This is a genomic window from Lysinibacillus sp. RU7, assembly GCF_057837305.1.
Genome location: NZ_JBYQFK010000009.1, coordinates 1 through 57,671 on the forward strand (window position 1 = coordinate 1; position 57,671 = coordinate 57,671).

Annotated in this window: 49 protein-coding genes (1 of these 49 running past the window's edge); 19 read left to right on the forward strand and 30 right to left on the reverse strand. The window is 38.8% G+C overall.

Translation table 11 applies throughout. From position 1 onward, the window contains the following. Positions 1–749 precede the first annotated feature (749 nt). Positions 750–1,934 (reverse strand): DHH family phosphoesterase, encoded by a 1,185-nt coding sequence (locus AC3II9_RS08230; protein ID WP_489154717.1) that lies wholly within the window; start codon positions 1,932–1,934, stop codon positions 750–752. A gap of 294 nt (positions 1,935–2,228) precedes the next feature. Here AC3II9_RS08230 and AC3II9_RS08235 point away from each other — a divergent pair, with 294 nt between their 5' ends. Continuing rightward, positions 2,229–2,990 carry a glucose 1-dehydrogenase gene (locus AC3II9_RS08235; protein WP_489154719.1) on the forward strand — a complete coding sequence of 254 codons (762 nt, stop codon included), beginning with the start codon at positions 2,229–2,231 and terminating at the stop codon, positions 2,988–2,990. 120 nt (positions 2,991–3,110) lie between these two features. Here AC3II9_RS08235 and AC3II9_RS08240 read toward each other — a convergent pair whose 3' ends face one another. The 6 genes from AC3II9_RS08240 to AC3II9_RS08265 form a co-directional block, all read right to left on the reverse strand. Beyond that, a complete protein-coding gene (locus tag AC3II9_RS08240) occupies positions 3,111–3,497 on the reverse strand; it encodes an OsmC family protein (RefSeq protein ID WP_489154721.1) in 387 nt (128 codons plus the stop codon). After that, entirely contained in the window at positions 3,485–4,474 is a 990-nt protein-coding gene (locus AC3II9_RS08245) for an ABC transporter ATP-binding protein (RefSeq protein ID WP_489154723.1), read from the reverse strand. The genes AC3II9_RS08240 and AC3II9_RS08245 overlap by 13 nt, the downstream gene beginning before the upstream one ends. Beyond that, positions 4,474–5,460 (reverse strand): ABC transporter ATP-binding protein, encoded by a 987-nt coding sequence (locus AC3II9_RS08250; protein ID WP_489154725.1) that lies wholly within the window; start codon positions 5,458–5,460, stop codon positions 4,474–4,476. The genes AC3II9_RS08245 and AC3II9_RS08250 overlap by 1 nt, the downstream gene beginning before the upstream one ends. A gap of 1 nt (position 5,461) precedes the next feature. Beyond that, the gene (locus AC3II9_RS08255; RefSeq protein ID WP_489154726.1) at positions 5,462–6,397 is read right to left on the reverse strand and encodes an ABC transporter permease; all 936 of its coding nucleotides are present in this window, start codon (positions 6,395–6,397) and stop codon (positions 5,462–5,464) included. Positions 6,398–6,410: 13 nt separating this feature from the next. Then, on the reverse strand, positions 6,411–7,361 hold the full coding sequence (locus AC3II9_RS08260; RefSeq protein WP_489154728.1) for an ABC transporter permease: 951 nt from the start codon (positions 7,359–7,361) through the stop codon (positions 6,411–6,413). Between the two features lie 67 nt (positions 7,362–7,428). Continuing rightward, complete coding sequence (locus AC3II9_RS08265) at positions 7,429–9,015, reverse strand: ABC transporter substrate-binding protein (protein ID WP_489154729.1); 1,587 nt, start codon at positions 9,013–9,015, stop codon at positions 7,429–7,431. 465 nt (positions 9,016–9,480) lie between these two features. Here AC3II9_RS08265 and AC3II9_RS08270 point away from each other — a divergent pair, with 465 nt between their 5' ends. Together AC3II9_RS08270 and AC3II9_RS08275 are read left to right on the forward strand one after the other, a co-directional pair. Beyond that, positions 9,481–9,618 (forward strand): DUF3953 domain-containing protein, encoded by a 138-nt coding sequence (locus tag AC3II9_RS08270; RefSeq protein ID WP_489154911.1) that lies wholly within the window; start codon positions 9,481–9,483, stop codon positions 9,616–9,618. A gap of 16 nt (positions 9,619–9,634) precedes the next feature. After that, complete coding sequence (locus tag AC3II9_RS08275) at positions 9,635–9,844, forward strand: DUF6366 family protein (protein ID WP_489154731.1); 210 nt, start codon at positions 9,635–9,637, stop codon at positions 9,842–9,844. A gap of 51 nt (positions 9,845–9,895) precedes the next feature. Here the strand turns inward: AC3II9_RS08275 and AC3II9_RS08280 are convergent, their stop codons facing one another. After that, positions 9,896–12,985, reverse strand: coding sequence for an efflux RND transporter permease subunit (locus AC3II9_RS08280; protein ID WP_489154732.1), 3,090 nt, complete (start codon positions 12,983–12,985; stop codon positions 9,896–9,898). Between the two features lie 94 nt (positions 12,986–13,079). On the opposite strand from AC3II9_RS08280, the gene AC3II9_RS08285 reads away from it, so the two are divergent. The 3 genes from AC3II9_RS08285 to AC3II9_RS08295 all read left to right on the forward strand — a co-directional run bounded on the left by AC3II9_RS08285 (position 13,080) and on the right by AC3II9_RS08295 (position 16,373). Next, positions 13,080–13,925, forward strand: coding sequence for a TetR/AcrR family transcriptional regulator (locus AC3II9_RS08285; protein ID WP_489154733.1), 846 nt, complete (start codon positions 13,080–13,082; stop codon positions 13,923–13,925). A 442-nt stretch (positions 13,926–14,367) separates the two neighbouring features. After that, entirely contained in the window at positions 14,368–15,201 is an 834-nt protein-coding gene (locus AC3II9_RS08290) for a YitT family protein (RefSeq protein WP_489154735.1), read from the forward strand. A gap of 353 nt (positions 15,202–15,554) precedes the next feature. Beyond that, on the forward strand, positions 15,555–16,373 hold the full coding sequence (locus AC3II9_RS08295) for a YitT family protein (RefSeq protein WP_489154912.1): 819 nt from the start codon (positions 15,555–15,557) through the stop codon (positions 16,371–16,373). Between the two features lie 81 nt (positions 16,374–16,454). On the opposite strand, the gene AC3II9_RS08300 is transcribed toward AC3II9_RS08295, so the two are convergent. Further along, positions 16,455–17,174: an alpha/beta fold hydrolase gene (locus AC3II9_RS08300; RefSeq protein WP_489154737.1), complete on the reverse strand. Its 720-nt coding sequence runs from the start codon at positions 17,172–17,174 to the stop codon at positions 16,455–16,457. 165 nt (positions 17,175–17,339) lie between these two features. Here AC3II9_RS08300 and AC3II9_RS08305 point away from each other — a divergent pair, with 165 nt between their 5' ends. Continuing rightward, positions 17,340–17,777, forward strand: a complete 438-nt coding sequence (locus AC3II9_RS08305; RefSeq protein WP_489154739.1) for a hypothetical protein — start codon at positions 17,340–17,342, stop codon at positions 17,775–17,777. Between the two features lie 32 nt (positions 17,778–17,809). Here AC3II9_RS08305 and AC3II9_RS08310 read toward each other — a convergent pair whose 3' ends face one another. After that, on the reverse strand, positions 17,810–19,657 hold the full coding sequence (locus AC3II9_RS08310) for an SLC13 family permease (protein ID WP_489154741.1): 1,848 nt from the start codon (positions 19,655–19,657) through the stop codon (positions 17,810–17,812). 402 nt (positions 19,658–20,059) lie between these two features. On the opposite strand from AC3II9_RS08310, the gene AC3II9_RS08315 reads away from it, so the two are divergent. Then, complete coding sequence (locus AC3II9_RS08315) at positions 20,060–21,562, forward strand: catalase (protein ID WP_489154742.1); 1,503 nt, start codon at positions 20,060–20,062, stop codon at positions 21,560–21,562. Positions 21,563–21,765: 203 nt separating this feature from the next. Beyond that, positions 21,766–22,014 (forward strand): hypothetical protein, encoded by a 249-nt coding sequence (locus AC3II9_RS08320; protein ID WP_489154744.1) that lies wholly within the window; start codon positions 21,766–21,768, stop codon positions 22,012–22,014. A 47-nt stretch (positions 22,015–22,061) separates the two neighbouring features. Here the strand turns inward: AC3II9_RS08320 and AC3II9_RS08325 are convergent, their stop codons facing one another. The 13 genes from AC3II9_RS08325 to AC3II9_RS08385 form a co-directional block, all read right to left on the reverse strand. Next, a complete protein-coding gene (locus AC3II9_RS08325; protein ID WP_489154745.1) occupies positions 22,062–22,991 on the reverse strand; it encodes an AEC family transporter in 930 nt (309 codons plus the stop codon). 135 nt (positions 22,992–23,126) lie between these two features. Continuing rightward, positions 23,127–23,837: an ABC transporter permease gene (locus tag AC3II9_RS08330; protein WP_489154747.1), complete on the reverse strand. Its 711-nt coding sequence runs from the start codon at positions 23,835–23,837 to the stop codon at positions 23,127–23,129. Then, the gene (locus AC3II9_RS08335) at positions 23,834–24,688 is read right to left on the reverse strand and encodes an ABC transporter ATP-binding protein (RefSeq protein ID WP_489154748.1); all 855 of its coding nucleotides are present in this window, start codon (positions 24,686–24,688) and stop codon (positions 23,834–23,836) included. The genes AC3II9_RS08330 and AC3II9_RS08335 overlap by 4 nt, the downstream gene beginning before the upstream one ends. A gap of 148 nt (positions 24,689–24,836) precedes the next feature. Beyond that, positions 24,837–25,757, reverse strand: a complete 921-nt coding sequence (locus tag AC3II9_RS08340) for a LytTR family transcriptional regulator DNA-binding domain-containing protein (RefSeq protein ID WP_489154750.1) — start codon at positions 25,755–25,757, stop codon at positions 24,837–24,839. A gap of 106 nt (positions 25,758–25,863) precedes the next feature. Then, positions 25,864–26,391 (reverse strand): chromate transporter, encoded by a 528-nt coding sequence (locus AC3II9_RS08345; RefSeq protein ID WP_489154751.1) that lies wholly within the window; start codon positions 26,389–26,391, stop codon positions 25,864–25,866. Beyond that, the gene (locus tag AC3II9_RS08350; protein WP_489154753.1) at positions 26,388–26,939 is read right to left on the reverse strand and encodes a chromate transporter; all 552 of its coding nucleotides are present in this window, start codon (positions 26,937–26,939) and stop codon (positions 26,388–26,390) included. The genes AC3II9_RS08345 and AC3II9_RS08350 overlap by 4 nt, the downstream gene beginning before the upstream one ends. 12 nt (positions 26,940–26,951) lie before the next feature. Then, on the reverse strand, positions 26,952–28,592 hold the full coding sequence (ggt, locus tag AC3II9_RS08355; RefSeq protein WP_489154755.1) for a gamma-glutamyltransferase: 1,641 nt from the start codon (positions 28,590–28,592) through the stop codon (positions 26,952–26,954). 346 nt (positions 28,593–28,938) lie between these two features. Beyond that, entirely contained in the window at positions 28,939–30,327 is a 1,389-nt protein-coding gene (locus tag AC3II9_RS08360; RefSeq protein ID WP_489154757.1) for an S-layer homology domain-containing protein, read from the reverse strand. A 101-nt stretch (positions 30,328–30,428) separates the two neighbouring features. Further along, positions 30,429–30,554: a hypothetical protein gene (locus AC3II9_RS08365; RefSeq protein ID WP_391372932.1), complete on the reverse strand. Its 126-nt coding sequence runs from the start codon at positions 30,552–30,554 to the stop codon at positions 30,429–30,431. A gap of 59 nt (positions 30,555–30,613) precedes the next feature. Next, positions 30,614–30,736 carry a hypothetical protein gene (locus AC3II9_RS08370; protein WP_391372929.1) on the reverse strand — a complete coding sequence of 41 codons (123 nt, stop codon included), beginning with the start codon at positions 30,734–30,736 and terminating at the stop codon, positions 30,614–30,616. Between the two features lie 54 nt (positions 30,737–30,790). After that, positions 30,791–30,913 carry a hypothetical protein gene (locus AC3II9_RS08375; RefSeq protein WP_489154759.1) on the reverse strand — a complete coding sequence of 41 codons (123 nt, stop codon included), beginning with the start codon at positions 30,911–30,913 and terminating at the stop codon, positions 30,791–30,793. A 437-nt stretch (positions 30,914–31,350) separates the two neighbouring features. After that, on the reverse strand, positions 31,351–32,598 hold the full coding sequence (locus tag AC3II9_RS08380; RefSeq protein ID WP_489154761.1) for a glutathionylspermidine synthase family protein: 1,248 nt from the start codon (positions 32,596–32,598) through the stop codon (positions 31,351–31,353). An 11-nt stretch (positions 32,599–32,609) separates the two neighbouring features. Beyond that, positions 32,610–33,260, reverse strand: a complete 651-nt coding sequence (locus tag AC3II9_RS08385; protein ID WP_489154763.1) for a hypothetical protein — start codon at positions 33,258–33,260, stop codon at positions 32,610–32,612. Positions 33,261–33,575: 315 nt separating this feature from the next. On the opposite strand from AC3II9_RS08385, the gene AC3II9_RS08390 reads away from it, so the two are divergent. Beyond that, entirely contained in the window at positions 33,576–34,661 is a 1,086-nt protein-coding gene (locus tag AC3II9_RS08390) for a diguanylate cyclase (protein ID WP_489154765.1), read from the forward strand. A 49-nt stretch (positions 34,662–34,710) separates the two neighbouring features. Here AC3II9_RS08390 and AC3II9_RS08395 read toward each other — a convergent pair whose 3' ends face one another. After that, positions 34,711–34,854, reverse strand: coding sequence for a hypothetical protein (locus tag AC3II9_RS08395; protein WP_489154767.1), 144 nt, complete (start codon positions 34,852–34,854; stop codon positions 34,711–34,713). Between the two features lie 207 nt (positions 34,855–35,061). Here AC3II9_RS08395 and AC3II9_RS08400 point away from each other — a divergent pair, with 207 nt between their 5' ends. Beyond that, the gene (locus tag AC3II9_RS08400; RefSeq protein WP_489154768.1) at positions 35,062–35,451 is read left to right on the forward strand and encodes an RDD family protein; all 390 of its coding nucleotides are present in this window, start codon (positions 35,062–35,064) and stop codon (positions 35,449–35,451) included. Positions 35,452–35,773: 322 nt separating this feature from the next. On the opposite strand, the gene AC3II9_RS08405 is transcribed toward AC3II9_RS08400, so the two are convergent. Next, complete coding sequence (locus AC3II9_RS08405) at positions 35,774–36,229, reverse strand: collagen-like protein (RefSeq protein WP_489154769.1); 456 nt, start codon at positions 36,227–36,229, stop codon at positions 35,774–35,776. A 284-nt stretch (positions 36,230–36,513) separates the two neighbouring features. On the opposite strand from AC3II9_RS08405, the gene AC3II9_RS08410 reads away from it, so the two are divergent. Next, positions 36,514–37,635 carry a hypothetical protein gene (locus AC3II9_RS08410; protein WP_489154771.1) on the forward strand — a complete coding sequence of 374 codons (1,122 nt, stop codon included), beginning with the start codon at positions 36,514–36,516 and terminating at the stop codon, positions 37,633–37,635. Positions 37,636–37,999: 364 nt separating this feature from the next. Here the strand turns inward: AC3II9_RS08410 and AC3II9_RS08415 are convergent, their stop codons facing one another. Next, positions 38,000–38,431 (reverse strand): DUF3997 domain-containing protein, encoded by a 432-nt coding sequence (locus tag AC3II9_RS08415; RefSeq protein ID WP_489154772.1) that lies wholly within the window; start codon positions 38,429–38,431, stop codon positions 38,000–38,002. A gap of 309 nt (positions 38,432–38,740) precedes the next feature. Here AC3II9_RS08415 and brnQ point away from each other — a divergent pair, with 309 nt between their 5' ends. Next, positions 38,741–40,090 (forward strand): branched-chain amino acid transport system II carrier protein, encoded by a 1,350-nt coding sequence (gene brnQ / locus AC3II9_RS08420; RefSeq protein WP_489154774.1) that lies wholly within the window; start codon positions 38,741–38,743, stop codon positions 40,088–40,090. Positions 40,091–40,897: 807 nt separating this feature from the next. Here brnQ and AC3II9_RS08425 read toward each other — a convergent pair. Beyond that, positions 40,898–45,130 (reverse strand): S-layer homology domain-containing protein, encoded by a 4,233-nt coding sequence (locus AC3II9_RS08425; protein ID WP_489154776.1) that lies wholly within the window; start codon positions 45,128–45,130, stop codon positions 40,898–40,900. Positions 45,131–45,321: 191 nt separating this feature from the next. Continuing rightward, positions 45,322–46,833, reverse strand: a complete 1,512-nt coding sequence (locus AC3II9_RS08430) for a class I adenylate-forming enzyme family protein (protein WP_489154778.1) — start codon at positions 46,831–46,833, stop codon at positions 45,322–45,324. 676 nt (positions 46,834–47,509) lie between these two features. Between AC3II9_RS08430 and AC3II9_RS08435 the strand changes: the two genes are divergently transcribed. Then, positions 47,510–48,679 (forward strand): Ig-like domain-containing protein, encoded by a 1,170-nt coding sequence (locus AC3II9_RS08435; protein WP_489154780.1) that lies wholly within the window; start codon positions 47,510–47,512, stop codon positions 48,677–48,679. 243 nt (positions 48,680–48,922) lie between these two features. On the opposite strand, the gene AC3II9_RS08440 is transcribed toward AC3II9_RS08435, so the two are convergent. Beyond that, positions 48,923–49,147, reverse strand: a complete 225-nt coding sequence (locus AC3II9_RS08440; protein WP_391372893.1) for a DUF2187 family protein — start codon at positions 49,145–49,147, stop codon at positions 48,923–48,925. A 300-nt stretch (positions 49,148–49,447) separates the two neighbouring features. On the opposite strand from AC3II9_RS08440, the gene AC3II9_RS08445 reads away from it, so the two are divergent. The 3 genes from AC3II9_RS08445 (at position 49,448) to AC3II9_RS08455 (ending at position 53,304) form a co-directional block, all read left to right on the forward strand. Continuing rightward, the gene (locus tag AC3II9_RS08445) at positions 49,448–50,632 is read left to right on the forward strand and encodes a CaiB/BaiF CoA transferase family protein (RefSeq protein WP_489154781.1); all 1,185 of its coding nucleotides are present in this window, start codon (positions 49,448–49,450) and stop codon (positions 50,630–50,632) included. Positions 50,633–50,800: 168 nt separating this feature from the next. Then, entirely contained in the window at positions 50,801–51,364 is a 564-nt protein-coding gene (locus tag AC3II9_RS08450) for a hypothetical protein (RefSeq protein WP_489154783.1), read from the forward strand. 332 nt (positions 51,365–51,696) lie between these two features. Beyond that, positions 51,697–53,304 carry a Na/Pi cotransporter family protein gene (locus AC3II9_RS08455; RefSeq protein ID WP_489154914.1) on the forward strand — a complete coding sequence of 536 codons (1,608 nt, stop codon included), beginning with the start codon at positions 51,697–51,699 and terminating at the stop codon, positions 53,302–53,304. 67 nt (positions 53,305–53,371) lie between these two features. Here AC3II9_RS08455 and AC3II9_RS08460 read toward each other — a convergent pair whose 3' ends face one another. After that, positions 53,372–54,733, reverse strand: coding sequence for an acetamidase/formamidase family protein (locus tag AC3II9_RS08460; protein WP_489154916.1), 1,362 nt, complete (start codon positions 54,731–54,733; stop codon positions 53,372–53,374). 295 nt (positions 54,734–55,028) lie between these two features. Between AC3II9_RS08460 and AC3II9_RS08465 the strand changes: the two genes are divergently transcribed. Together AC3II9_RS08465 and AC3II9_RS08470 are read left to right on the forward strand one after the other, a co-directional pair. Next, complete coding sequence (locus tag AC3II9_RS08465; RefSeq protein ID WP_489154785.1) at positions 55,029–56,117, forward strand: Fe(3+) ABC transporter substrate-binding protein; 1,089 nt, start codon at positions 55,029–55,031, stop codon at positions 56,115–56,117. Positions 56,118–56,188: 71 nt separating this feature from the next. Continuing rightward, on the forward strand, positions 56,189–57,671 hold the 5' portion of the coding sequence (locus tag AC3II9_RS08470) for an ABC transporter permease (RefSeq protein ID WP_489154787.1). Its footprint extends 149 nt past the window's final position; the window shows 1,483 of its 1,632 coding nt (coding positions 1–1,483); it begins with the start codon at positions 56,189–56,191; its stop codon lies beyond the right edge, outside the window.

A 57,671-nucleotide genomic window follows, 5' to 3' on the forward strand; every position in this document is an offset into this window, starting at 1 on the left:
ATAATTTTTTAAAAATAAGAATCAAGAAATTGGGTTAGTCTAAGCTCTTGAAAAAATCGATTTATGAAATTGATTCATTTGAATTCTTTATAATTTCATCTCTAATCCTATCTACAACTGCAAGGATGTCATTATATACATTTGCATCCACTTTGATAACAGGTATATCTCCTGCATCATTGACAAAGCGATTAATTATAAGTGGGTTCACATCAGGCATTTAAACTAGATTTCATTAACTAACATTTACCATTTAAGGTTGGTAATTACATAAAATAGACCCATTATGTTATCGTTGGGTAATTTCATCTTTAACGACAAAAAAATATACTAATATAGCAGTACAACAGCATCTAAAATAATACCCCAACACAATAAACACTAACAAAAATTACATAAAAAGTAAATTTATAAAGCTAATTATTTATTAAGAAATGCAATAACATTGGTGGATTGAAACTTACTTCAAACAAGTGAAAGGCTACCTCGACTTTCAAGTTGCTTAATTTCACCGTGAACGCGTATTCATCGCTATTAATTGTTTATGTAATGCGCCTACTTATTTTATTGACGTATTACATCAGGTTGCTTTTTCAACTGTCTTTCATTATATGAGAATCGACCAATTCATAAAAAAGAACGTATCAAATTCAAAATCCCACTGAAAGGCTTATTGTCTTTTCAGTGGGACTCTCTTCATGAACTTAAAATAACAAATCAGGAACTTTCAAAGCATGTTTTACTCATTCTCAATGCCAACTACTTTTCACTTCACTCATCAAAAATTCTACAAACTCATCATCTCTTACTAACCACGCTTTTTCGTGTCTTTTTAAAAGCTGTTCTGCTTCATCAAAGCTGGTGAAGGCTTGTTCCATTTTTGTTTTATTTTTTTCGATAGCCCAGTTGCTACCATTGATCGGGGAAAGTAAAAAAATATCCTCGTTTCGATTTTTATATAATGAACCGAACGAAGCGTATTTTAAGTTATAGCGGTTTCGCTTCGCATCTTCTGGAATTGCATCTAGATGAAATGTGCCTGTGACAAATTGCTGATACGCTTCATCATTAAGTGTACAGCCTGCTGCTTTTTGATGTCCCCCACCGCCGTATTTACCGGCGATTTCCGATACATCCACATGATCGTGAATCGTACGGAAGGCGATTCGTTTACTCCCTATATTGACGATCGCAATATAATCGAGATGGGCATGCTCTTTGCTTAGTTCATTTCCTAACTCGGAATGATACGATTCCGCATACACGATACCAGCAAAGTACCCATCTACCTCACTCTGTACGATTTCTCTCTTTTTCCGGCGGATATAGCGCTCTATGCGGTCTTCTTCCATATTCAATAATTTCTTTTCAAATTCATCGAAATCAAAGTGTTCCTTTGTTCGCAACCGTTCAATCATCGTTTCCTCAAATTCATCAATCGACACCAAAAAGAATAATGAATTGAGCAGATGTGCTTGGTGGTTATCGTTTTTCTCCCATTCCCACGTATCATATTGTCTTACTAATTCCACAAATTCTGTTATCACGTCTGTTGCTTTTAAGTAGTTGTGCTTAACGAGATAGTCGTAAAATAAGGAAGTGGCTGATGTTAACCGCCCTTCCTCATCTTCTACGACGACTTCTCCCCAGCCGTATTCATTCAAGTGTAAAGCGGTTTTATGATGATCCAGCAATTGAATATTCCCTTTTGCCCTATACGCTTCACTTAATCGTTTCTCATTTTCTTCATTTGGCGATAAATCCGTAATAAATAAATACGTATGCGGGTGTTCTTTTTCTAAGTAAAATTCAATTTCTCGGTCAAGTGATGAGATCGAATTGTAGCGTACCTTTACTTGCTTCCCAAAAGCAAGCTTTGCTAAAATACCACAGCTCACCCCGTCTAAATCGTTATGGGATAATAATTTATACATACGCTTCACCTCCACACGTAGTATGGTTAAAAAGTGTAAAATCATTATTCATTTTTACAAATCGTAAAAGCGCTATAGAAAGCTATGACGTTCTATAGACATTATTCATTTAGTGTAAAATCCCCTACTTTAATGACCGTATGTGTATGGTTTATTTCGTAAAGATATTGCAGTTGCTTGTAATTCAGGACATTGAAAATGGCATTTTATTTAACGTCTGGAGCAGGTTTTTGAATTATGTAATCCAGCCATTTATACTACGATATAATACAGTTTATGGAAGGGGATATGGATATGGGACGTTTAGACAATAAAGTAGCGATTATTACAGGTGGAGCAAACGGCATCGGTAAAGCGATCGCTACACGTTATGCACAAGAAGGAGCAAAAATTGCAATCGCGGATTTCAATGAAGAAGCATTACATAATGCCGTCGAAAATTTTAAAAATGAAGGCTATGAGGCATTTGGGGTACGTGTGAATGTAGCGGTAGAAGAAGATGTACAACGTATGGTAGATGACACAGTCGCTCATTTTGGTCGTGTGGATATTTTAGTCAACTGTGCTGGGGTACTCGATAATATGCAAGCAGCGCATAACGTAGAAGACGTGATTTGGAATCGTGTCATGGACATTAATGTTGGTGGCGTGATGCGCGGTATGCGTAAAGTATTACCGTTATTTACAGCGCAAGGGAGCGGAGTGATTGTTAACTTAGCATCGATTGCAGGTTTAACAGGCGGTCGCGGCGGTCTAACGTATACAGCAGCAAAACACGCCGTAGCCGGTATGACAAAAAATGTAGCTTCTCACTACGGTGCGCAAGGCGTGCGCTGTAATGCCATCGGACCAGCGCAAGTGGAAACGGGCTTAACACAATCAATGGAAGGCTATGATATGTTCGGGCTGCAGCAATCTACGCGAGGTGTTCAATTAATGAACCGCGCTGCTCAACCAGAAGAAATTGCGAATATCGCCTTATTTTTAGCAAGCGATGAATCTTCTTATATTAACGGTGTTGTACTAGCCGCAGATGCGGGTTGGAGCGCTTATTAAAGAAAATCCGGAAAAAGCGTGTGCTTTTTCCGGATTTTTTTTGGGGGGGTACCCGGTACTTCCCCGGTACTATGGTGGTACTTTCCCGGCACTTCCCCGGTACAAAGACGGCACCAACTATTATTTCTCTACTACCGCCACATTCACTTCGCCGACAAGGGTGTTACTAATTGTACAGCCGCGTTCAATTACTTTTAACAGCTTCTTTTTATAGGCTTCTTCCAACGATGAAGGGAATACAACATCCACATGAAAATCCGTAAAGCGGTTTTCGACACCTGGTTGCTTCGATGCACGTACCTCAATCTCTACTTCATTTAAATTCGCTTCTATACCGTCTCGCTCTAATACTTTTTCAAGTGTGATCGAAAGGCAAAGTGCAACAGCCCCTTCCAGTAATTCTTTTGGGGATAATCCTTGCTGATCCGGTGCTTTACTACCGTTTAATTGTACGCCACTTGCATTGGCAATTTCATTTGTTCCTTCGTTCCATATTAATTTGACCATTGTTTTTCCTCCTCTGCATAATGGCAGGCCACTTTATGTTGCGGGCGAATTTCACGTAATACGGGTACTTCCTGACGGCACCGCTCTGTCGCAAACGGGCAACGTGTGTGAAATACGCAGCCGGACGGCGGGTTTAACGGAGATGGAATTTCTCCCTTCAACACAATCCGCTCCTGTTTTTTTCCGGTTGGGACGGCCGAGAACAGCGCCTTTGTATAAGGATGGAGTGTTTCAGTAAATAAATCATCTGTACAAGCTTCCTCTACGATTGTCCCTAAATACATAATGCCGATCCGATGTGAAATATAGCGTACAACACTAATATCATGTGTAATAAACAACATCGTTAATTGCATTTCTCGTTGTAATTCTTTTAAAATATTTAAAATTTGTGATTGAATCGATACATCGAGAGCAGATACGGGCTCATCACAAATCATTACTTTCGGATTCATAATCAGGGCACGTGCAATGCTTAAGCGTTGACGTTGCCCACCTGAAAACTCATGTGGATAGCGATAATAATGCTCCTTTTGCAATCCGACAATGTCTAAAATGCGAAACACTTTCTCTACCCGTTCTTCCTTATCGCCTAGCCCGTGAATAATCAGTGGCTCCTCTAATGTTTGACCAATTCGCTTTCTAGGATTGAGTGAAGAAAATGGATCTTGAAATACCAATTGCAACTCTTTTCGGAACTTACGCATTTCGCTTTTTGAAAGCTTTACTAAATCTTTTCCTTCATACAATACTTCCCCTGCTGTTGCCGAGGTTAAGCCTAAAATAGTGCGCCCTGTTGTACTTTTACCTGACCCAGACTCACCTACTAAGCCATATGTTTCGCCTTCATAAAGCGTAAGTGAAACATCCTTGACCGCATGAACAGTTTGTTTCACACCACCTAATTTACCGAACGGACCGTACACAGGGAACTGCTTTTGTAATGACTTTACTTCGATTAATGGCTTTTTCGTCATTATGCCCAGCCTCCTTTTTCGGTATCATATAACCAGCATTGAACACGTTGTTGATCGGCCATTTCAATGACTGGTGGTGCACTTTCACGACATAAATCCGTTGCAAACGGGCAACGTGTCGAGAAGCTACAGCCTTTTGGTACGTTTGTCAGTGGCGGTACTGTTCCTTCAATAACTTGAAGCGGTGCATGACGATCCCCATCTAATTCAGGCTTTGATTTTAATAATCCTTGTGTATAAGGATGTAACGGATTAGCAAATAGCTGCTCTGTTGTCGCTTCCTCAATAATTTGCCCTAAATACATGACCTTTACGCTTTGGCAAATTTCTGCTACGACACCTAAATCATGTGTAATGAATAGCACGCCCATCCCTAATTCTTTATTTAACTCCACGATTAAATCTAAAATTTGCGCTTGAATCGTAACATCTAATGCCGTGGTTGGTTCATCTGCAATTAACAACTTTGGACGACAGGCAAGCGCCATCGCAATCATCACACGCTGCTGCATGCCGCCTGATAATTCATGCGGGTATTCATCAATACGACGCTCTGGTGACGGGATGCCTGTTAAACGAAGTAAATCAATCGCTTTTTCTCGTGCTTCTTTTTTAGATAATTGTTGGTGGAGGCGTAATACTTCTATAATTTGATTGCCGATGGAATAAACGGGATTCAATGATGTTAACGGGTCTTGGAAAATGATTGAAATATCATTCCCGCGAATAGAACGTAGCTTTTTTAACGGCATCGACAATAGATTTTCTCCTTCAAAATAAACTGCTCCATCGTACTCTACCGGATCTGTGTGCTCTAATAAACGGATGAGGGATTGCGACATGACACTTTTTCCACAGCCGGATTCGCCGACAATCCCGATAATTTCTCCCTTTTCCACTGTAAAATTCACACCACGTACAGCTGTCACAAGGCCACGATCAGTATGAAAATGGGTTTGTAAATTTTCAACCTTTAATAACGTCATATTATTGGCCTCCCTTGACTGCTTGACGACGCTTACGTTTACGTGATGGAATGTTTTTCGTCCGAGGATCTAAGAAATCACGTAGTCCATCCCCTAATAAATTTAGCGATAACACAGCTAATACAATAAATACGCCTGGTACAATGACCATCCACCATGCTTTAAAGATTACAAGTTTACCTGCTTGTAAAATGTTACCCCAGCTCGGCTCCGGTGCTGGAATTCCTGCGCCTAAAAAGCTTAAAGCGGCTTCCGAAATAATTGCTTCGGCAAATACAAATGTCGCTTGCACAAGGAGTGGCGATAGTGTATTCGGCATAATATGTAGCCAAATAATGCGCGTGTTACTTGCCCCTTGTGCATGCATCGCTTCAATATATGTTTGCTCTTTTATCACGAGTGCCGATGAACGGACAACCCTTGCGATATTCGGCGTAAATACAACGACTAAGGCAATCACGACATTAATCGCAGATGCGCCTAATGCGGCCATTAACGTAATCGCAAGTAAAATACCAGGAATGGCAATGAGCCCGTCACAAATACGCATTAATACGTGGTCAAGCCACTTATAATAACTCGCATATAAGCCGATAATTAGACCAAATAAAGAGGATAAAAAGGCAACAATTAAACCAACCATTAATGATACACGTGCACCATAAACGATTCGTGTAAATAAATCGCGCCCAAATTCATCCGTACCGAACCAATTGTCCGTGCTTGGCTCTAATAAACGACTTGTTACTTTCATTTCATATGGATCTGCCGTTGTCAAATAAGGACCGATCAGTGCAAGCAATAAGAGAACGATAAAAATAAACCCGCCTACAAGTAATCCTTTATTGCTCGTGAATTTCTTCCAATTCAAGGCGCGTTGTTCTTTTTTAAACGCTTTGGATAGCTCCACCATTTGTTGTTTTGAATACGTAGTCATCTCTCTCACCTCATCACTTGCGATCTAAACGTACACGCGGATCCACAACACCATAGAGTAAATCAATTAGTAGGTTAATAAATACATAGAGAATTGTCACCATTAACACAACCCCTTGAATCACTGTATAATCGCGGCGTGTAATCGAATTAATAATTAATTGACCCAGTCCTGGAATGTTAAAAATCGTTTCGACAACGACCGCACCTGTTACAAGCGTCCCAAATGTTTGCCCAATCACTGTTAAAATGGGTAAAAAAGCATTGCGGAAAGCATGCTTCAGTAATACATTCCATTCTTGTAACCCTTTTGCACGCGCTGTTTTAATATAATTTAAATTTAATACATCGAGCATCGATGAACGTGTCATCCGTGTAATCAGAGCTGCTTGAATTGTTCCAAGTGAAATCGCTGGTAGCACTAAATACTTCAAATGTTCGATAAGCCCTTCTGATAAAGGTTCGTACCCTGCAATCGGCAACCATTGTAATTTCACACCAACAACTAGCATTAATAATAAGCCTAATAAAAAGCTCGGCACAGCCATCCCCAGTAGCGAGACACTCATCAATGTCGTATCGGTGAATGATCCTCGTTTATAGGCGGCGATCACCCCGAATGGAATCGCTAATATGAGCGCAATCACTTGCGCAAAAATCGCCAATGATAAGGTGGGCCCGATATGTTCTTGAATCGCTTCTGTTACAGGCTGTTTCATAAAAATAGAACTACCTAAATCGCCTTGAAAGACGCCACCGACCCATGATATATACTGCTCATGTAACGGACGATTATAGCCTAGCTCTTCATTTAACTGTTCGATTTGTGCAGGTGTCGCTTCCATGCCTAAAATCGTGGCAGCTGGATCCCCCGGTGTAATATGAATAATGATGAAAATCGCGACCGACACAACAAATAAAACAGGAATGGTAGAAAGTATTCGTTTTACTATATACGCTAACATTGAATCTCCTCACATTTAAAAAGGTAGAAAAGGAGAGCTAATAATCGCTCCCCTCATCATTCATTTATTATTCTGGTACTTTCGCATTCCATACAACTGGTGCTTCAAATAGCTCGAACCCTTCAATATCCTTATTGACTGCTACGACACCGTTATAATGACCTAACACTGTTGATGTTGCGTTTTCATACATATATTGTTGTACTTTTTCCCACTCTGCACGTGCTTCTTCCGGTGTTGCTGCACTGCGAATAGCGGCTAAACCGTTTGCTATATTGTCATCTTTTAAACCAGCCCAATCAGGTGTTACCGCTAATAATTGTGGTGGTGTAATTTGATATCCTGTACTTGCTAAGAACATATCCCACTTGCTTGTATCGCCCTTTGTTTCAAGGAATGTTGGGAAGTCGTAGTTATCCACACGTACATTCATGCCTAGCTGACGTAATTGCTCTTGAATGACTAATGTACCTGTATACATTTCGTTATAATCTTTCGTTGTTAACAGCACGATTTCTTCGCCGTTATAACCAGCTTCTTCAAGTAATTTCTTTGCTTTTTCAGCATTTGCTTGATTGTAATATTCTGCACCAGCCTCTGTTGTCCATTGCGTTTGACCTTCACTTAAGTAGCTTGGTGATAATGAATATAACTCTGGCTTCGCAAAAGCAGCTAACATAATTTCTTCATTATTTAATGCCGCTAAAATCGCTTCACGCACCTTTTTGTCTGCTAGTACACCTTCTGTTGTATTAAAGAATGCAGTTAACGTACCACCTGGGAACGTCTGTAATTCAACGTTCGGATCGGCATCTAATTGGTCATAGTTTTCAATCGGAATACTATCTGCCACGTCGTATTGACCTGTTTGCACACCCGCAATACGTGTCGCATGGTCCGTTACGAAATGATATGTCAGTTTTTCTGTTGGTGCCGAAATATCACCTGTAAAACCACTTGGCTCACCCGCATTTTCAACCGCTACATAGTCTTCGAATTTTGCTAATTGAATGTATTGATCTTGCTTCCATTCTACAAATTTGTATGGTCCTGTACCGATATATTCAGAGAAGCCTTCTGCTGTTGCCGTATCCACGATTTCTTTTGGCATAATCGATGGGAATTGTGCTTGAGACGCCATTAAAACCAATACATCGGATGTTGCCTGTTGTACATCCAGTTGAACTGTATATGGGTCTACTTCCGAGAAGTTTGCTCCTTGTAATAATGATTTTGCACGAGATGATGTCACTAACCAACGATTCATCGAAGCGACCACATCTTCTGCCACCATTTCCTCGCCGTTATGGAATTTTACCCCTTCACGTAGCTTAATTGTGTACGTTTTACCATCTTCACTTACTTCATACGATGCTGCTAACACAGGTACTGGATTATAGTTCGCATCTAATTGGAATAATTGTTGATAAATATTCCCCGCGATATCCAGTGCCACCGCTGATACCGTTTGTGCTGTATCTAATGTTGGTGGTTGCGCTGTAATCGCAATATTTAATTCATCTTTATAAACAACGTCTTCTTGTGATTGCTCTGTGTCATTTGTCTTTTCTGTTGCAGATTCGCCACCACATGCCGCTAAGCTAAGTGCTAAAAGAGCCGCTGCTAAAGGCGCTTGCCATTTTCGTAATTTCATCTAATAAATCCCCCTCTTTAATCCCTACAACTTTAATACGTTTTAATGAAATTAGTTTACTCATTTATTCCAACCAAGTCAATAAGAATTATTCTGAAAATGAAGAATTCGTCACAGTATGTGGAATACGCTAATTTCCATTCCGACTAACTCGCCTTCACTTCAATCAACTATCAAGTTCCTTTTAGTAACTTCCCATAAAAAAATCACGCTTATTATGTACTAAATTATTGATATTATCCACATATCTGATTTAAAGGGATTCTTAAAATGGTTTTTAATTACATATACCGTTTCTTTACGTACAATTGAACTAAGAATATTTCAATATTTAACCAATTAACAAACATTCTAGTTCAGGAGGAAGTCACTTTGTTGAAAATTTTACGGATCATATTTTCCATTATTACAATTACATTAGCGGCGTATGGATTGATAACAAAAAATTTCGAGTTTCAAGCATATATGATTTTATTTTTAGGCTTAACTATGTTCGTAATAAGCATCCAAGAATTCCAAAAGCGAGAAAAATTCACTAGTGGGTTATTGTTCATAGCCTTCTTGTTTTCGCTTTTTGTAGCGATTAAAAGTTTTCTATTGTGATGAGAGGTGAAGTAATATGAACGAAAAAGAAACACCAAAAGAAAAAAGAGAACGTTTACGACAAAGTGAATTACAAAAAAATCCTACTAGTTCCCTAAACGATGGATTAAATAGAGCCAGCAATGGAAGTTTACCTGATGTAACAGGTGGTATGGGGTGGAAAGGTACAGGGATATTAATCATCGTTTTATTCTTCGGTTACATTGTATACAAACTAATCTCTTAAATCCTGCATATCGATAGAAAACAGCAACAGGCTAAGCCTGTTGCTGTTTTATTAGTTTTCTTCTACTTCTTTACGATTTTTCTTAAGCATTTTTGATAGTACTTCATACACAATTGGTACAACTACTAATGTTAATAGTGTTGAAGATAATAGACCGCCAATTACAGTAATCGCAAGGTCTTTCGAAATAAGACCGCCGCCTGCGCCACCAAACGCCATTGGTAACATCGCACCGATTGTCGCAATCGCTGTCATTAAGATTGGACGAAGACGCGTTGCCCCCGCTTCCAGAATGGCCGCACGCATTGTTAAACCGTCGCGTTCCATATGAATAATACGGTCTACAAGTACGATGGCATTCGTGACAACGATACCAATTAACATCAGAAGCCCCATCATAACGGATACAGAAATCGTTTGCCCCGTTGCCCATAAGCCGACCCATGAACCAATGACCGTGAACGGTAATGAGAATAGGATGGCAAATGGCGCAAGCCCTTCACCGAATGTGACAACAAGGATAAAGTATACAATGGCAATCGCTGCAAGCATTGCGATACCTAGTTGTGTAAATGTTTCAGCCATGTCAGCTGCTACACCCGCAACACCTTTTGTAACTCCTTTTGGTAAATCAAGTGCATTCACCTTTTTATCGGCTGCAGCTGTTGCTTTCGAAATGTCATCATCGATGATTGTACCTGATACCGTTGTGAAATATTCACCTTTCGAACGAGATAAAGCATTTAGTGTTGTATTTTCTTCTACTTCTACGAGATCACCAATTTTCATTGTTGTCCCAAGAGCCGTTTGAATTTCAGTTGCTAATATATCATCTAACGATAGTGCCGCTGCTTTTGCCTCACGTTGCACGATGACATTAATAGCATTCCCGTCATGTTCAACGGTCGTTAACACTTCTTTTGTTGACGTTGTATTTAACGCCATCACAATTTGTGCGGTTGTTAAACCATATTGTAATACGTTTTGTTGCTCTACTTTTAATACATGCTCTACATATGCATCTTCAAAGTCCGATGTCACATCCTCTAAACCATCGACTTCTTTCAGCGCACCTTCTACTTGTTTTACTGCTGTCGCTAAATCATCTAAATCTTCACTATATAATGTATAGCTTACTTCATTTGATGACATCGACATCGCTGAGAAGTTTTGTGATTTCCATTCACCTGATTGCCCAATGTTGAATACATAGTCTTCTACTTCTTCACGTGCTGCTGGGAAGTCTTTCATGTCTGGATCAAAGATTAAGTACATTAATGCACCGCTTCCGCCGCCCCCCATCATTACCGCTGCAGGGTCAACATTTTCAGGATCATTAATCGATACTTGTAAAATATCAATATCATCACGTTTTAATAGTTCTTTTTCGACAACTTCAATATTCGCTGTCGTCTCTTCCATTAGCTCACCTGTGCCTGGTGTATACGTTAAATATACGACTTTTTCTTCTTGTGAACCCATGAAGCTAAAGCCAATTAACGGGGTTAACGCTAATGAACCGACTAACATCACAACTGCTACAATCGATGTAATCCATTTATGATTTAAACATTTTTCTAAGAAGTTACGGTAGGCTACTGCTAGTTTCCCTACTTCTTTATGCTGACTTTCTGATTTCTTACCGTATAATTTTTTACGGAATAAGAAGTGTGAAAGTGCTGGTACAATCGTAATTGCTACAACTAACGATGCACCTAATGCAAACGTCATCGTTAACGCGAATGGCATGAATAGTTCGCCAACCATCCCGCCTACGAAAATAAGTGGTGCGAATACCGCAACTGTTACTAACGTAGAAGACATAATTGGTTTGAACATTTCAATTGTCGCTTCACGAATTAAAGCACGACCTGTTAATTTTTCTTCTCTTAAGTGCATACGACGGTAAATATTTTCTACTACTACAATCGAGTCATCAATGACACGACCAATCGCAACCGTAATCGCACCGAGCGTCATAATATTTAACGTAATATCCATCCAGTTCAACAGCAGTAATGCCATAAAGATCGAGACTGGAATCGAAACAATTGAAATAATGGTTGATTTGAAATCACGTAAGAATAGTAAGATGATTAATACCGCAATGGCACCACCAAATACCGCTTTTTCAATCATCGTGAAAACAGAATCTTCAATTGGTGCCCCTTGGTCTAATGAAATATCTACTTTGAGACCATCGATTGCTTTTTCTTCTTCTTTCATTAACTCTTTCACTGCATTAACAACTGTGACCGTATTCGCCTCTTGCCCTTTGACGATTTGAATGGCAATGGCATCGTCACCGTTTGTACGAGAAACGGATTGTACTTTCCCTTCTACTTCAATTGTTGCAATATCACCTAAACGAACAAATGGTGAAGGCTGTGTTGCACTCGGTGTCACAGGAATTAATAATTCTTTTAATTCGTCCACCGATTTCACTTTCCCGTCAACAGAAACAGCCTGCTTCCCTACAGTGAAATCATATAAACCTAGCGATAGTGACATGTCGCTTGCTTGAATCATTTGTTTGACTGTATCTTCTGTTAAACCAAGTGCTTCCATTTTCGCTTGGTCATATGTGAAGGATACTTGCTCGATGTGCTGACCTGTAATCGTCGCAGATGCTACACCATCGATTTTTTCGATTTTCGGTAATAATAAATCTTCTACCGTTGATGTTAACTCAACAATATCTTCTTCCGTGCTACTTACTGATAACGCAACAACTGGCATCATGTTCACACTGATCGCCATAATTGTCGGTTCTTGCACCTCTTCTGGCAATGTGACATTATCCAGTGCTGACTCCAACTGGCGCTTTTTCTCATCCATGTCGATACCATATTCATACTCGACCTGTACTTGTGCCACATTGGATGAGGAAGTCGAATAGACCGCCTTGACATCTTCAAGACTCTCGATTGCCTTCTCAAACGGAATCGAGACTTCATCCATTACTTGCTCAGGCGTAGCGCCCGGATAGACCCCCATCACGATTAAATACGGAATCGAAATATCTGGAATCGACTCCATTTTCATTCGTGTACCTGAATAAATCCCCGAGACTGTCACAATGATTGTCAACAACCACACAGCCAGCTTATTTTTCAGGACAAAATTAACTAAACCCTTCACTATCGCACCTACCTTAGTTTGACTTTAATCATACATTTATTTATACTAATGACCAGTTGGTCAAAAGTCAATAAATCGAGCGGGAGTGTCACAAATGGTTAAAAAACAATTAATAATGGAAAACGCTTTAGAGCTATTTGCAAAACAAGGATTCGAAGCGACTTCTATTCAACAAATCACTGATAAATGTGGCATCTCTAAGGGTGCATTTTATCTTTCCTTCAAATCAAAAGACGAATTAATTCTCTCTCTAATAGACTACTTCATGAGTGAAATTGCAGCAGACGTTGAACGAGTGGTCAATTCAGATTTACCAACAAGTCAACTGCTATACAGCTACTATTATCAATCCTTTGATTCCTTTAGAAAATATGCACATTTCGCTCAATTATTTATAAAAGAACAAAATGCAACTTGTAGTAGTATAGAAATTTTTGAGAAACTGGAAATTTACCATAATATCCTCAATCACTTTGTTAATACAATCGTAAAAAAACAGTTCGATTATGTAGAAGATCATATGGTACCTGACTTAATTTTTACGATCCAGACCTTTATCGGGGATTACATCGGCTTCTTTATAAAAGAAAACATCAACATTAGCAGTGACATTGATATGGATACACTTTGTCGATCACTTGTTGAAAAAGTAACGATCATTGCAAAATATGCAAAGATTCCATTCTTCTCTCCAGAGCTGAATCCAGCAGCACAAGCAAGTGCCGTTTCTTTAACAAAAGAAGAATTGATTTTATTTTTAGAAAAGAAACTAGAGGAAATTGACGATTCAATCGTGCATGAATCCATCGAGATTTTACATCAACATTTATTATCGCCATCCCTATCTCCTGCTGTAGAACAAGGACTATTAAAAAATTTACGTGCCAACTCTCATAGTAAGTGGATTGCCTATATGTACGAAATTTCAATCAAGTCCTAATATTTTTACGCTCCATATAAAATTTAGTTTCAACAAATACACAACATATTGTGTCCAAAAAATGACAATATATCGGTAAATAAATATATAAAACTCCCTGCATCCGAAGTGTATTTTTGATTTTATAGCGAAGCTTAGCACGAAATGTAAAGACAGAGCACGATAAAATGTACTATCAAAATATTGGATAGTACATTTTTATTTCAATAGCCATTTGTTTCGTTCCATGCTAAAAAGTTTTCCATTACCATTTCCGATTATTTATACACCTTAGTTCTATTTTGTGAACAACTGTTACTTATCCCCCAAACACTTATACATATTGACTAACTAAAGATTATAACGTACGACATGTAAAAGCTTCATTCCCATACTCATTTTCATTTGCCTTTTTGTTTCACATATAATTATTTACCGTCATGAAATTAAGGAGGAATTGTATTTGAAGAATACATCAAGGCAAATCATACGAAAAATTGTCATGATTATGATTGGAGCAACTATTACGGCTTACGGACTCGAGGCTGTGTTAATTCCGAATAGCATCATTGATGGCGGTATTACCGGTGTCAGTATTATGGGGGCAAAAATCTATGACCTTCCTCTAGGGTTCTTCTTATTCATTCTGAACATCCCATTTGTGCATATCGGCTACAAACAAATTGGGAGTAAATTTGCCATGATGAGCGTTATTGGGATTACTGCACTTTCGATTGGAACCATTTTCATGCATAATATTGAACCAATTTTATCTGGAAAAAGCCCATTATTAGCGGTCGTTTCTGGCGGTATTTTAATTGGAGTTGGTATGAGTGTGGTACTACGTAACGGTGGTGCATTAGATGGCTCAGAAGTATTAGCGGTACTCATCTCACGTAAAACCCGATTTTCTGTTGGAGATATTATTTTAGTCATTAACGTATTTATTTTTGCAGCGGCTACATTTATTTATACGTTAGAAAGCGCACTATACTCTGCCTTAACTTACTATATTGCAAAAACAGTCATCGACATTGTACAAGTTAGTTTCGAAAGATCCAAGTCCGTACATGTTATTAGTGAAAAAACAGTAAAAATGGTGCAAGAGCGCTTTGGTCATAGTCTAACCTATATAGCAAGTTTTGGTGACGTCTCTAGTGGAGAAATAGATATTTTAAACCACGCCATTAATGGCATGGAAGAAACAAAGATACTAGAAATCATTAAAGAAATGGATCTGAACACCTTTCTCATTATGCTGAGGTTCGTAAAAAATGTACTATTCTTTCATTCCTAACGTGCCCTAAACACACAGATATCACATACCTAATATGCTCTTGAGCTATTTTCTAGTAAGAACAATCATTTTAGAATACCCTACTTTTTTGAACAAGTTTTCACCTCAACATTTCCGAATGTTTATGCACCTTAACACTATTCAAATAAATCTTTTTAATTATCTACGAAACTATTTATACATTTACCCGTATATTAATTAACTAAAGATTTATAAATATCGTCACTTAAAGGTATTGTTCAGAGACAATCATTTTTATCTATCATTTCGTTTCATGTATAATTATTAAGATATTGTAGGAGGAGGAATTCTATTTGAATAGTAAAATAAAACAAAATATACGAAAGATTATTATGATTGTTATCGGTGCAGCGATTACCGCTTACGGACTTGAAGCGGTGTTAATTCCTAATAGCGTTATTGATGGCGGTGTTACCGGTGTCAGCATTATGGGGGCAAAAATCTCTGAGCTTCCACTAGGGGTATTCTTATTCATCTTGAACATCCCATTTGTGTATATCGGTTATAAACAAATCGGGCGTACATTCGCTATAATGAGTATCATTGGGATTGCTGCCCTTTCAGCAGGTACAATTGTCATGCACCATATTGACCCGATTTTATCTGCAGAGGACCCATTATTAGTTGTCGCTTCTGGTGGTATTTTACTTGGGGTTGGTATTGGTATTGTACTACGTAACGGTGGTGCATTAGACGGCTCAGAAGTATTGGCTGTACTTGTCTCACGTAAAATTCCGTTTTCTGTCGGTGATATCATTTTAGTCATTAATGTATTCATTTTTGCAGTGGCTGTGTTTATTTATGATTTAGAAAGCGCATTATACTCTGCCTTAACGTACTATATTGCAAAAACGGTGATCGACATTGTACAAGTCGGTCTCGAAAAATCAAAATCGGTACTGGTGATTAGTAAAAAATCCGTAGAGATCGGAGAAATTGTGCAACATCGTCTCGGTCGTAGTGTAACGTATACAACAGGTCGTGGTGGTTTTTCTAATGAAGAAACGGATATGTTAAACTGTGTCATTAACCGTATGGAAGAAACAAAAATGCTCGAAATTATTAAAGAAATTGACCCGAGCGCCTTTATCGTTGTCTCAGATGTAGCTGAGGTTCGCGGCGGCAGGTTCAAAAAACGCGATATCCATTAACCCTCGACTCTGCCAAATGTTTGGCAGAGTTTTTGATTACTAAAAAAAGCGTGCATTTTGTACATATCGATCATTCAAACTCTATAATACTGATTCACCCTCATTTAAAAAACTCTCCATGAGTAAATACACTTGTTTTCTTCCTAAAATGTTAAAATGATTACTACTATTAATTATAACCATTTTGGATTTTACTAAACTTTTATGAATTTTTATTGTATGTTCGTGATAAATTAAATCATTCTCTGCTACTAATATTAAAATAGGTTGTGACATATGATAGAAATCATTCACCGATAACCCTATATCTTGCCTCATTAAATTTAATTTCCAATAATAACATTTTATTTTCTTATTAAAAAAAGCTAATGTCCTTGTGAGGATTGATAATATAATGACACAGAAACGAAACCATTTTTTTATTCCATTGACCTTATAGTTCCCAGAAATGCTTATTATTTTAACAATTAAATCAGGAGCTATATGATTTAAATAGAATGCAATGTTAGCGCCATCGCTATAACCAATCACACGTATTCTTTCTAATTTTTTAACAAGACAAAATGCAAGGATGTCCTCAGCATATTGTTTAATTGTATACGGGATATCACCTTTGCTACTTAAGCCATGTCCACGACTATCAATAGCATAAACACGAAACTGATTGGAAAGTTGTTGAAGTATCTCTTTAAATATTAAACTACTCTGACTGTTACCGTGAAGTAATAGCACGATTTCACCCTCACCCGCTTCATACCAATTTAAAGTGATATCGTTTACTTGTATTTGTTTATTATTCAATGGGGTCACCTCCTAATTAAATATATTTTTTTACAATCAACACACTCCAATATACATATATTACCTTATCTTGAGATTAACAGTTACAATACTTTTTCTAAACCCATATGATTGTTGCACTGTCTCCCTACTGCATACAATAGAAAAAAGGATGTGGTGTATACAATGAACTCAATCTCTATGAAAAAACGGGCCTTCCAGCTAGTCTTGTTTGGTCTACTATTAGGAGCACTCCTTGGTATTGCGATGTTATTTACACAGTCCCTTATCGCCATGATAATCGGTAGCTTCTCTATTAACTTCCATTCCTTATTAGCCCCTACCTTTCCTACCACACCAAGCACTCACCTACTATTAGATCCACCTACACTATTGCATACAGTAAGTCAATTCAGCCATAAAATCGGTCTTGCCATCCTGAGCCTTATTAGCTTAGCTATTACTATCGTCATTATCGTCGGAAAAGTGTTGCAAACAATGCACCCCAAACGCCGTGTACTAAAAATCAAATATGACCTGTTCTATATGTATCCCGCTCTTACGACGGTTATCTCCATGCTCATCACTTACCAAATGAGCTATATATTATTTTTTCAAATTTAAAAGCAGCTTGCCTATGACAAGCTGCTTTCAATTTAAAACGGGAATAAGATCGGGACAACAATCATCATCACAATAAACATAATCACTTGTAGCGGTACACCGACTTTTACAAAATCGATAAACTTATAGCCGCCCGCTGTCATGACCAGTGAATTGGTTGGTGACGCAATCGGTGTAGCAAATGCCATACCAGCAGCTGCGGCAACAGCAATCATAAATGTATATGGATTAGCATTCATCGTAGTAGCTGCGGTCATAGCGATCGGTGCAAATAGGACAGCCGTTGCCGTGTTACTCACAAATTGTCCGAATACAACCGTTAGCACGTAAATGCCTATCAACACACCATACGGGCCGAAATCACCCAGTACATCAATAATCGTATTCGATAAAATCGTCATACCACCTGTTTTTTCAAGCGCCGTTGCCATCGGAAGCATCGACGCAACAAGCACAATGCTTTCAAAATTCATCTTGCCATACGCATCATCCATATTCCGAATACAACCCGTGGCAATCATTAATACAGCGCCAATTAGTACAGCAATGACGGCATCAAATACTTCAAACACCATCAGTCCTACAATAAAAAGCATAATTAAACCGGCAATCCACGCCTTACCATTTGCTGCTGCGAGTCCTGCTTGTTCACGTGTTTGCCCGACAACGACAACATCTTGCGTTTCACGTGAAAGCAAGTCAATTTCCTCCCATGCCCCTTGCACTAAGATGGCATCTCCGAAACGAAGCCTTTGCTGTGCCATATCTTGCAATAAATACGCACCTTTTCGGTTAATTCCTAAAATATTTAAATTATATTTCTCGCGAAAGCCGATTTTACTTACGGTTTCACCAATTAACCGAGAAGTTGGTGTTAATAATACTTCCGCTACCCCAATCTGCTTGGAAATTAATTGTTGCATCTCATCATCCGCTACTATTTCGAGCTGTAAATCATTTTCCAGCACAAAACTTTCAACATCCGGTGCCACCCCTTGTACATATAACACATCATTTTCATGAACGATACTTGTTGGACCCGCCATTTCTTGATACGTCATCGCAAGCAGATTGATTCCTTCCGATGCACGACGCTGAATTTTCATTACATAAATATGATATTTTGCTGGCAACTTTAAGTCAGCAAGTGCTTGTCCGATTATGGGAGATGCAGCCGGTACAACAACGCGAAACATCTTATCATGTAATGCATAATCCTTTACAATTTTTTTCGGTGACAGCTTGTACCCTGCATCCGATTGTGAACGATTTTGCTCATTTGGCAATAATTTATTACGTACAATGACTAAATACACAATCACCGTTATCGTGGCAATAATCCCAATCGGTGTAATCGTAAAGAAGCCAAGTTTGGCATATCCATTATCCTGTAAAATTTGACTGACGATTAAGTTCGGTGGCGATGCGATTAATGTCATCAACCCTGACATACTCGCAATATACGATAATGGCATTAAAAACTTCGATGGACTTACTTTAATGCTCATCGCGATACTGACAACAATCGGTAGCATTAAAGCGACCGTCCCCGTATTACTCATAAACGCACCCACTGATGCCACAATGACGAGTAGTAAAACAAATAACTTTAGCTCGCTATCCCCTGACCATTTCAGCAGCAAATTTCCTGCCATACCCGCAAGGCCCGTACGTAAAATCCCAGCACCTACTACAAAGAGCCCGGCAATCATAATGACAACGGAGTTCGAAAAACCAGCTAACGCTTCAGCAGGTGTTAAAATGCCTAAAATGACAAATGCGAGTAATGCCATTAAAGCCACAAGATCACCACGTATTCGATTTGTCATAAACAACACAATCGTTACGGCTAAAATAATAAATGTAAATGTTAATTGCACAGCTACATACCCTTTCTACATATCATCATCTGTCATTGTATACGAAAATATGGTAAAGGTCTCTTCTTTCACTCTAAATTACCGCTTAACACCTTCCATTTTATTACTACTATTTTCAATTAGAACACCCTATTTTCAACACAGAGATAGTGAAAACCTTTCCTTATGTACTCACTCTATTGTAATCATGCTTATCATTTCAGCTCACATATGAATGAATCCCTTTGTTTCTCGTCCAACTTCTATATGACAAGCCCTTTATTTTTATGCATAAAACTCAGTTATCTTTCACAATAAAAATTTCTTAATAATAATTATTATAATTTAGTAGAAATTATGATTTGTATTTGCTATAGTAATTAAAGAAGCGTTTTTTAAATTCATTTTTAGGAGGTACTATAAATGACAAACTTAAATAATCGTCCTTTAACAACGATCACTGGGGCTCCTGTAGTTAGCCATGATGATGTACAAACAGCCGGCCGCCGTGGTCCGATTTTATTGCAAGACGTTTTCCTAATTGAAAAATTAGCTAATTTTAACCGTGAAGTGATCCCAGAACGCCGTATGCACGCAAAAGGTTCAGGTGCATTTGGTACATTCACAGTCACGCATGACATTACGAAATATACAAAAGCAAAAATCTTCTCTGAAGTTGGGAAGAAAACAGACATGTTCGCACGTTTCTCCACTGTAGCAGGTGAGCGTGGTGCGGCTGATGCAGAACGTGATATCCGCGGCTTTGCGTTAAAATTTTACACGGAAGAAGGAAACTGGGATATGGTTGGTAACAACACACCTGTATTCTTCTTCCGTGATCCATTACACTTCCCAGACTTAAACCACGTCGTGAAGCGTGATCCTAAAACCAATATGCATAACGCAAACTCAAACTGGGATTTCTGGACTTCATTACCAGAAGCATTACACCAAGTAACAATCGTTATGTCGGACCGTGGTATCCCAGCGAACTACCGTCAAATGCACGGTTTTGGTTCTCACACATACTCCATGATTAACGAAGCGGGTGAACGCGTATACGTAAAATTCCACTTCCGCACAGAACAAGGCATCAAAAACTTAACAGGGGCAGAGGCTGCTGAAGTCATCGGGAAAGACCGTGAATCTTCACAACGCGACCTATTCGAAGCAATCGAAAAAGGCGACTTCCCGAAATGGAAAATGTACATCCAAGTCATGACGGAAGAGCAAGCGCGTAACCGTAAAGACAATCCATTCGACTTAACGAAAGTTTGGTATAAATCAGAGTTCCCATTAATTCCAGTAGGCGAATTTGAATTAAACCGTAACCCAGAAAACTACTTCGCAGACGTTGAGCAAGCGGCATTTGCTCCATCTAACGTCGTGCCTGGTATTTCATTCTCGCCAGACCGTATGTTACAAGCGCGTCTATTTGCCTATCAAGATGCAACTCGTTACCGTTTAGGTGTAAACCATCACCAAATTCCAGTGAACACACCGAAGTGTCCATTCATGATTTACCACCGCGATGGTGCAGGTCGTGCTGATGGAAACAACGGCAGTGCATTAACTTACTATCCAAACAGCTACGGTGCTTTACAAGCGCAACCACAATATAAAGACCCAGCGCTTACGTTAGATGGTGCAGCTGACATTTACGACTTCCGTGAAGATGATAACAACTACTTTGAACAACCAGGTAAGCTATTCCGTTTAATGAGTGCGGAACAGCAACAACGTCTATTCGAAACAACGGCTGCTGAAATGGCACCAGTGGAAGAGTTCATCAAACGTCGTCACATCTTACACTGCTACTTAGCTGACCCAGCTTACGGTGAAGGTGTCGCAAAAGCGATGGGCTTATCTTTAGATGGGATGGACCTGTCAAATCCATATGTGCAATCTACAGTAACGAACGCTTAATGTATTGTTTACGTTCTTTATGAGCGCAAACTCTTAAATATTACTTTTGGCGTCAGTCTCTACATGCTCAATATCGCTTACAAAGGCGCCAAAAGTATCTATTTCTCTTAATATCCTATGGAACCGTCATGCATTGAGCATGGCGGTTTTTTATTTCTTCCACATACTTTATGAGGTATAATATGGTAAAGGAGGCTGTATAGATGAACGACCAACACCGATTATTCACACCTGAACAACTGGAAAAAGCCCAAAAGGATATAATCGAAACAAAGCTTACAGCGGAAAAAGCAGAAGACATATTACGTAAATCAGCCCTTTCTTTAGTCGAGGCTAAAAAAAGCATTATACTCGCTTTACTGGAAGAAGATGTTGATGTACATATCATTAGCGAATCAACGAAAACACCACTAGACCGTGTAGTAGAACTAAGAGCATCTATTAAAAAATAAAAAGCCTCCCCTAAAATTTAGGGTAAGGCTATTTTTTTATGCTACTTTTACACGAATAAAATATTCGACATATAAATAACAACGGTTACTGTCAAACAACTAATAATCGTCGAAAATAACACGGTTTGTGCTGCTGTTGCAGACTCAATATCATATTCTAATGCCAGACTGGAGCTGTTACGCGATGTAGGAAAGGCGCTCGCAATAAACAATGATTGCGCAACAACGCCGTCAATCCCTAGCAAGTAAATGATACCAAGTGCCACAGCTGGTCCTACAATTAAGCGGGTAAAGCAGCTAATAAAAATCGTTTTGTTAAACATCGTCTTCATCTCAATTTGTGATAACTGAGCACCTAGCGTAATGAGTGCCATAGCCACAAAGCCGCCAACTACATAATCAAGTGGAATTCGAAACGTTTGCGGAATGGGGACATCTAAATAATTTAGTAAGCCCCCTATCCAAAGCGCATGGATGATAGGCATTTTTAAAAAGTCCCGGACAATTTCCAGTCCGGATTTCGTTGCAGAAATTAAATTATAGAGCCCATATGTATACGTCGTCATATTTTGAAAAATAACGAGAATGACTTGAATGGCTACGCCGATTGGTTGCGTCACAAAAATCATTTGTGCTACCGGAATCCCGTAGTTTCCCGAGTTAATGAGTACGACACTATTTTTAAAAACAGCCGATTCTTGCCGGTTAAGCCTCATCACCTTCGCTAAATAATGACTTAAAATCATCTGACTACCGATAAATAACACAATAAATAGCGTTAACTGCCCCACTACTGCCATCCCAATTTGTGTTTCATAAATATTGATAAAAACAGCAGCCGGCATAAAACAATACGTAATTAAATGCGACAACGCTTTTAAATTAAACTCAAACTTCCGCTGCAACATCGCCCCTACAATGAGTAAGATTAATATCGGCGCTACGATTTGGAAGAAAATCATCGATAAATAAACCATAACTTAAATCCCCTCCATTTATGTATATTGTTAACTGTACACGAACCCCTCCCTTTTCGGCATATTTTCTACATGAATTAGCAAAAAGAGCTTGAAACGCGTAGATGTCTCCACATACGCCTCAAGCTTGCTCGATTAATCGTCTGTCATCCGTTTTTTATAGAGGACACTTGTTACAACTAGCGCTACAATCGTCCAAACAATCATGACGACAAATGGGATAATTATCTCCTTTACTGGCGCCGCTACTTCGAGTGCATCGGCTAGCACAATGAGCTGCGCACTCGGTAACCATTCAGCAACTGCTAATGCTGGGTATTTTTCTGTTAAACCTAGTGCTAATGGCCCCATTGAGAACACAATTATTACAGGCATAACTGCCAACGAAGCCTCCATTACCGTTTTTGTATATAAACCACAAATTGTACCAAGCGCAATGTAAAACACAATGGATACAGCTAATGCCAATACGAGCATGACGATATTGGCTGGCTCATAGCCCACTAAATAAATGCTTAACGCTAAAATAACAGCTGAAATACTAAAGACTACTGCACTTTTTCCAATTAAAATATCAGCAACACTTGCCGGAGACATCATTAAGCTACGAAGTGTATTGCTTTCTTTTTCTTCTGCAATTAAACAGCATTGAATAAATGCCGTTACCATCGCAAGTGTTATATTGATCGGTAAGAAATACATTTGCATCGTATTAACCCCGCTCTTACTGTAGAAAAAGGCTAAGAACAGTGGCACTAACACCATTGTTGAAATAGCATAGTTTCTTGAAAACTCTCGATAATCTTTCATAAAGATTGCTTGAATTCGTTTCATTGACATATTCATTGTAAATCACTCCCCGTTAATTGCATGAAAATATCGCCTAATGTCGGTTCATTTGTATAAATACGCGCAATGGCACCTGTGCTCATCCACTGTGTTATATTCGTTGCAGCCGTGCGATCAGCTAATGGTAAAACATGTTCTTCCCCCGTTACTAACTGTACCGTCATCGAATGATCGCTATATTGATGCTTCAATTGTGACGGTGCCCCTATTGCTTGAATTTTTCCTTTATGCAGAAAGGCTACACGGTCACATAATGTTTCTGCTTCTGCCATATCATGCGTTGTTAAAAAGATAGTCGTACCCATTTCATTTAATTTACGTAGCCCTTTATAAATATGCGCTGTATTTACCGGATCAAGTGCGGATGTGGGCTCATCTAAAAACAATAAATCTGGTTTATGCATGATCGCCCTTGCCAAAGTGACACGTTGCATCATCCCTTTCGATAACTCAGTCACTTTTTTCTTTCGGGCCTCTGTTAAGTTTACAAAAGCAAGTGCCTCATTCACTGCTGACCTTGGAAGGTTATACATCTCACTAAATAGGACTAAATTTTCTTCCACTGTCAGCCTTTTATACAGCCCACTATTGTCTGTCAGAATACCGAAACGTGCTTTATTCTCGCTTTTCTTCATCTGATGAGCTGGCAATCCTAAAACATGGGCCTCACCCGCCGTTTGTTCCAATTGAGCCGTAAGGATTTTAATCATTGTTGTTTTTCCCGAGCCACTGGGGCCAAGAAAACCAAAAATCTCTCCTTTTTGAATGGTAAATGAAACATCTTGTAAAGCTGTAAAAGTACCAAATGTCTTTTGGACATTTTTCACTTCAATTGTTGTTGTCGTCATGTTGGCGACCTCCTTCAATTCGTTTTGTTACCTTTAATTTAATAGAATTGAAGAAATATCGCCTTCATTTCCCGTTAAAATGTAGCTATTTAGCGGTGAACTGTAGCTTTTTGTCGACCAAGAAGCCGCCATTATTCCCCAGGAAATATCACGCAATACCGATTAATTCTTTTAATTCTGACAATTTACTACGCGACAACGGTACAACAATCCCTTCACCGACATGTAACTTTAAACTGTAGCTATTTTTCGTCCATGTAATAATTTCCCGTACCTTCTGCAAATTCACGATATATGAACGATGGCAGCGATAAAAGCCGTATGCCTTTAGACGTTTTTCAAGTTCTTGCAATGTAAGCGAACAACTATAACTCGTACCCGCAACATTCACCAATATTTCCCCGTCCACACTCTCAATATAATCGATTTCCGGTGGGTTAAATAAAATCGTTTTATCGTTTTTCTTCGTTTGAATCTTTTCAATTTTAATGATCGGCTCTTCAGTGGAAGGCGTATGCGGCTCTTCCGTAAAGTCCATTTTGTGACAACCGGATTGATCGATTCGAATGATATTAGAAGTCGAAATAAGCAGTTCTTCTATATTATTAGCGAGTAAAATAATCTGCTTCCCTTGCTCGACCAACTGCTGAATCAATTGCGCAATCATTTCCCGCGAATGTTCATCCATTCGATAAAACGGTTCTTCAATGACTAATACGTTTTCTGCATATAAATAAGCTCTTACAAAAGTAAGCCGCTTTTGCTCACCGAACGTTAAATCTTTGACCTTTGTTTTCCGCTGTTTCGTAAATCCAAAAAGTGATAGCATTTCATCCATCGGTTTCTTACACTCCGCCATGCCCATATAAAAACGAAACGCTTCCTCTACTCTTAACCTTTTGTACTCACCATCTGTTGCATAATGTACATAGCCTTTTGTTTGTAACTGCTTCATGATTAATTGCATCTTTTGTACGTCTGTATAAATCCCTGTTACTTGCCCTTCAATCTGACAAGCTGGAAGTATCATCTTGCCATCCTCAAATACAGCTTCTAATTGTATGTCCATGCTGTCACTCCAACCTATTAAAATGATACTCTTATTATCGCATATTTAAGGAAAATACTTACATATAAAAAAGCTGTTTGGTAAGCAAACCTTACCAAACAGCTATTTATAAAAAGAATCCGCCTATTAAAAGCCCGACTACAATCACCATTGCGGGATGGACTTTAAATTTTTCTAACGCCAAATAACTAATAACTGCGATGAGAATCGTTGGAATCCAGCTAATCCCTGCAATAGAAGTAGAAAAAAAATCAAATGTTAAATCCGCCATTAAAATGGCAATGGCGGGCAAGACAAAGCTCGACAATCGTTTGACTCGCGGTGAATTTCGGTTACGGTAAAGTAGACTAAGTAGTACGAGCATTAAAATCAGTGATGGCCCAACCGTTGCAAAGAGCGCAATGACTGCACCTAAAATGCCCGCCTGCTCATAGCCAATATAACCCGCTAGCTTTGTCGCAATAGGCCCTGGCAGCGCATTGGCAATCGCTAACGTATCACTAAATTCCGCTGTTGTCATCCATTCATAATTTTCAACCACTTCATGCTCAATTAATGGAATGGATGCAGGACCGCCTCCATAGCCTACAATCCCAGGAATGAAGAATGCTAAAAAGATGTGTATATAAATCATTCTTCTTCCTCCTTTTTAATCGGCAATGCTAATGCCAATACGAGTAGTACCCCGATGACAATACCGGGATGCACATTAAGTAGCATCATTGTAATAAATGCCGCAATGAGGATGATAAGCCCTACCTTCCAACCAAGCGCTGTTTTTGACTTTTTTAAGAAATCCCATGTCAGCACAGCCATCATAACCCCAACAATCGGCACGACACCTTTCGTCATACCTTCTATAAAGCTCAGATTTTTATATCCTTTTAGTACAGTTAAAAAAAGAATTAATAGAATTACTGTCGGTAAAATCGTTGCTATAAGCGCTGTAATCATCCCAAGCCAGCCGCCTACACGGTATCCAATATAACCAGCCATTTTTGTAGCGATGGGCCCTGGCAGCGTATTACCGATTGATAGCACGTCAGCAAACTCATCATCGTTCATCCATTGATAAGTGCCCACAACTTCCTTATGCACAAGCGGGATCGTTGACGGTCCACCGCCAAACCCTAAAATGCCGGACCTAAAAAATGCTATAAAAATATCTAGTTGTTTTTTCAACTATTTCACCTCTTAATAACCAATTGCCGCTCCGTCTCCTCGAGGATCAGCCCCTCCAAATTTCACATTCGTCTCTTGGTCAATCCAAATCGCACCTGCATGCCCCATAATGTCTGTGAAGTCTTCCAGTACCTCAACGTCATGCCCTTTCTCAATGAGGGCTAGTTGCACTTCCTCGCTAATACGGCTTTCTAGCTTTAACGTATTCGACGACGCTCCCCATGTTCTTCCATATAACCAACGCGGCGCTTCGATCGCTACTTGAACCGACATACCATAGTCGATAATGCGCGTCACGAGTGCTGCTTGTGTTTGTGGTTGCCCTTCACCGCCCATCGTTCCGTACACAAGCGCCGGTTTATCATTTTGTAATAACATAGCCGGATTCAGCGTATGGAACGTACGCTTATGTGGTGCCAGTGCATTCGTATGTTGTGCATCTAACGAGAAATAGCTTCCTCGATTTTGCAACATGACACCCGTGCCTTTTGGAATAATGCCTGCACCAAATTCATGGTAAATACTTTGGATAAACGATACCGCATTGCCTTCTTCATCGACAACGCCAAACCAAACCGTATCCCCTTTAGCATCAAGTGGTTGTAGTGGTTTTGCATATAGCTTTTCTTTAATTTGCTGTGCTAGTGCTTCTCCGTGCTCCTTACTTAACAGCTTATCTAACGGGATAGAAGAAAATGTCGGATCCGTTAAATGCGCATCGCGGTCGATAAACGCATATTTAATCGCTTCAACAAGCAAGTGATAATAGTGTGCTGAGCCTTCTTCTATGGCAGCTACATCAAAGTTATTTAAAATATTAAGGATTGATAAGCTCGCCATCCCTTGTGTATTCGGTGGTAAATTATATGCCTTATAACCACGGTAATCGACAGAAAGAGGCTCTACCCAATCACTACTATGTGTCTTAAAATCTTCTAGTGTTAGGATGCCACCTGTTTCCTGTAAGCCCGTCACGATCTTTTCTGCCAGTTCCCCTTCATAAAAGGCTTGTGCGCCATGTTCTGCGATATAAGCAAGTGTGTCACCTAAATCTGCTTGTTTGAACACTTCTCCCGTCTCATACGGTTTGCCGTCTTTTAAGAAAATACGTGCAAATTCGTCAAAACGCTGCAATGCACGAAACTCTTTATCATTCGCATCTAAATTTACATGCGACCAGTACACTTGGCTTTCTGTAATCGGAAAGCCCTCTTTCGCATAGTCAATCGCTTGCTCGAGTAATCCTGCCCACGGGAATGTACCATTCATTTCAGCTGTCGAATACTGATATGCTTCTCCCCAGCCCGCAACTGCCCCCGGAACTGTATTCGCTGCAAGTGGCCCCCGCGCAGGAATTTTTTCATAGCCCTGTTCTTTATAAAATTCAATCGTTGCCTTTTCCCCTGCACGCCCACTACTATTTAGTGCCTTTACTTCTTTTGTTTTCGCATTATAAATGAGCCAAAAATTATCGCCACCTATGCCATTCATATGCGGATACACAACGGCAATGGTAGAAGCCGCTGCAATAGCCGCCTCAATCGCATTGCCCCCTTTATGTAATACTGCAAGTGCCGCCTGTGATGCTAAATAATGCGGCGTTGTCACCATCCCCTTTGTTGCCATCGTTGTTGCACGATATTGTTGTACCATCTCTCAATCTCCCCTCTGAATGAGTTTAATCGTTTTAGCACATGTATCCCCTTCATATGCTAAAATGCCTTCTCATGTTCAACATGACAAAGCATCATCATCATTATATCAAAAATTCTGTATTTTCCAAAATTAATTGTTTAGTATTTAGAAATATTCGTGTGGCTAGGTTTTTGTGAGCGGTTACATGTTGGCTTTTGCTCGGATGGGGATGGGGACTGCTTTTGCCCGGATAATCCCTCATTTTGCTCTATTACAATACAAGTTCATAAAAAGAAACCCCCGTAGCGCATGTGCTACAGGGAAGTTCGCTATGAACGAAAGTTACTTACAGATTCATTATGATTTACTCTGTAAATGATTCAAATATTAATCCTAATTTCCCCTCATATTCTGCGACATCAAATACATGAATATATGGAGAATATGAGCCGTCTTTTAGTTTTACAGTTAGCGCAAAGTAACCTTCTGCTTTAAGATCAATATTAATATGTTCTGATGTAAATCGAACATCAAAAGCACTTTCATCCCCTTCAATTACCTCTACGCTGTCTACTTGTGACATATCATATAGCAAACTAACAGTAGGCTCTTCGACTAATTCATGTGCTTTCGTCACAAGTGCCAATTCTACTTCTTCAGCTGTCATAATGTATTGTTCATATACATCTTCCATACTTCGAAGTGTAAATAAATACTTCTCCTTTGGATTATCGATTGTGAACGTTACATTTGGATAATATTCATCTTCACCCATCGTTGGATCTTCACTATCTTTTTCTTCCTGCGAGCCGATATCACCAATAAAGTAATGGCGAATAAGGAAATCATCTCTTGATTCAAAATCATGCGGAATTAAGTTCTTATATGGTACCGGTAATGTGGATGACGTTTTCGTTTTTACTTGAAGCTCACCATCTTTTTCAACAACGTCTATAAGTAAAAATTGATTCGTCACATCTTCAACGTATATAGCTGTTTGTCCTTCCGTCTCTGGTTGAAGGATTAGCTCATTAGATTTCACATTTAAAGCAACATGAACAACTTCAGGATTTAAAATGTAAACTCCATCCTTAGAAGCACCAAAAACATCCGCTACTGGAACACGTACTTCTGTTGCAATCACAGGCATTATTTCTAATGAACGTTGGATAAATAGCGCTAATTGAGCACGAGTTAAGTGTGCGCTTGGGCGGAATTGATCCTGCGATGTATTCACAATATGATAAAACGCTAATGTATCTACATAATCATATATTTCTGTGCGTTCTGTTAAATCCTTAAAATATTTTTCGCCACCTGAAGTAAGTGGAACCCCTAATGCCTTTGCTAAAATTTTTGCCATTTGACTACGTGTTAATTTATCATTTACGCCAAATGAACCATTGCTGTAGCCACCAATAATGCCTTTATTAGCTAGCGCTGCTACATACGGATAAAAGCCATTACTTTTCGGGACATCGCTAAATTTTGGATCGTGGACATTTTCAATATCCAAACCAAATGAGATGGCTATCATTTTTGCTGCTTGGCCTCTTGTGACAACACCATTTGGGTTGAAATTCCCATTATTTTTCGAAATTGCACCTATTTCCACTAACAATTCAACTGCTTCATAATACTCTTTTTCAGAAGATACATCTTTAAATGTTTGAGCACTTGCTGTTGTAGTAAATAAATATGTTATAGCTAGCATTAAGACACTTACTACAAACACTATATAACCTTTCTTCATGTAAAAATCCCCCTTCAATAGAAAATTATATTACACAAGTTATTCTCAAACAATTCAAATTAAAAAGAAAAAACCCGTAGCAAATGCTACGGGTTCATTGATTAGTTTGTATATGAAAGAACGGCGTTTTTCTTGAAAGTTTGTAATGCTTTTGTTGCCTCGTTTTTGTTCGTGTATTCGAAAATACGAATATCGTTTTGATTATTAAATACTGTTACTACCCACATGTTTAAAATCTCCTTTTGTTTTAAAATTCCATTGGCACTTTATATAGAAACGTGATTGACTAGTTTGTGTAAGATAAAACGGCGTGTTTGAAACCTTGTAATGCTTTTGTTGCTTCACCTTTGTTCGTGTATTCGAAAATACGAATGTCATTTTGATTATTAAATACTGTTACTACCCACATGTTTAAGCTCTCCTTTTGTTTTAAAATTCCACAGACTGATTTATATAGAAACAATTACTTTGTATAGGACAGAATCGCGTTTGTATGAAACTCTTTCAATGCTGCTGTTGCTTCGCCTTTACTTGTATACTCAAAAATTCGGAATGTGTCTTGCTCAAATACTGTAATTACCCACATGTTTAAGCGCTCCTTTTATGTCCAAATTTTGTACTATAACACTTTTCAAATCTCTCATGACTTTTACAAATTGTTATATAACATCTTTTACCTACTTCACATTCTACTCCGATTTTTAAAAAAGAAAAGCACTTTGTTCACCTTTTCACAATGTGTTCAAAATCAAAACGCTTTCATTGAACTATTTGTGACAACGCCGTTTTCACGGTTCTAAATGCCATTTAGAAACATCTCCCTTAAGTGAGAAAAACCGTGTTATAGTACAGAATAATAGCGGTTTCATTTTATCGTGCGATAACACCTTATTCCTGAATAAGGCGTTCACATTTTTGACACATTCTTTTTACCCGCGAATTTTTGGAGTTTACCCGCGAATTTCCGAGGTTTACCCGCGAAAATCTATAAACACACAAAAAATCTCACCCCAATGAGTGAGATTATCCCTTATATCCAACCGCTAACCAATGTGAGTCCCATTCTGTAATGTCATTGCCGACTCGACAAGCAAGACCACATGCTTGTCCACCTGCTATAAATGAACCAATCAGCCATTTTTTCTCGTGCATACCGTCTCGCAAACGAATATCGATTGCAGGCATGTTCACAAATTCCTGGTACAAATACAAATTATCCGTATAATGGCGGTTTGGCGATGCCATCGTGACCTCACCATCTGCGCCAAAAATTTCAACGGTATTGCCTTCCCTCGAAAATACAGGCTTCTTCACGAAAGCACGCCCCGCCTGTTTAAACGGCTGATCTGTCAAAAATGTCGGGAGCATATAGCGCTTAATCGCCCCTTGCTCATGCTTCGTAAACAGCAAATCGTCATTGCGGCGATCCCAAATGAGCCACAATAAAATTTTCGTTTGTAACAAATAAGCAGACGGTGCATTAATGATCGCTAGCTCTCGGTCACGTACTAAATCAAGTAACTGCAGGCCGATGCGATCGCCATCTTCTGCAACATCGTCCATCAAAAACTCAATTGGGTGCGCTGGGCGATATAATACATCAATTTTCTCCATCGCTGGTGTATACAATCCTCGTTGCGGACCTGCTGTCAAAATAATGAGCTCCTTAATTGGCACATACTCTACCTCAAATGGAAGCAGGCGCTGTATTGCTTTCACTTGGCAGTATTCCTCGAAATCATCATCCGCTTCTTTCCCAGTAATAACTACTTTCGGCGTACCTGTTTTATGCAAATAATGCATGGCATGAAATAACGCTTGAGCCATCCCTTTTATAAACTGCTGTGTATTATTTGGATTTGCTACCTCAAACTCAGCACAAAGCTTTTCATTCATTTCAAATGTTTCCTGCACTAAAAATGGGGTATCGCCATTTAATTCAATGCACTTAATGCGCCCGTCTTCCGTGCAAATAAAATCAAACCGCGCAAGCACCGCCATCTGTTGTAAATAGTTCAATGAAATATACGGGAGCATCTCCTCGCGAATGCCTAGTGCAAGTAGCTGTTCCTTCGATAAATGCGGGAGCTGCTGTGCCACTTTACAAAAAATACCCCACAGCATTTGTGAGGCAAAATGAATTTCGTCGATTTTCTCTTTTGCAAGCACCATCACATCATACAGTGCATATTCCAAATCAGCAAAATCGGCAAAAAATGTTTCGTTGTAAGGTGCGTAAAAAGCTGCCCGTTTCGTATAATCTTTCTCCATGTTTACACTCCTTACGATGAAGAGGAACCGCCGCGCGACGTCCCACCTGAGCTAAAGCCTGATTTTCCGCTACTGTAATTGGTTGCGCCATTGGATGGTTTCGTTGTCCCTGCTTTATTTTGCTCTGTTGTACTAGTAGAAGTGCCCGATGAACTTGTAGAAGTATTAGCGTTCGTTGCCCCGCTTGATGTACTTGTAGCACCACTTGTTCCTTTGGAGCTACTACTCGAGGAACCGCCACTAACGTAGCCACCACCGCCACCTGACTGCTCTTCTCGCTTCGTACCATTTAATTTATTTTTCGACTTATAGTAAGAGCTTGCGACCATTGCACCAATCGTGGCATACATGAGTCCGTCAAAAAAATGCTGTCCATGATATGTCGAATACTCATCTTCACACACATACGAGCCGTCCTCTTGCTCTGCCCAATCTGCACATGCATCAAAGTATTCGGAATTTTCGATCCCCGTAACATCTCCATCCAGTATCTCTTCTGTTGTCACATCTTCATAATTTCCTGTATGCTCAATGACTTCACTTGGCGTATATGTAATTTCGCTCGTTTCTTCAATCGATGCTTCCTCCGCACCACATGCTGCTAATTGAATCGTCATTGCCGAGGCCGTTGTGACAGCCGCTACCTTTTTCCACTTCGCCATAATACCCTCTCCGTTCGTTGTTGTTACTTTATATACGGGCATATTATCAAAAGGTTTCTATAATAAAGTGAAATTATTTCCAATAATGCTCAAGGGAAATTAACATGCTTAAACTTCTCTCCTATTTCCCCCTAAAGAAATGAATCATTTAGGCTATCACCTTATTTTAATACGCTATTTATTACTTAAAATCTATTCTTAAATAATAGTTGAAAAACACGAACAAACACGCTATACTCCAGTTCTAAATAACTGATTTTTCTTTCTATTTTTTATTATATTTCTTCACTTTATATAGAGGGGGATAAGAAGCTTATGGTTCAATCAATATTATCTAACCTAGCCATTATATTACTAGGACACTTATTCATGAGTATGTTGTTGAGTCAAAGTAATCGATTATCTAAACAGGTTCTTTCTATTTGCATCGTCTTACTTTTCTCAACCGTTATTATTAGTATGTTTTACTTACCGATTGAAATTGATGGCTATAAGTTTGATTTACGCTTAATTCCACTCATATTTTTAGCTATATTTAGAGGTTGGAAAATCACACTATCCACGCTCATAATCGTTTGTACGTGGCGTTATTTCATGGGGGGCGTTGGGGCATTACCAGGTATTTTAGCTGGGATGGTTGCACCAACCTTATTTGTACTCTTTTTTTACACTCTAACAAAAAGATTTAATAACCTCTATGAAAAAATCTTTGTCCTTACCGTTTGTTGGCTGATTTCTGATTTTCCGATGATCTTTATTGTTCCTAATGGATGGGAAGTATTTAAAAATATTTTCTTAATCCGATATACATCATTTCTTGCAGTCGCTTTCACCTATTACTCCTTTATTAAAGCGGAATATAACAAAGCCTATTATAAAAAGCAATTAGAATGGATGGCTTGGCATGACCAGCTCACGAATCTCTTAAACCGAAGAAAGTTTATCGAATTAATCGAAGTCAAAAGAAGCACTTCAATAAAAGATTCATACATTGCGATGATTGATATCGATCATTTTAAAAAGATTAATGATACATATGGACATGTAGCTGGAGATCATGTGTTAATTGAGCTCGCCTCTATTTTTACAAAACAAAAAGAGGAGAATATGATGATTGCTCGGTACGGAGGAGAGGAATTTATTGTTTATTTGGAGGCTGCAACGTTAGAAGAAGCGATTCTTTCGTTGGAACAGTTGCGTCAACATGTGCACAATACGCCATTTGAAATAGACCCTGCTCACCATATTCACATCTCGATTTCAATTGGCTTAGCGAAATTGAAACAGGGATACTTGCTACAAGAAGTAATCGATACAGCGGATCAGCATTTATACATCGCAAAAGAAAGAGGCAGAAATCAATTAATCGCCCCTTACCATGTGGATGTCGTTTATAGCTAAAAAAACTAAAAGGTCTGCTAGTACTCTCTAGCAGACCTTTATCCTCTAATTACGACTTATTCGTACACGCTACTTTTTGGATGAATCGATAAAGTAGTCCTTTATATTTAATATCTAATAGACCCGCAATAAACAAGCCAATACCACTAAATAATACAATCGGTTTCTTTACATTTTTACATGTCTCTTTCAATTATAGTCCCTCCTAAATAAAAAGCTTCATACTATTAGTTTATCAAATGAGAAGAACTTGTATAGATTGATCTTGCAAAACGGTTGATTAAACACTGTTTTATAGGTAAACACGGAAGAAAGCTATTACTCCCTCATTATACTGAAATGAAACCTTCTATCACATTAATCGTATAACTAATAAATACCAGACGGAAGGATGTTTTCAATGCAATCGATTACAAAGAAACGTACAGCAGCTATCGCCATTGATTTAGCCATTTCGACAGCCGTTACATTAGGCGTGGAATATTTTTTACGAAAAAAAATTAAAAATGAAGCAGTTCATAATGTTATCACGCCGACTGTTGTCATGTGGGGATTAGAATATGCCCAATTGCGAAAAAGCGGCCAAACGATTGGGTATAAAGCGATGGGACTAGCACTTGAAAATGAGGATGGCTCCAAACTGACGGATGCCCAAATTGCGAAACGCATCGTGTACCGCGATACCATCAGCACGTTCGATTATATAAAGGACCGCCACCACTTTGAAGAACAAGACGGCGCCATTTTACCACACGACCGCTTTGCGCATACAGTGGTGAAAGAAGTGTAAGGTGCATAAGGCAAAGGGGCGTCTGAAATGCCGATTACCGTCGTTGCAAATTCTTGCCCTTTTGTATTGCGAACAGTTACATCTACTTCCATTGTATAATGCACACCATTATCTATGTCTATATGCGCGGAACGAAAAAGAAAAAACGCCTCCCCACTCACTAAAAAGAGCTTGCCGAGGATTCCCTTCGACAAGCTCTGAATATCATTCGTCTATTTGATTTTTATCCCATCAGTAGAATAGAATTACTCACCTTAAAAAATTTAAAAGGCTAGAAAGTAAGCTAATTAGTATTATTTCCGATATTAAAATCAATTTACTATTATGGACAACTAGCACTGACTATCCTATTTAAATCCAATGCATAATAAAGCCATGCACCATTCCAGATATACCCTCCAACAGAGCTTGCCCCCATAACAACAGGATAATACCAGAACTCATTTCCATCATTTAACCAAATATACGTATATCTATACAGACAAGGTTGCATAACAACTGGATCTATCATGTAGACAAATCCTTCTGCCGTTTGAGGTTTTTGTGGTTTATATTGAGGTGGAGGAGATGTGGGAGCTCCGTTTCCTTGAGTTGGAGAAATTCCTCCTGGTACAGTTGGCATTCTTCCAGGTACTTGATAGCCTCCTGGAACAGGATAAGGTCCTAGTCCTCCAGGTATCTGAGGTGGTGGCATTGATGGGAATGAATTAATAGGTGGAAATTGAGTAAGGGTGTTTGGATTGTATAGCAACCCATTTGGATAAAAACCAAAATACATCGCTAGCATTCTCCTTTCAGTTTTAATAAATAAACAAATTAGGATTTCAATCCATCGTAGTATATTAAATTTAATCTTGGCAGTGCAGGCTTTAATCTTTAGATTATAAAAATTCCATACCTCGTCTTACAAAACAGAGAGTATAGTAGGTAATTTTTACATATTAAACAACGAAAGAGATAAGAAGTGAGTACATGAGCTATTATTCATTGAAAATTGTTACATTCACCTTTTATTAGATTATACATAGGATATGACGTATAACTTTTTTTAGGAGTGAGAAGATGTATTTACCTCCTCAAAACAACCCATTTCCAAATACCTCTTGGCCAAACGGACCTACTCCAATTCCTACACCGTATGGATCCAGTCCAGTGCCTATTCCAATACCTATTCCAAATGGAAGGAGCCCCATTCCGTTACCTATTCCAAATGGCAGAACCCCTATTCCGTTACCTATTCCAAATGGCAGAACCCCCATTCCAGTACCTATTCCAAACGGCAGAACTCCTATTCCAATACCTATCCCAAATGGCAGAACCCCCATTCCAGTACCTATTCCAAACGGCAGGAGCCCTATTCCGGGAGGTACGATAGAGGGAGAAGATGAATTTGTCCATAATGGTATTAAGTTTAAATGTAGAATGATAGGGGGACAGAAATGTTGTCAACCACAAAATCAAGATCTCACTATCCCGATATGTACTGATCCCAATCCTCTAACTGAGGCTAAATTAGAAATTCCTTTTATACGTGAAAGAGGTGTTCCTGAATTTCAGGCAACGAAGTGCGATAATGAATTTGGTTTTTGTTTAAATTATCGTGAATCAGAATTCTTACTATATGGTAGAGTTGTTTTCCCTAAAAATTTAGAAGATCGGGTACGAGAAGAGATTGAAGCTTGCTTAGAAGAAGCGGCAGCTTATGCAGCAATTATACTAGCACCATTTGTTGCTGAAATGGTATATCTCCCTGCAACTGCACCAGCTGTTCTTCCAGTAGCTTTAAAAACAGCTTTTGAAGAAGGGAGTAAGCATTTCTTCAATTGTTTAAGAAATAAAGCCTCCATAAGCTATTTAATTGAATCCGGACAAATAAAATTCTGTGTAGGTTATGATCAGGAAGCATATGGTGGATGGAGACCATTAACAAGTAGAGATATTATGAATATGTTAGATAAAATTGCTTTCTATGGTATGTTCCCGATGACCATATTAATACCAGGTGTTGGATCGTTTCAAGATTTAGCAAATAAACTTGGGATAGATGTCGATAGATTAACTGACAATATCTCAAATACAGTAGAACATTGGGGTAAACAAATTGAAAATATTGGCCAACAAGTTGGAAAAGTAGCGGAGAAAATAATACCGAAAAAATGGCCGAAAATTAAGAGCCCTTGGTAAAACTCTAAAGCATAATCGAAGGAGGGCTAAGAGCTATATCAAGACGATTATATCGTTATAATACTTTTTAAAATTAGTTGATTTCAATACTATTTTTAACATAAAAAGGGATTGTCAGTTTTCCCCCTTAAAACTGACGTCCCGTTCCATCAGCAACCTCAAAAATCTACTTGGTACTCCCTTCCCAATCTCCAACAATAAAATAAGCGCTTGCGTATGCTTTAATACGTACTCCTACCCTCGATTGCGATAAATGTAGATCTCACCCCGATCATCTGCTCTAATTTAAATGAATGCCAGTGAAGCATAATTACAATTTGATGACATTTATTGAACTTTGTCATCTCTTTATACACATCTACGTTCATTTAACCTGCTTTAATTTGTTAATCGGTTTTAATGATATTAGTTCAGTTAACCCTAATTTATTTGTTTCATTTTCTAACTCGTTTTTATCAAATGGACCCAAAACTTGATGATTATTTACATCAATGATCCAATATGACATGTCATCATTCGAAGGCTTTTCATAACCATTTTCATCATCTGTTAATATGATTTGCTTCGCCACTATATATTCCTCGTCCCACCAAACATCGGTCACTTTAGCCGGAACATACAAATAATTAAAGCTCGTTTTATCATCTGAGTGTACAGGCTCATCTCCATATATGGCCATTTGATGGGCTGATAGTCGGTCAATTCGATACCCATTTTCTAAATCAATTGTATAATCAGCCAGCCCAGCACAACCAGTTAACATGAAACATAGACATAAGATCAGCACACTTCTCATCACAATCCCCCCTCAAATGTGTAACGAAAGATGAAGGAATGGGGTTCATTTTGGATGATTAAACTAAATCTTACGCAAGCCTTCACTTGCCTATGCCCTAAAAAGCCTGCTGTATCCGAGCATAACTCAATCGTATCCGGGCAAAAAAACGTCGTATCCGAGCATAACGCCCCACCATACGGGCAATACAACCTAACATGAGCTAAAAGCCGCGCCATGTTCATAGTATAGTGCCTTCTCCAATTACTATAGCGAACCCCCTAAAGAGGTGTTAAAATTAGTTGAAATTCATCTAGAAGGAGCATAAGTATGCAACAAAAAGTATCATTTTCCACCTATGCCATCATTGGGACCATGCTGTTTGGCATGTTCTTTGGTGCAGGTAATTTAATCTTCCCTATCCAAATGGGACAACTTGCTGGCACAAATTTTTGGCCTGCCTTAATTGGCTTCCTCATCACCGCAATCGGCCTACCATTCATGGGGATTTTAGCATTTGGTTTATCGGGGAGCAATGGATTACGTGACTTAGCCGGTCGAGTCCATCCATTATTCGGCACTATCTTCGCCGTAGCACTTTACTTAACAATCGGACCATTTTTCGCCATTCCGCGGACAGCAACAGTTCCGTTCGTCGTAGGTTTTGAACCCTATATCAATCCGGTACACGGTAGTTTATATCTCGGGTTGTTTAGCTTTGTATTTTTCGCAATTGTCTATTATTTTTCTTTGAATCCAGCAAAAATTATTGACTATATAGGCAAATATTTAACACCTGCTTTTTTAGTGTTTTTATTCATGTTAATTGCCATTGCTATCGTGAAACCGATGGGGCAGTTCAGTCAACCAACTGGGGACTATAGCAGTTTAGCCTTTATCACGGGCTTTAAAGAAGGGTATAACACGATGGATGCGCTAGCATCACTCGCATTCGGGATTGTGGTCATTAAGGCGATTAAGAGTCGAGGTATTACGAATCCAAAAGAAATTGCCAAAGCGACTTGGAAATCGGGTATTTTCGCGATGGTCCTGATGGTACTCATTTACGGACTCATTACTTATATGGGGGCATCTAGTGTATCCGCGATCGGGACATACGATAATGGTGGCTTGATCTTTGCTGCAGTAGCGCAGCATTATTTCGGTCCATTCGGCGCGATTTTATTAGCCATTATTATCGTACTCGCTTGTTTAAAAACGAGTATCGGACTAATTACATCTTGTAGTGAGTTCTTTAATCATATCTATCCAAAAATAAGCTATAAATGGTTCGTTCTGATTCTATGTCTTCTGTCATTTTCTATTGCCAACTTTGGTCTGAACAACATTATTCAATATGCGGTTCCTGTATTAATGTTACTGTATCCTTTAGCAATTGTGCTTATTTTATTAGCCCTTTGCTCACCTTTATTCAAACATAAGCAAAGTGTTTACGCCCTCACAATGCTCTTCACTTTTGGTGTCAGCTTCTTCGATGGCTACAGCACATTAGTAGCTAGTTTACCAAGTGCCGCTGTTCCTTTGTTAGAGTCCATTAAATTATTCTACGTGGATCATCTACCGCTTTATAGTATTGGGCTTGGATGGATTTTACCAGCGCTTATTGGAGCATTTATCGGGATTTTATGGCCAACGAGCACTAAAAAAGCGGCTATTTAATAAAACTAGTGAGGAATCAGTTTAGAATCGTTTCTAAGCTGGTTCCTTTCTGTTGTAAAAAGCTCGCTTCCTTCCATCTATTTTGCCCCTTTTCGATACGAAAACGAACGAAAAATGCTTGAAAAAGCCCCCTAAATCACACGTTTTTTTCTCCTCAATTATTAAAAGTCGGGAATAAAACAAGACAAAAGACTTATCATTTTTATGGCAATAAACACTGATAGATGAAGAAATTCATTGTAAAAGAAGTTTGATTTTCCTTTTCCACACGGCTTCCTATGTCGCGAAAAAACAGCATAGTCTTTTTTGAGGCCCCATCCGCTAACTTTCACTCGAAAAATAAATCTACATGATGTTGAACCGTTGTGCAAAAAAGTGCGTTTTTTCAAAACGATCGATTTTGCTATACAACTTAATTTAAAATAAGTGTAATCTGATATTTTTTTGATAATTGACGCTTATTTATAAATATGTTGTATATCGATTTTGACGAATGGATGATTTGGCGGTTGAAAAAAGTAGGTGTGAAAAAACATCAGCTAAAAATACTTACTCAAAAGAGCTTGCCAGACATTGATGCCCTGACAAGCTCTTAATTAATCCTTATATTTTTATCGAATAACTTAAATAGTAGCTCTAGCTCAGTTATCTCATTTCACCAAGTAAGCAATACCAATACCTAATAACCATATAAAATACAATTATTTAGTTTTATCTAACTATTAATATCAACAATGTTGAAATTAATAGTCCCTATTTGCTTCATCCTCTTTGATATAAATTGGCAGGTACTTTGCAACCACTCTATTATTTCAACGGCTTAATCTCAAATTTATCTATATTAGAAACATTATTATACTCATCTATTACTACCAAGTATAATATATTCCCTTCAATAAACACAGCTTCGGGAATTCCAGATGTTAATCTAGCATCTAATAATTGATATTTACCTGGTGTCTCTATTGTGGCAGAACCAAAAGCAGATGAATTAGATTTATTCGAATTTATTATATCCTGAACAGTTTTTGGTTCAATCTCTAACTTAGATCTCACTGTAAAATGATATTTTGCTTTTTCCCCCATCCTCGCTACTGTTGTCAATATAAATGCATTGTTACTTGATTTAATATTACCTGGATTAATATTGGATGGGTCTAAGTATGCATCCTCAATTTTTGCTGCAATATTTCTATACCTGTAAATCGCTTGATTATATTGATTATCAGCAATATACATAGTATTTCCATACGCATCTTTAACACCATTACCAACCGTAATAATCAAGTCTTCATCTTGAGTTAATGTAGAACCTTCGACTTTTAAAATTAGCTCTGATTTTACATCTTTATTTTTCCCATCTTTTGCATAAACAACATCGGCTACAGTATAAGCTTTCCCTCCTAGTGAAGAAGAGATCGTAAAGTCAGATTCATCAAATGTCCCAATATTTTCTCTAAACGTTAATTTAATATAAAGGTCATCGTTCGATAAGCTAATTGAATAATCACGTAATGCCTTTATACCTTCTCCATTCGGTTGTAATATAGGCTTAATTTTATCTATATACGTGAATGATATTTGGTCATTAACAGGTTGTAGTTTATTAAAGTCTAAAACACCATCTACTTTAATCAATAAGTCATAGTCTTGCTTTAATAAATACTCGCTAAACGCTTGTGCATTTTTGGTTTTAATACGAACAACTGCTGTACTACTATCTGACCCCATCGTAACAGAAGTGACATCTAAAAATTCTGCCGCTAAACCCTCTAGTTTATAATTTAAACGGTTTGTTAAAGATACTGGATCCATTGGTTCAGAGAATTTGATGCGAAACTCAAATGTTCCAGATTCGTTTGGCACAAAATTATCTCTATAGAAGAAATTCTTATATGATGCACTCGCATCATTAGGGTTCACAAAGTATGATTTATCTTTAACAATTTGAGGCTTGTCACTATCTTTAATATAATCCGCTTCTTTAATAGCCGAATAATTCCCATTACGATCCTGTAAAACCATATAGATTTTATAACCTGTTTTATTTTTATCAAGTTCTAATTTAGGATGAAGCAATTGAAAACTATTCGTTAACTCATTAGCTGTTCCTTTACCATAAAGGATAGTCTGATTATTTAATAATACAGGTGTACCTTGAGGATAATTGTTTACATTAAGTTTTTCAGCACTAGATCCTACAGGTAATTTATAATCTTGTGGGAATACCACTTCAGAAATGGTCGGTTGTTTAAAAATATTTTCTGGTGGATTATTATCTGTAGGTGTCACTGGAACAATCATATAATAGTATGTTCCCGTTAACTTAGTTGAAAATTGTGTCTCTATAGCTTCATTACCATTATTAATACCTAAACTGTTTGCTTCTAAACTTTCAATTATAGGTTTTGTATCACTCTGATGCGTGTATTTGGCAATTGATGTACTAGCTCCTTTTAAAATTGCATTCCCTGCAATATCTGTTACGTTTTGTACAGTTACAATTAATGTATCATTATTTACAAATGCAGCCATGGAAGGAATAAGTAAAGTTACAGTTCTTCCATCACTTTCTAACTTAGCTGAATATGGATTTCCTGTTAAGTTACCTGTACCACTCAATACATAATTTCCAACCTTTTCAGCTGTTTCTTGATCCATCATCTCACTAAATGTTAATTGAATAACTGTTGGTTCAGCTGTTGTACTGCCAACAATTTTGATATCCGGACTTACTGTAGGTAATACATCATCTAATTCACGTGTAGTAAAAGTATCACTTATTACACCTTCTGTTTTATTGCCTGTTTCATCTATCATTACCATATAAATTGTATATTCAGTTAAATATGTTAAGCCATCAATTTTAATTGTATTGGCCCCTTCACTCGCCGTTCCATTGCCAGATAAAGAACCTGAGCTGTTGATGACATCGTCGACAGTTGGTGGCTCTGTAACGCCTGTTTTTGGCACTAGTCTATAGTAATAACGACCTCTTTCCGTTGCAGTAAAAGACACTGTTGCTCTTTTTCCGCCTGGTAGGGGCGTAACATCTAAGGCCGTAATACTTGGCGGCGTCCCATCCTTCGTTGTAAACGATTTCGACACCTTATCAGAGAAGTTATCAGCTTCGTCTTTTGTGACTAAGTACAGCACGTACTCTTCATTTTCGTCTAAGCCGCTTGCTGTAATCGTTTTGTTTATACCTGCATCAATCCAGCCTGTGCCAGATGTTTTAAGTGTGGTCGTTTTTGCTTCTTCGATAATTTCACGAATCGTTGGAATGCGTTCATCTGCTTTTCGGATTGTATAGTAGTAGTAGCCGTCTTCAGATGATTTAATTGTCCCTGTCATCGAAGAGCCTTGGACATCAATTTTGACGATTTCTGCCGTTGGTGCTTCTAAATCAGGCACAATGACGTCGTCCTCCGGTTCACGATCGACATCTTCTCCATTGGGATCCTCCAAATCGCCAATGTTGTCGTTGTCATTAACAAAATCATTGAAAATATCATTCGGCAGCTTATTTGGTGGAATAATGATTTTATCAACATAGAAATGATCACCTAAATCAATCCAACCACTACTATTATCCACAACAATTAAATTGACCTGGCTACCTGAGTTAAAGTACACATCTTTATAGCTATTTTTATAGATTGTCCCGATATTCCCTACCCCGTACATCGTCGTCGCTACATCTGACTCAATATAAAGTGTATCGATATGGGCATACATTTCGAATTGGCGCACCCACCCTTGTACGGTTACATGTGGTAGCTTGTTTGTTGAGGAAACGTATGTACGGTTTGCTTCAATGACAAGACGGCGTAATGAACAGTTGGAAAAATCCACATAATTTTCAATAACCGGCATACGTTGTACAACTTTATCGCCTGGGTTAATGGATGGCTTTTCGGTTAAATCATTGCCGCCCCCATTATACGTTGGGTCGTCATCCTCTTCCGTCGTATCCGTCGGTTTTTCCCAATCAATAAAGCCAAATCCTGTTATACTAGCTACTCGTTTATTTTGCCATGGGTTGGCGAAATCACTAAGCGTACGGCGTGGTTTTTCGGCAATTGTGACAGGACCTGTTAACGTCCAGTTTTTAAAATGAATATAGTGCCCTTGTACGATTAACTGTCCTGAGAATGTCGAGTTATTTCCATCAAAGGTTAAATTGCGTCCCTCTTTACCCTGTGCATTTAGCGTTAAAGTAGAAATCGTTTTTAATGTTTCCCCGACAATTTGCCCGTCAATATGCGCTCCCTTTAAAGCAGCAGCATTCGTATCGTTAATGATATCTCGTAGGGCTGCATCGACGCGGTATTTAATGCCGTTAATGTACACATACGAGCCTTCTACGTGGCCAATTTCCTTAATTGGCTTTACTTTTTCTGCCGATGTATTTTCAGCACGCAAAATAAAGGTTGACAGCTGACCGCGCGTTACGAGCCCGTATGGTGCAAACGTAATGCCCGTCGTCCCTTTTGTAATACCTAGATCGTATAACGTTTGGATATAGAAACGATTGTCATTTGACTCCGATACATCCTTAAAGTCATGTGTGAGCTTATGGGATAACTGGAATTCATAACCGAGTGCAATGATTTTTGCCATTTGGTTCCGGTTGATCGGTTCATTCGGGCGAAATGTTTTATCGCTATAGCCATTAATGATGCCCTCATTCGCAAGGGCCGCGATATATTTATAATGCTCATGGGTAGCTGGGATATCGCGGAATCCTGGATTTTTAAGATTCGTGATATTTAAATTCAATGCTAACGCGAGCATTTTCGCCGATTCCCCGCGCGTAATTGCCTGGTGTGGACGGAATGTACCGTCTTGGAATCCACTAATATAGCCGCGATTGTATAATTCCATAACGGGCTTATAGTAATCTGCATTCGGATCTAAATCTTTAAATATTGTAGCTGCCTTTGTCGGCACAACAGGAGCTGTTACCGTAATACCACTAGCTGCTAACACGGTTGCAACCGCTGCTTTGTTTAACTTTTGTAGCTTCTTTTTCTCCATCGTCTAGTTCTCCTTTCTAGTCAGAAGAGATGATTGTATGTAAACATTTTCGAGATTTTCAATAGAAGGAATGTCCATAATCGTTATATCGGTTAAAACTCTATAAACGTTCATCAATAAACGATTTTTTATCATAAAAAACGACTCAAGTTATGGAATGGGTTCATAACTTGAATCGCCTTATTGATAGATTACTTGTTTTGTAAACTTCTTAACTGACCTTTGACGAGTTTCCCGACTGTATTCCGAGGGAGCTGTTCGACAAAGACGACTTCCTTAATTGCTTTATATGCGGCCAATTGTTGACGACAAAAATCCATCAACTCCTCGGCCGTGCACGGCATCCTTTCTTCTAATTCTACATACGCCCTTGGGATTTCACCAAAATACGCATCGGGCACACCGACGACGGCTACTTGCGCGACAGCTGGATGCTTCAGGAGCACGGATTCCAGCTCGGCACTGTAAATTTTTTCACCATTACTGACAATGATGTCTTCTAAACGGTCTACTAAATATAAGAAACCTTCCTCATCTAAATGACCGATATCCCCTGTATAATACCAGCCGTCCTTTAGCACTTGCTTTGTCTCTTCTTCATTTGCATAGTACCCAAGGAAGGTTTGCGGTCCACGGCAAATCACTTCACCATTTTCATACGGAGGTAGCACTTCACCTGTTTCAAGCGAAATCACTTTTATATCGCCATACATCACCGCTTTTCCTTTTGAGCCGTATTTCTGCTCATCAAATTCGCTACGCCACATCGTCAAGCTACCTGTATACTCTGTAATCCCATATACTTGTTGGACAGGAATACCAAACTGTTTAAACACGACGATAATTTGCTGCGGTACACTTGCCGCCCCACATGTAATCGTACGAAGGGTGGATAGATTAGGCTTCATAATTGTAAGGGCTTTAATGAGTGAAGCAAGCATTTCCGGCACAGACATCATCGTTGTAATCCGCTCTTTTTCAATCGTATGCCATGCCGAAATGGGCTCAAAATCCTCTGCTAAAACCGTTGTCGCCCCTGTATGAATATTTGTAATCAGCGGCACAAAGCCCGCAATATGGAACATCGGCACAACGAGTAAAAATCGGTCCGTTTCCCACCATGTAATCGTTGTAGAAAGACTAACCGCAGCAGCAAGCAAATTACGATGCGAGATCATCGCACCTTTCGGATTACCCGTTGTCCCTGATGTATACATCATTAAGATTGGTTCATCGTCAAACGATTGATAGATGGGCTCATCGGCTGGATAACGCTGTACAATCGTTGCAATGACATTCGCCTCATTGCTTGTACCATTCGATATATAATAACGAATCGTCGTTTCCGCTTTTGTTTGCTCAATGATTGGTTGTAATGCCTCGTCATACATGACAGCTTTGACACTGCTATGATTAAAAATGGCTGCCATTTCTTTTGCTTGTAGCTTGCAATTGACCGCTACACAGATTACGCCAATTTTAGCGGCTCCGAAAAATACCGCCACAAAGTCCTCATTGTTTTTACAAACGATCGCTAGCTTATCCCCCTTCTTAAAACCATTTTCCAGTAGAAAATGGGCAATCGTATTTGCCCGGTTGTTCATGTCTGTAAAAGTGAACCGTGTGTGACTGCGTACGAAACCTTCTTTTCTTCCTAGTAAACTAGCCCGATTTGCTAACATTTGTCCAATATTAAACCCCATACTTTCTCCCTCCAATCGTCTTTTACTCTTACCGCTCTATTGAATTACTCCCCGTTCTAAAATTAACTGAATTTTAAGTTTAATATACCTAAAAGTACATTTTATGTAAACTAGTCACAAAAACATAAAATATATCAAAATATTATTCTAAGTAATAACGATATAACACTTAGACAGATTCATCCCTATTAAATTTCATAACCATTTCGTTTATAATGTGAAAATAGCATTAATAAAATTTCGTTTATTATACACTTTTTACCAGTTAAGAATACTGACCTTTTAGGAATATCGATGCAGCTGATTTTATTGCACAAAAACAAATCAAGCTTTTCAATCGGTAAAAAAATTTTTCTTATATTACGCGATTTATGTGTATTCTATATGTGCATTTTAATGTTCCCGGATAACGCGGCTTTTTGCTCGGATACCGTAGCTTTTTGACCGTTTACACTCGGCTTTTGCTCGGATACGGCAAGGTTTTGCTCGTACCGAGGGTTTTTGACCGGATAACGCGAGGTTTTGCTCGACTGCGGTATGGACACTATAAATGTCGGCATTTTTGCACAATATCGAAGTTTTTAATACATATTAAGCTGTATACTTTTTCATCGTTTACTCACAATAAAGGAACTAACAACCATAGACAAAATCATAATAAAAGAGGCTGTATAGTATGAGGACACTTACAACAATCATGATGACGATCGCTGTCATCCTATGCCTTACATCGTTTTCACAAGCTGCTACGGCAAACACGTGGACAAACTTTTCAAATGTAGCGTTGGATAAACAATGGAGTATTACATTTAACCGTAGTATTGACCCTAGTTCCATTGCAAATAACGTATATATCACCCAAGGCTCCACAAAAATGGAGGTCACAGCGTCCGTTTCTCAAAATACATTAACGATAAAACCAACGAGCAATTTAGCGTATAACACGGCGTATACATTAGTTGTGTCACCACTTGTTCGTGATACGACTGGCAATCCAATGAATAAAACAATCAATATCCCCTTCCTAACGGTGGATACGCCAAAGCAAGAAGCATATAAATCTTTTCAGTCTGAATATGACATGCTATGGAATATGGCAAACGAAGATTACGAAAACTTCCATTTAGTAGGTTATGCTCATGACGAAGAAGTGGGGGGCTATGAAACACGAGCGGGTCAGTCTGTATTCGGGATTAACATTGGGGATAGCCGGTCCGTTGTGGAACGTAAATACGGTAAACCACTCGACTCTATCAAAAAAGGCAATACAAACTACACGCAAAACTATACCGATAAATCCGGCAATATACTAAGCAATACGTATAAAATCGGCCAATACTATGTGACATTTTTCTATGATATTTTCAAACACAATACAGTCCGTTCCGTCACATGGGTAGCAGCAGCAACAGAAGCATCGAAAACAGGCTTCTTCCGTACGGACATGTCGAGTGCCTATCGTGATTCGATGGAAGAAATGATGGTCCACCTCATTAACCAGGCGCGTGTTGCAGAAGGATTAAACCCTTTAATCTATACACCCGACTATAATGCCATTGGGCGTGATCATAGTGCGGATATGGTTGTGCACCAATACTTTAGCCATACAAATCTGGATGGTGAGAGTGCTAAAGAGCGGATGGATGCAGGGGGATTAGCTTTCTCATGGTACGGTGAAAACTTAGCCTATGGGCAATATAGTGCCATTTATGCACATGAGGCATTAATGAATTCAGCAGGTCACCGTGAAAATATTTTGCGCCCTCACTTTACACATGTCCTTGTCGGTGTAGCTTTTACGAACAAAGGGGCCCCTTACTTTACCATTAACTTTTATAGACAATAAACGAACAATATGTCTTAGGAGCTACTGTTCAAGGAAGAAATTACGTTATCTCCTTATCTTATATGAACCATCCTTACTCATAAGGGTGGTTTTTTGTGTGTTGGGGTTTTTTACGCGAGTTTCTTATAGTTTTACGCGGGTTCGGTACTGTTTTACGCGACTTTCCTGCACTTTTACGCGGGTTCGAAACGTCACGAAGGGGTGTCCAGAAAGTTTTCAGTTTCCGGACACCCCTGCTTCTATTTACGCAAGCTCTTTATTTTCGCTTGATATATACATAATTTGGTAGTTCCTATCATTCACGACCGTTAAGTCATTTGGTAGCTCTTCATGAACTTTCTTATATGAATCTTCTGTTAGTCTCACAACAACAGAATTTTCGTAACGTTTAATCACAGTCGCCTCTAGTGTTTCATTGAAGCGGTTAAACAAAATTTGGTCATTCGCTTTCGCTTTCGGTAAATACATAATTTCTTCCCCCTTGTCCGTTTTTTTAAAACACTCCCCGTTCCTATTATTTTATATGAAAATTCAGAAAATTATTACTGTATGAATAAAAATTTTTTTAAATACATCTATTAGCCCCTTTTTATATTGAGAAATTTCTAAATATACAATAAATAGTCATAACCGTTATTCATTAATTTCCCTTATAATGTGATTTACATATATAATTTCACAAAAACAACTGTTATAATACTGTTAACAATATAATTACCTGTATTATTACAGATTCTTGTTATTGACCAAAATAAAGGGGATGGGAAAATGACAATATTAAGTGGGTTAAAAATTCTCGACTTTTCTTCATTGTTGCCGGGACCACTGGCAACGATGATGTTTGCGGATTTAGGGGCTGATGTCATTCATATTGAATCAGCGAAACGGGTAGATTTAATGCGTATTATGCCACCATATGATGAAGATCAAGAAGCTTATATGCACCAGCATCTAAACCGTTCTAAAAAATCGCTCAGCCTTGATTTAAAAACAGAGGGAGCAGTTACGATTATTAAAAAGCTGCTAAAAGACTATGACATTATTATCGAAGGGTTCCGCCCTGGGGTCATGAAGCGTCTCGGTCTTGACTACGACACGCTAAAAGCCATCAATCCAAAATTAATTTACTGCTCCATTACGGGATATGGACAAACAGGGCCTTTTGCTACTCGTCCAGGCCATGATAATAACTATTTATCCGTTGCGGGTGTACTCGACCACTCGCGTCATAAAGGCAAAAAACCTGTATCGATGGGCATTCAAATTGCCGATATCGCTGGCGGGACATTGCATGCAGCAGTAGGGGTGCTCGCTGCAGCGCTACATCGCGAACAAACAGGGGAAGGCAAATACATCGATGTATCGATGACAGATGCGGTCTTTACGATGAATGCATTGTACGGCTCACAGTTCTTCGGTAGCGGTCGTAATCCACAACCAGAGGAGGAAATCTTAAACGGTGGCACATTTTATGACTTCTATCAAACGAAGGATCATCGTTATTTCTCCGTAGGAAGTCTTGAGCCGCCGTTCCGTAAACTATTATGTGAGGCACTGGAAATTCCTGAGCTCATCGATAGCACATTTAATGATTCACACTACACACAAATGCGCTTTAAAGAAGCGGTATGTGATGCATTTAAATCAAAAACATATGCTGAATGGTTAGATATTTTCAACGATGACTTCCAAGGGTGTGTGGAGCCTGTGCTTACTTTTGAGGAAGCATGTGACCACCCGCAAATTATCGCGCGAGATATGTTAGTAGACGTGCCGAAGAAGGATGGTACTACACAACGCCAAATTGGGACTGCCCTCAAATTTGACGGGGTCAAACCATCTTATCGATTTGTTGGCGCAAAATTGGGCGAACATACAACTGAAATTTTAAAAGAAGTTGGCTATTCAGACGAGGAAATCGCTGTTTTAACAGAAAAAGGGGTATTACAATAAAAGCATTTCCTGTCAACCGTTTCGAATACATGTCGAAACGGTTTTTTTCTAATGAGTGAATCCTTTTTCTACCTTATACGTAATAATTTAATAGAACATTAAGAATTACACTTAAATTTAATTAAGAAACAATTGCTATAGTATAAGGAGAATAGCGGAGGTGACTATATGAGTAAAACTATTTATATCGTCTTAACAGAAACAGGCTCTGTTTTATCACGAGCGATTCAAGTATATACACAGGAAAACTTTAATCATATATCCATTGCTTTTGACCCTGAACTGAAGGAAATGTATAGCTTCGGTCGAAAACATGAAAATAACCCACTAATCGGGGGATTTGTACAAGAAGATGCTCAATCCAAATTACTAAGAGAAGCCAATTGCGCGATTTACCAGCTGACGGTTTCAGATGCACAATACGAAAAGTTACGCATGGAAATTGCTTATTTCAAACGATATAAAAATAAATTTAAATATAATTTTATCGGTCTATTTTGTGTGGCTTTTCGCATTCGCTTGAAACGGGATTACGCCTTTTTTTGCTCACAATTCATCGCTTTTCTATTTTTGCGTGCTGGCATCTCCATCGATTTATGCCCGTACTTTATCAAACCGACGGACTTCCAATACATACAAGGAATAAAGCTCTGTTATAAAGGGAGACTAACAACATATCGGACACAATCAATACAACATATGCCAATTGCTTCTATCATCAAAATCGCATAAACCGCTCGTACCACCTTATGGTGTACGAGCTTTTTCTATCATTTAATCTTCCAATTTAATTCCAACACTTTAGAATAACAAAGTATTTTTAAGTTAGCATGAAGAAATATGGCGATTTCGTTGTACTTTTGTAAACGCAATGTAAATTTAATATTGCATTTTTGTAATTTTATTTACTTCCTCACATAGAAACGTAATACTAAGACAGGAAATATGCATCTCTATGAAAATAAATTGAGATGCACGCTTTTATGCGGACATTCATGTGAAACATGAGGTTGGCCGTGAAAAATTTAGTTGAGGTGACAATGGTGGAAATTAACTGGCAAGAAATGATATTTCAATTTCTTGGAGGGCTAGGTCTATTCCTTTTTGCAATTAAGTATATGGGAGACGGTCTTCAAAAAGCAGCTGGGGATCGTTTACGTGACATTCTAGATAAATTTACAACAAACCCGCTAATGGGCGTATTGGTCGGGATTGTCGTAACCGTCCTGATCCAATCGAGTTCAGGGACAACCGTTATTACAGTCGGGTTAGTAAGTGCTGGCTTTATGAAGCTACGCCAAGCCATCGGTGTCATTATGGGGGCGAATATCGGGACAACGGTAACCGCCTTTATTATTGGGATTGATGTAGGTGAATATGCTTACCCAATTATGGCGCTTGGGGCGATTTTGTTATTCTTCTTTAAGAAAAGTACCATCCAAAATATCGGACAAGTCCTATTCGGTTTTGCCGGTCTATTTATCGGTTTAGAGTTGATGAGTGGTGGGATGAAGCCACTTCGCGAATGGCAACCATTTTTAGATTTAACGGTGAGTATGAGTGATACACCGATTTTAGGGGTAATCGTTGGGACAGTATTTACTTTAATTGTACAATCTTCCTCTGCCACAGTGGGGATTTTACAAGGTTTATATGCTGAAGGTTTGATTCCATTAAGTGGTGCATTACCTGTACTATTTGGTGATAATATTGGCACAACCATTACAGCAGTTTTAGCCTCACTTGGTGCATCGGTTGCCGCGCGCCGTGCCGCTGCCACACACGTATTATTTAACGTCGTTGGTACCGTTATTTTTATGATTTTATTAGTACCATTCCTCAATTATATGGAATGGATTATAGGTGTACTTGGACTTGAGGCAAAAATGCAAATTGCCTTTGCTCATGGTACATTTAACGTGGTAAACACACTAATCCAATTACCATTTATCGGTGTTTGGGCTTGGTTAGTGACACGTCTTATCCCGGGTGAAGATACAGCTATTGAATATAAACCGAAATATTTAGACTATAGCTTAATTACACAATCACCATCGATTGCGATTGGACAAGCAAAACAAGAAATTGTGCGTATGGGTGAATACAGTGTGCACGGTTTACAAGAAGCGATGCAGTATTTAAATACACAAGATAATAAGCACGCCAATACAACAGCACAGCTAGAAGAAGCGATCAATAATTTAGATCAAAAATCAACAGACTATTTAGTTTCATTATCGAAACAGTCGTTATCTGAACAAGATTCAAAAGTCCACCATGCACTGCTTGAAAACATTCGTGATATTGAACGCATCGGGGACCACTTTGAAAACTTAATTGAGCTCATTGAGTATAAAGAAAATAACCGCGTGAAGCTAAGTGCAGACGCGATGGAAGAGTTAAATGAAATGTTTGAACTCACAGTAGAAACAGTCTCATTAGCAATTCGTTCACTCGACCAACGTGATGTCAAGTTTGCCGAAGAAGTGATGGCAAATGAAGATAAAATCGACGAAATGGAACGTAAGCTACGTAAGCGTCACATCCTTCGTCTAAACGAAGGCGTATGTTCTGGTTCTGCAGGGATTGTATTTGCTGATATTATTAGCAACTTAGAGCGTATCGGGGACCATGCTGTAAATATTGCACAAACTGTCATTGAAACAAAATAAAACAAAAACATGAGTCAGCGGAAAATTTCCGTGTGACTCATGTTTTTTTATGCATTGTTATAGCACGTTAATCTTCATATTGTTGTTTAACATACTTAAATAGACGCGCATTTTTTAAAATCGTTTTCGGGAATTGTGCAGTAACGGTGACAAGCCCTGGGAAACGTCCAATTTCTACCCCACCTGTAATCGTTACCCGGTTCTTTACCTCTGAAATCGGTACATTCACGAGTTTCGCCATTCGATTTAATGCACTTGCTGTTGCGCCATTAATCGACTCCCCTGTACCAACAACGGCAATTGGAAATGCCTCTTCCATTTGTTTGATCCCATGCTCTTCTGCTACATCACGTGCTAGTTTCCGCTCTTCTTTTGATAGCGGCTTTGCTAAAAATGGTAAATCATCAGTATTCGGTAATACTACAGGCCCCTCTACCGCCACCTTTTTTAATACACTCACTTTCACCTGCACAATACCTGATACATTCGTCGCATGCCCTGCCACTTGCCCTGCTCCCTGCATCGCATGAATATCGCCAAGGTACACTCCGGCCCCCTTTATACGAACGGGACAAATTAATACCGCTCCCGCGCGTACTTGTGGTAACTGTAAATGGCCATCCGTACAATGCGTGACTAATTCATCTTTTGTTAATTGCCATTCATGTTGTGCATTCACAAGTGGTAGCCCACTATCACCTGCATTATTAGACGCTGGCATCGATTTGGATGGGACTGTGCCAATTTCACCGATAAATGGGCGCATACGTGTCGCTACACTGATTAAATCACTTGGCGCCAAGCTCACAACTGGATGTTGTACAGCATTTTCCGGTAGACGTAAATAATGTTCAGGCTGACTTGCGATTTTACGTGCGGCTTCTTTTCCAACTGTCACCCCTATGTCCCCTTTCGGATGAAACGCCATCGTATAACCATTCACAAATTTTACTGGTGCTGTACCTGTATAGCACGTGGCACAACGAATTGCTTCTGAACCGATGCCATTGACTGTTGTTTGTGGATGCAGCTTCCCACAACCGGGACATTTCACTTTTAAAAATGGCTCACTAATATAACGATCTACAAGACGTTCTTCTACACCAGAAGATGTCGCAATGGATGTGATTTGAATGGATTGGATTTCAATGACAACAGAATCACCGATATCGGCTCCCTCTATGTATACTGGCTTTGTGACCTCATGTGCGCCTTTAATAGCAGGGGTTAACATCGGCCCCCAACAGCCTGGTGCTGTATTCGCAATAATCGTGCCACCATCTCGTAACGGACCTAAAAATTCACTTTCCGGCCCAATTAGTCCATCAGTAAATTCATTGACGAACAATGTTTCAACTGCTTTTACTCGTTGTTCCACTTCTTCTGGCTGTGCTGCCTCTAAAATTACTGTATTTTGCCCATGATACATCTTACTCACCTTCACTTCCCTTTACACAGTTTTCATAAATTTACTTATAAAACCTTTTTATGGATTAAATTAATCTGTATTCATTTTACCATACATATTGGAAATACCGAGTGGATTCTACGGTTGTTATGCATTTTATAGGCTTACCTCACACTTACTACTCTTTTAATACCTTAAAATGGTAATTTTATAACCTATTTACCATAATCTTTTTGTGTAAAACTATTGACTATTTTATTTTGATGCCTATAATCATAATTGATAATCATTTTCAAACAAAGAATGGGAGAACTGAATGATGAAAAAGCTATTTACATTTTTAGCGTTTAGCATGTTGCTTTTATTAGTAGCATGTAGTGACAGTAACTCTGGCACACAAAAAGAGTCCGAACAAAACACGGATAATACAAAACAAGAAGCAACAACAGAATCTAAAGAAGTGAACTTATATACAAGCCGTCACTACGATGTAGACGATGAGCTATACAAAGCCTTCGAACAAGAAACGGGCATTAAGGTAAATGTTATTAAAGGCGAGCCAGATGAGCTTTTAGAGCGCATTAAACGTGAAGGTGACGCAACAAAAGCAGATGTATTTTTAACAGCTGACGTAGCACGCTTATTCCGTGCGAAAGAAGACGGGCTTTTACAGGCTGTTTCAAGCGACACATTAACGCAACAAGTACCTGAGAAATTCCAGGACGCAGATCAAATGTGGTACGGTTTAACAAAGCGTGCGCGCGTGATCGTATATAATAAAGAAACAGTAAAACCAGAAGAGCTTTCAACATACGAAGCGTTAACAGAAGACACATGGAAAGGTCGCGTACTAATTCGTAGCTCTGAAAATGTGTACAACCAATCTTTACTTGCTTCATTTATCGAAATTGATGGTGAAGAAAAAGCAAAAGAGTGGGCAAATGGGCTCGTAGCAAACTTCGCTCGTAATCCAGAAGGTGGCGACAGAGACCAAGCAAAAGCAATTGCTGCTGGTATCGGCGATGTTGCGATTATGAACACATATTACTACGGTCAAATGTTAAACTCGGCTGACCCAGAAGAAGTAAAAGTAGCAGAGCGCTTAGGTGTCTTCTTCCCGAACCAAGACACAACAGGCACACATGTAAATATTAGCGGTGCAGGTGTAATTAAAGCTTCAAAAAATAAAGACAATGCAGTAAAATTATTAGAGTATTTAACAGCTCCTGCAGCACAAGCTGTTTTCGCAGAAGCAAACTATGAGTATCCAGTAAACCCAGAAGCATCTTCTTCAGAGTTGCTGACTTCTTGGGGCGAATTTAAAGAGCAAGATATTCCACTTTCTACTTTAGGCGATCATAATGCAAAAGCTGTTATGATTTTTAACGAAGTAGGCTGGAAATAATACAGAGATATAACCCTTGTTGCGTCTAGCAGCAAGGGCTTCTTGCTATATATGTAGAGGTGTCAATTCATATGCAAAGGTTCATCAGTAAATTGAACGGCTGGTCGATTTTGTCAATCTGTATCATTTTATTTCTTGTAGGTCCTAATATGACGATTATTGAAGGTCTATTTATGCCTGCAAACGAAAACTGGGCACATATTAAAGAATTTATTTTAGCCGATTTCATACGCACATCCGTTCTTCTCGTATTTTTCACAGGTATTTTCACTATTATATTAGGAACAAGTCTTGCTTGGCTCATCGCCCAGTATCAATTTCCTTTGCGCGGATTTTTTAAGTGGGCACTGATTTTACCATTGTCCATTCCGCCTTTTATCGGCGCCTATACGTATCATGGCATACTAAATTATACAGGCGTTGTACAAACGACGTTACGCAATCAGCTGAACATCGAAGTAAATGCCACTTACTTCGATATTATGAACATGCCAGGTGCGATTTTTATATACACCATGTTTTTGTTCCCATACGTTTATACGATTGTCCGTGTATTTTTAGCACAACAATCAGCGACACTGATTGAAAGCGCACGCATGCTTGGAAAAGGATCATTTGGCATTTTCTTTAAGGTTGTACTCCCAATCTCACGGGCAGCAATTATTGGTGGGGCTAGCTTAGTTATTTTAGAAGTATTAAATGATTACGGCGTTGTAAAATATTATGGTCTCCAAACCTTTAGTACAGCTATTTTTCAAACATGGTTCTCCTTAGGAGATATCGATACATCGCTAAAACTTGCTGCCTCTCTCATGGGGTTTGTCATCCTCATTTTAATACTAGAGAAGGTGCTCCGTGGGCGAAAGCAGTTTAGCTATGCGAGTACAAAAATTAGACCTTTAAAACTCGTAAAATTACGTGGTATAAAGGCAGGACTTGCTACATTTTATTGTACATTGATTTTCAGTTTAAGCTTTTTCATTCCTGTCCTTCAACTGATGGACTGGTTTGTCTTAACATTTGGCAAAATCCCATTTGAAGATTTTGCGATTTACGTGAAAAACTCAAGTATAGTCGCAGCCATTAGTGCTACGCTAATTATTGCATTCGCGTTGATTGTCGGTAACTTTAACCGACTATTCCAAGGGACGATCGCCAAACTATTAACTCGACTTTCTGTGTTAGGCTACTCGATTCCAGGGGCAGTCATCGCAGTTGCCGTTGTCACAGCCTTTATTCAGCTCGATCAATGGCTCGCACCGCTTTACGTAAAACTAGGACTTGATTCCACACTTGTGCTCAGCGTCAGTCTTGTCATGCTCATTACGGCTTATTTAGTCCGCTTCTTCGCTATTGGCTTCAACTCGATTGAGGCTGGTTATGAGAAAATTGGTACTAATTTCCGAGATGCTTCTAGACTTTTAGGCGCTAGTGTCACGAGGACCTTTTTTAAAGTGGATGTACCGATGATGAAAGGTGCGATTGTGAGTGGCTTTATTTTAGTATTTATCGATATTATGAAGGAGATTCCATTAACACTTATTTTACGTCCCT

Bases quoted from the DNA above. Each gene is read 5' to 3' on its own strand.
- ggt (WP_489154755.1), bottom strand. From the start codon at position 28,592: ATGGTACAACAATATCGTGCAACAACGATGGCAACAAAGGGGATGGTG.
- AC3II9_RS08390 (WP_489154765.1), top strand. From the start codon at position 33,576: ATGGTTCAATCAATATTATCTAACCTAGCCATTATATTACTAGGACAC.
- AC3II9_RS08265 (WP_489154729.1), bottom strand. From the start codon at position 9,015: ATGAAATTACGAAAATGGCAAGCGCCTTTAGCAGCGGCTCTTTTAGCA.
- AC3II9_RS08405 (WP_489154769.1), bottom strand. From the start codon at position 36,229: ATGTATTTTGGTTTTTATCCAAATGGGTTGCTATACAATCCAAACACC.
- AC3II9_RS08275 (WP_489154731.1), top strand. From the start codon at position 9,635: ATGAACGAAAAAGAAACACCAAAAGAAAAAAGAGAACGTTTACGACAA.
- AC3II9_RS08340 (WP_489154750.1), bottom strand. From the start codon at position 25,757: ATGGACATACAATTAGAAGCTGTATTTGAGGATGGCAAGATGATACTT.
- AC3II9_RS08465 (WP_489154785.1), top strand. From the start codon at position 55,029: ATGATGAAAAAGCTATTTACATTTTTAGCGTTTAGCATGTTGCTTTTA.
- AC3II9_RS08370 (WP_391372929.1), bottom strand. From the start codon at position 30,736: ATGTGGGTAGTAACAGTATTTAATAATCAAAATGACATTCGTATTTTC.
- AC3II9_RS08285 (WP_489154733.1), top strand. From the start codon at position 13,080: ATGGTTAAAAAACAATTAATAATGGAAAACGCTTTAGAGCTATTTGCA.
- AC3II9_RS08245 (WP_489154723.1), bottom strand. From the start codon at position 4,474: ATGACGAAAAAGCCATTAATCGAAGTAAAGTCATTACAAAAGCAGTTC.
- AC3II9_RS08270 (WP_489154911.1), top strand. From the start codon at position 9,481: ATGATTTTATTTTTAGGCTTAACTATGTTCGTAATAAGCATCCAAGAA.
- AC3II9_RS08255 (WP_489154726.1), bottom strand. From the start codon at position 6,397: ATGACTACGTATTCAAAACAACAAATGGTGGAGCTATCCAAAGCGTTT.
- AC3II9_RS08375 (WP_489154759.1), bottom strand. From the start codon at position 30,913: ATGTGGGTAATTACAGTATTTGAGCAAGACACATTCCGAATTTTTGAG.
- AC3II9_RS08380 (WP_489154761.1), bottom strand. From the start codon at position 32,598: ATGGAGAAAGATTATACGAAACGGGCAGCTTTTTACGCACCTTACAAC.
- AC3II9_RS08410 (WP_489154771.1), top strand. From the start codon at position 36,514: ATGTATTTACCTCCTCAAAACAACCCATTTCCAAATACCTCTTGGCCA.
- AC3II9_RS08345 (WP_489154751.1), bottom strand. From the start codon at position 26,391: ATGATTTATATACACATCTTTTTAGCATTCTTCATTCCTGGGATTGTA.
- AC3II9_RS08240 (WP_489154721.1), bottom strand. From the start codon at position 3,497: ATGGTCAAATTAATATGGAACGAAGGAACAAATGAAATTGCCAATGCA.
- AC3II9_RS08425 (WP_489154776.1), bottom strand. From the start codon at position 45,130: ATGGAGAAAAAGAAGCTACAAAAGTTAAACAAAGCAGCGGTTGCAACC.
- AC3II9_RS08330 (WP_489154747.1), bottom strand. From the start codon at position 23,837: ATGAATATGTCAATGAAACGAATTCAAGCAATCTTTATGAAAGATTAT.
- AC3II9_RS08250 (WP_489154725.1), bottom strand. From the start codon at position 5,460: ATGACGTTATTAAAGGTTGAAAATTTACAAACCCATTTTCATACTGAT.
- AC3II9_RS08360 (WP_489154757.1), bottom strand. From the start codon at position 30,327: ATGAAGAAAGGTTATATAGTGTTTGTAGTAAGTGTCTTAATGCTAGCT.
- AC3II9_RS08325 (WP_489154745.1), bottom strand. From the start codon at position 22,991: ATGGTTTATTTATCGATGATTTTCTTCCAAATCGTAGCGCCGATATTA.
- AC3II9_RS08385 (WP_489154763.1), bottom strand. From the start codon at position 33,260: ATGGCGAAGTGGAAAAAGGTAGCGGCTGTCACAACGGCCTCGGCAATG.
- AC3II9_RS08315 (WP_489154742.1), top strand. From the start codon at position 20,060: ATGACAAACTTAAATAATCGTCCTTTAACAACGATCACTGGGGCTCCT.
- AC3II9_RS08415 (WP_489154772.1), bottom strand. From the start codon at position 38,431: ATGAGAAGTGTGCTGATCTTATGTCTATGTTTCATGTTAACTGGTTGT.
- AC3II9_RS08460 (WP_489154916.1), bottom strand. From the start codon at position 54,733: ATGTATCATGGGCAAAATACAGTAATTTTAGAGGCAGCACAGCCAGAA.
- AC3II9_RS08365 (WP_391372932.1), bottom strand. From the start codon at position 30,554: ATGTGGGTAGTAACAGTATTTAATAATCAAAACGATATTCGTATTTTC.
- AC3II9_RS08400 (WP_489154768.1), top strand. From the start codon at position 35,062: ATGCAATCGATTACAAAGAAACGTACAGCAGCTATCGCCATTGATTTA.
- AC3II9_RS08320 (WP_489154744.1), top strand. From the start codon at position 21,766: ATGAACGACCAACACCGATTATTCACACCTGAACAACTGGAAAAAGCC.
- AC3II9_RS08450 (WP_489154783.1), top strand. From the start codon at position 50,801: ATGAGTAAAACTATTTATATCGTCTTAACAGAAACAGGCTCTGTTTTA.
- brnQ (WP_489154774.1), top strand. From the start codon at position 38,741: ATGCAACAAAAAGTATCATTTTCCACCTATGCCATCATTGGGACCATG.
- AC3II9_RS08260 (WP_489154728.1), bottom strand. From the start codon at position 7,361: ATGTTAGCGTATATAGTAAAACGAATACTTTCTACCATTCCTGTTTTA.
- AC3II9_RS08305 (WP_489154739.1), top strand. From the start codon at position 17,340: ATGAACTCAATCTCTATGAAAAAACGGGCCTTCCAGCTAGTCTTGTTT.
- AC3II9_RS08445 (WP_489154781.1), top strand. From the start codon at position 49,448: ATGACAATATTAAGTGGGTTAAAAATTCTCGACTTTTCTTCATTGTTG.
- AC3II9_RS08230 (WP_489154717.1), bottom strand. From the start codon at position 1,934: ATGTATAAATTATTATCCCATAACGATTTAGACGGGGTGAGCTGTGGT.
- AC3II9_RS08335 (WP_489154748.1), bottom strand. From the start codon at position 24,688: ATGACGACAACAACAATTGAAGTGAAAAATGTCCAAAAGACATTTGGT.
- AC3II9_RS08235 (WP_489154719.1), top strand. From the start codon at position 2,229: ATGGGACGTTTAGACAATAAAGTAGCGATTATTACAGGTGGAGCAAAC.
- AC3II9_RS08440 (WP_391372893.1), bottom strand. From the start codon at position 49,147: ATGTATTTACCGAAAGCGAAAGCGAATGACCAAATTTTGTTTAACCGC.
- AC3II9_RS08455 (WP_489154914.1), top strand. From the start codon at position 51,697: ATGATATTTCAATTTCTTGGAGGGCTAGGTCTATTCCTTTTTGCAATT.
- AC3II9_RS08430 (WP_489154778.1), bottom strand. From the start codon at position 46,833: ATGGGGTTTAATATTGGACAAATGTTAGCAAATCGGGCTAGTTTACTA.
- AC3II9_RS08295 (WP_489154912.1), top strand. From the start codon at position 15,555: ATGATTGTTATCGGTGCAGCGATTACCGCTTACGGACTTGAAGCGGTG.
- AC3II9_RS08435 (WP_489154780.1), top strand. From the start codon at position 47,510: ATGAGGACACTTACAACAATCATGATGACGATCGCTGTCATCCTATGC.